Annotated in this window: 45 protein-coding genes and 3 pseudogenes (2 of these 48 only partly in view); 24 read left to right on the top strand and 24 right to left on the bottom strand. The window is 73.8% G+C overall.

Annotation, left to right across the window (positions count from 1 at the left end; all coding sequences use genetic code 11):
• The 4 genes and pseudogenes from GA0074694_RS24160 to GA0074694_RS31955 all read right to left on the bottom strand — a co-directional run.
• Positions 1-3 carry the 5' end (the start) of a zinc-dependent alcohol dehydrogenase gene (locus GA0074694_RS24160; protein ID WP_091462230.1) on the bottom strand. It extends 1,173 nt beyond the left edge of the window, so 3 of the gene's 1,176 nt are visible here — the first part of the coding sequence; the start codon lies at positions 1-3; the stop codon falls past the left edge of the window.
• Positions 4-29: 26 nt separating this feature from the next.
• Complete coding sequence (locus GA0074694_RS24155; protein WP_245714878.1) at positions 30-1,007, bottom strand: SRPBCC family protein; 978 nt, start codon at positions 1,005-1,007, stop codon at positions 30-32.
• An 83-nt stretch (positions 1,008-1,090) separates the two neighbouring features.
• A pseudogene (locus GA0074694_RS24150) lies at positions 1,091-1,318 on the bottom strand (aldehyde dehydrogenase family protein); the annotation flags it as partial.
• 70 nt (positions 1,319-1,388) lie between these two features.
• Entirely contained in the window at positions 1,389-1,718 is a 330-nt protein-coding gene (locus GA0074694_RS31955) for an aromatic amino acid lyase (RefSeq protein WP_176738100.1), read from the bottom strand.
• Between the two features lie 372 nt (positions 1,719-2,090).
• Here GA0074694_RS31955 and GA0074694_RS24140 point away from each other — a divergent pair, with 372 nt between their 5' ends.
• From GA0074694_RS24140 to GA0074694_RS24105, 8 genes are all read left to right on the top strand, one after another.
• Positions 2,091-2,741, top strand: coding sequence for a LuxR C-terminal-related transcriptional regulator (locus GA0074694_RS24140; protein WP_141714263.1), 651 nt, complete (start codon positions 2,091-2,093; stop codon positions 2,739-2,741).
• A gap of 570 nt (positions 2,742-3,311) precedes the next feature.
• A complete protein-coding gene (locus tag GA0074694_RS24135; RefSeq protein WP_091462224.1) occupies positions 3,312-4,388 on the top strand; it encodes a histidinol-phosphate transaminase in 1,077 nt (358 codons plus the stop codon).
• A 492-nt stretch (positions 4,389-4,880) separates the two neighbouring features.
• The gene (locus tag GA0074694_RS24130) at positions 4,881-5,912 is read left to right on the top strand and encodes a 3-oxoacyl-ACP synthase III family protein (RefSeq protein WP_091462222.1); all 1,032 of its coding nucleotides are present in this window, start codon (positions 4,881-4,883) and stop codon (positions 5,910-5,912) included.
• Positions 5,909-6,646, top strand: a complete 738-nt coding sequence (locus GA0074694_RS24125; RefSeq protein WP_091462219.1) for a glycosyltransferase family 2 protein — start codon at positions 5,909-5,911, stop codon at positions 6,644-6,646. The genes GA0074694_RS24130 and GA0074694_RS24125 overlap by 4 nt, the downstream gene beginning before the upstream one ends.
• Before the next feature lie 31 nt (positions 6,647-6,677).
• A complete protein-coding gene (locus GA0074694_RS24120; protein WP_091462216.1) occupies positions 6,678-8,168 on the top strand; it encodes a class I adenylate-forming enzyme family protein in 1,491 nt (496 codons plus the stop codon).
• Positions 8,161-9,264, top strand: coding sequence for a cytochrome P450 family protein (locus GA0074694_RS24115; protein WP_091462214.1), 1,104 nt, complete (start codon positions 8,161-8,163; stop codon positions 9,262-9,264). The genes GA0074694_RS24120 and GA0074694_RS24115 overlap by 8 nt, the downstream gene beginning before the upstream one ends.
• Entirely contained in the window at positions 9,261-10,175 is a 915-nt protein-coding gene (locus tag GA0074694_RS24110; protein WP_245714877.1) for an NAD-dependent epimerase/dehydratase family protein, read from the top strand. The genes GA0074694_RS24115 and GA0074694_RS24110 overlap by 4 nt, the downstream gene beginning before the upstream one ends.
• A gap of 448 nt (positions 10,176-10,623) precedes the next feature.
• Entirely contained in the window at positions 10,624-11,766 is a 1,143-nt protein-coding gene (locus GA0074694_RS24105; protein ID WP_176738099.1) for an RNA-guided endonuclease InsQ/TnpB family protein, read from the top strand.
• 89 nt (positions 11,767-11,855) lie between these two features.
• Here GA0074694_RS24105 and GA0074694_RS24100 read toward each other — a convergent pair whose 3' ends face one another.
• The gene (locus GA0074694_RS24100) at positions 11,856-12,698 is read right to left on the bottom strand and encodes an IS5 family transposase (RefSeq protein ID WP_091453604.1); all 843 of its coding nucleotides are present in this window, start codon (positions 12,696-12,698) and stop codon (positions 11,856-11,858) included.
• 125 nt (positions 12,699-12,823) lie between these two features.
• Between GA0074694_RS24100 and GA0074694_RS24095 the strand changes: the two genes are divergently transcribed.
• On the top strand, positions 12,824-14,782 hold the full coding sequence (locus tag GA0074694_RS24095) for a putative bifunctional diguanylate cyclase/phosphodiesterase (protein ID WP_176738098.1): 1,959 nt from the start codon (positions 12,824-12,826) through the stop codon (positions 14,780-14,782).
• A 4-nt stretch (positions 14,783-14,786) separates the two neighbouring features.
• Here GA0074694_RS24095 and GA0074694_RS24090 read toward each other — a convergent pair whose 3' ends face one another.
• Positions 14,787-16,244, bottom strand: coding sequence for a transposase (locus GA0074694_RS24090; RefSeq protein ID WP_091461097.1), 1,458 nt, complete (start codon positions 16,242-16,244; stop codon positions 14,787-14,789).
• A gap of 340 nt (positions 16,245-16,584) precedes the next feature.
• Here GA0074694_RS24090 and GA0074694_RS24085 point away from each other — a divergent pair, with 340 nt between their 5' ends.
• The 3 genes from GA0074694_RS24085 to GA0074694_RS34345 all read left to right on the top strand — a co-directional run bounded on the left by GA0074694_RS24085 (position 16,585) and on the right by GA0074694_RS34345 (position 17,948).
• Positions 16,585-17,283, top strand: coding sequence for a VOC family protein (locus tag GA0074694_RS24085; RefSeq protein WP_141714262.1), 699 nt, complete (start codon positions 16,585-16,587; stop codon positions 17,281-17,283).
• A gap of 177 nt (positions 17,284-17,460) precedes the next feature.
• On the top strand, positions 17,461-17,604 hold the full coding sequence (locus GA0074694_RS32355; RefSeq protein ID WP_218105794.1) for a hypothetical protein: 144 nt from the start codon (positions 17,461-17,463) through the stop codon (positions 17,602-17,604).
• A complete protein-coding gene (locus GA0074694_RS34345; RefSeq protein WP_425413633.1) occupies positions 17,601-17,948 on the top strand; it encodes a transposase in 348 nt (115 codons plus the stop codon). Before GA0074694_RS32355 ends, GA0074694_RS34345 begins: the two co-directional genes overlap by 4 nt.
• Here the strand turns inward: GA0074694_RS34345 and GA0074694_RS24070 are convergent.
• A complete protein-coding gene (locus tag GA0074694_RS24070) occupies positions 17,867-18,205 on the bottom strand; it encodes a hypothetical protein (protein WP_091462206.1) in 339 nt (112 codons plus the stop codon). The two genes, GA0074694_RS34345 and GA0074694_RS24070, sit on opposite strands and share 82 nt — an antisense overlap.
• A 121-nt stretch (positions 18,206-18,326) precedes the next feature.
• Between GA0074694_RS24070 and GA0074694_RS24065 the strand changes: the two genes are divergently transcribed.
• Complete coding sequence (locus GA0074694_RS24065; RefSeq protein WP_091462204.1) at positions 18,327-19,232, top strand: helix-turn-helix domain-containing protein; 906 nt, start codon at positions 18,327-18,329, stop codon at positions 19,230-19,232.
• Between the two features lies 1 nt (position 19,233).
• The gene (locus tag GA0074694_RS24060) at positions 19,234-19,428 is read left to right on the top strand and encodes a DUF397 domain-containing protein (protein WP_091462201.1); all 195 of its coding nucleotides are present in this window, start codon (positions 19,234-19,236) and stop codon (positions 19,426-19,428) included.
• Positions 19,429-19,786: 358 nt separating this feature from the next.
• On the opposite strand, the gene GA0074694_RS24055 is transcribed toward GA0074694_RS24060, so the two are convergent.
• From GA0074694_RS24055 to GA0074694_RS24030, 6 genes are all read right to left on the bottom strand, one after another.
• The gene (locus GA0074694_RS24055) at positions 19,787-20,401 is read right to left on the bottom strand and encodes a hypothetical protein (RefSeq protein WP_091462198.1); all 615 of its coding nucleotides are present in this window, start codon (positions 20,399-20,401) and stop codon (positions 19,787-19,789) included.
• Positions 20,370-21,515 (bottom strand): hypothetical protein, encoded by a 1,146-nt coding sequence (locus tag GA0074694_RS24050; RefSeq protein ID WP_218105792.1) that lies wholly within the window; start codon positions 21,513-21,515, stop codon positions 20,370-20,372. Before GA0074694_RS24050 ends, GA0074694_RS24055 begins: the two co-directional genes overlap by 32 nt.
• Positions 21,512-22,876 carry a hypothetical protein gene (locus tag GA0074694_RS24045; protein WP_176738097.1) on the bottom strand — a complete coding sequence of 455 codons (1,365 nt, stop codon included), beginning with the start codon at positions 22,874-22,876 and terminating at the stop codon, positions 21,512-21,514. The genes GA0074694_RS24050 and GA0074694_RS24045 overlap by 4 nt, the downstream gene beginning before the upstream one ends.
• Positions 22,869-23,171 (bottom strand): DUF6403 family protein, encoded by a 303-nt coding sequence (locus tag GA0074694_RS24040; protein WP_091462194.1) that lies wholly within the window; start codon positions 23,169-23,171, stop codon positions 22,869-22,871. The genes GA0074694_RS24045 and GA0074694_RS24040 overlap by 8 nt, the downstream gene beginning before the upstream one ends.
• Before the next feature lie 191 nt (positions 23,172-23,362).
• Positions 23,363-24,160: a helix-turn-helix domain-containing protein gene (locus GA0074694_RS32350; protein WP_218105791.1), complete on the bottom strand. Its 798-nt coding sequence runs from the start codon at positions 24,158-24,160 to the stop codon at positions 23,363-23,365.
• 172 nt (positions 24,161-24,332) lie between these two features.
• Positions 24,333-24,677 carry an SH3 domain-containing protein gene (locus tag GA0074694_RS24030; RefSeq protein ID WP_141714261.1) on the bottom strand — a complete coding sequence of 115 codons (345 nt, stop codon included), beginning with the start codon at positions 24,675-24,677 and terminating at the stop codon, positions 24,333-24,335.
• A 393-nt stretch (positions 24,678-25,070) separates the two neighbouring features.
• Between GA0074694_RS24030 and GA0074694_RS24025 the strand changes: the two genes are divergently transcribed.
• The 3 genes from GA0074694_RS24025 to GA0074694_RS24015 are packed head-to-tail and all read left to right on the top strand — an operon-like array spanning position 25,071 to position 41,718.
• Positions 25,071-26,441, top strand: coding sequence for an MFS transporter (locus tag GA0074694_RS24025; protein ID WP_176738096.1), 1,371 nt, complete (start codon positions 25,071-25,073; stop codon positions 26,439-26,441).
• Positions 26,438-40,114, top strand: a complete 13,677-nt coding sequence (locus GA0074694_RS24020; RefSeq protein WP_091462184.1) for a hybrid non-ribosomal peptide synthetase/type I polyketide synthase — start codon at positions 26,438-26,440, stop codon at positions 40,112-40,114. Before GA0074694_RS24025 ends, GA0074694_RS24020 begins: the two co-directional genes overlap by 4 nt.
• Entirely contained in the window at positions 40,111-41,718 is a 1,608-nt protein-coding gene (locus tag GA0074694_RS24015) for a condensation domain-containing protein (protein ID WP_091462181.1), read from the top strand. Before GA0074694_RS24020 ends, GA0074694_RS24015 begins: the two co-directional genes overlap by 4 nt.
• A 62-nt stretch (positions 41,719-41,780) precedes the next feature.
• Here GA0074694_RS24015 and GA0074694_RS24010 read toward each other — a convergent pair whose 3' ends face one another.
• The 3 genes and pseudogenes from GA0074694_RS24010 to GA0074694_RS33985 all read right to left on the bottom strand — a co-directional run.
• Complete coding sequence (locus GA0074694_RS24010) at positions 41,781-43,097, bottom strand: family 43 glycosylhydrolase (RefSeq protein WP_091462177.1); 1,317 nt, start codon at positions 43,095-43,097, stop codon at positions 41,781-41,783.
• A gap of 151 nt (positions 43,098-43,248) precedes the next feature.
• Positions 43,249-44,007: a dienelactone hydrolase family protein gene (locus GA0074694_RS24005; protein WP_091462174.1), complete on the bottom strand. Its 759-nt coding sequence runs from the start codon at positions 44,005-44,007 to the stop codon at positions 43,249-43,251.
• A gap of 174 nt (positions 44,008-44,181) precedes the next feature.
• Positions 44,182-45,072: pseudogene (locus tag GA0074694_RS33985) on the bottom strand (acyltransferase domain-containing protein); the annotation flags it as partial.
• An 85-nt stretch (positions 45,073-45,157) separates the two neighbouring features.
• Between GA0074694_RS33985 and GA0074694_RS23995 the strand changes: the two are divergent.
• Positions 45,158-45,814, top strand: coding sequence for a MauE/DoxX family redox-associated membrane protein (locus GA0074694_RS23995; protein WP_091462171.1), 657 nt, complete (start codon positions 45,158-45,160; stop codon positions 45,812-45,814).
• Between the two features lie 28 nt (positions 45,815-45,842).
• Here the strand turns inward: GA0074694_RS23995 and GA0074694_RS23990 are convergent, their stop codons facing one another.
• The 5 genes and pseudogenes from GA0074694_RS23990 to GA0074694_RS33210 form a co-directional block, all read right to left on the bottom strand.
• The gene (locus GA0074694_RS23990; RefSeq protein WP_091463830.1) at positions 45,843-46,637 is read right to left on the bottom strand and encodes an alpha/beta hydrolase; all 795 of its coding nucleotides are present in this window, start codon (positions 46,635-46,637) and stop codon (positions 45,843-45,845) included.
• Positions 46,638-46,735: 98 nt separating this feature from the next.
• Positions 46,736-47,605: an SMP-30/gluconolactonase/LRE family protein gene (locus GA0074694_RS23985; RefSeq protein WP_218105790.1), complete on the bottom strand. Its 870-nt coding sequence runs from the start codon at positions 47,603-47,605 to the stop codon at positions 46,736-46,738.
• Complete coding sequence (locus GA0074694_RS23980; RefSeq protein ID WP_091462167.1) at positions 47,602-48,207, bottom strand: GNAT family N-acetyltransferase; 606 nt, start codon at positions 48,205-48,207, stop codon at positions 47,602-47,604. Before GA0074694_RS23980 ends, GA0074694_RS23985 begins: the two co-directional genes overlap by 4 nt.
• A pseudogene (locus GA0074694_RS34340) lies at positions 48,207-48,530 on the bottom strand (GNAT family N-acetyltransferase); the annotation flags it as partial. The pseudogene GA0074694_RS34340 and the gene GA0074694_RS23980, both read right to left, overlap by 1 nt.
• Positions 48,527-48,970, bottom strand: coding sequence for a fumarylacetoacetate hydrolase family protein (locus GA0074694_RS33210; RefSeq protein ID WP_281190376.1), 444 nt, complete (start codon positions 48,968-48,970; stop codon positions 48,527-48,529). The gene GA0074694_RS33210 and the pseudogene GA0074694_RS34340, both read right to left, overlap by 4 nt.
• On the opposite strand from GA0074694_RS33210, the gene GA0074694_RS33205 reads away from it, so the two are divergent.
• A complete protein-coding gene (locus GA0074694_RS33205; protein ID WP_245714874.1) occupies positions 48,956-49,231 on the top strand; it encodes an amidohydrolase family protein in 276 nt (91 codons plus the stop codon). The two genes, GA0074694_RS33210 and GA0074694_RS33205, sit on opposite strands and share 15 nt — an antisense overlap.
• Complete coding sequence (locus GA0074694_RS23965; protein WP_218105789.1) at positions 49,228-50,223, top strand: SDR family NAD(P)-dependent oxidoreductase; 996 nt, start codon at positions 49,228-49,230, stop codon at positions 50,221-50,223. The genes GA0074694_RS33205 and GA0074694_RS23965 overlap by 4 nt, the downstream gene beginning before the upstream one ends.
• 89 nt (positions 50,224-50,312) lie before the next feature.
• Here GA0074694_RS23965 and GA0074694_RS23960 read toward each other — a convergent pair whose 3' ends face one another.
• Entirely contained in the window at positions 50,313-50,675 is a 363-nt protein-coding gene (locus GA0074694_RS23960; protein ID WP_091463822.1) for a fluoride efflux transporter FluC, read from the bottom strand.
• A complete protein-coding gene (locus GA0074694_RS23955; RefSeq protein ID WP_245714873.1) occupies positions 50,672-51,145 on the bottom strand; it encodes a fluoride efflux transporter FluC in 474 nt (157 codons plus the stop codon). The genes GA0074694_RS23960 and GA0074694_RS23955 overlap by 4 nt, the downstream gene beginning before the upstream one ends.
• Before the next feature lie 177 nt (positions 51,146-51,322).
• On the opposite strand from GA0074694_RS23955, the gene GA0074694_RS23950 reads away from it, so the two are divergent.
• Positions 51,323-51,748, top strand: a complete 426-nt coding sequence (locus GA0074694_RS23950; RefSeq protein ID WP_091462162.1) for a DUF6766 family protein — start codon at positions 51,323-51,325, stop codon at positions 51,746-51,748.
• Positions 51,749-51,871: 123 nt separating this feature from the next.
• Positions 51,872-52,432 carry a dienelactone hydrolase family protein gene (locus tag GA0074694_RS23945; protein ID WP_091462158.1) on the top strand — a complete coding sequence of 187 codons (561 nt, stop codon included), beginning with the start codon at positions 51,872-51,874 and terminating at the stop codon, positions 52,430-52,432.
• 13 nt (positions 52,433-52,445) lie between these two features.
• Here GA0074694_RS23945 and GA0074694_RS23940 read toward each other — a convergent pair whose 3' ends face one another.
• Positions 52,446-55,586, bottom strand: a complete 3,141-nt coding sequence (locus GA0074694_RS23940; RefSeq protein WP_091462156.1) for a discoidin domain-containing protein — start codon at positions 55,584-55,586, stop codon at positions 52,446-52,448.
• 335 nt (positions 55,587-55,921) lie between these two features.
• Here GA0074694_RS23940 and GA0074694_RS23935 point away from each other — a divergent pair, with 335 nt between their 5' ends.
• Together GA0074694_RS23935 and GA0074694_RS23930 are read left to right on the top strand one after the other, a co-directional pair.
• The gene (locus GA0074694_RS23935; protein ID WP_176738095.1) at positions 55,922-56,917 is read left to right on the top strand and encodes a Gfo/Idh/MocA family protein; all 996 of its coding nucleotides are present in this window, start codon (positions 55,922-55,924) and stop codon (positions 56,915-56,917) included.
• Between the two features lie 9 nt (positions 56,918-56,926).
• On the top strand, positions 56,927-57,671 hold the 5' portion of the coding sequence (locus GA0074694_RS23930; protein ID WP_091462150.1) for an ABC transporter permease. The gene runs 179 nt beyond the window's last position; only the first 745 of its 924 coding nucleotides appear in the window; the start codon lies at positions 56,927-56,929; the stop codon falls past the right edge of the window.

Below are 57,671 nucleotides of genomic sequence, written 5' to 3'. Positions count from 1 at the left end.
CATCGGTTGTCCTGTCTCTCGGCTCCGGGTCAGCGCAGTCGCATCGGCTGTGCCGCGCGCTGCTTCACCTGCTGCTGGAGGCTGGTTCCCTGCGGCACGGCGTCCGAGCGGGCGATCTCGCCCGTCTCGATCACCTGCTTGAACCGGCGCAGGTCGTCGCTGGTCTGCTGCTGCGGGTTCTCGCCGAACACCCGGGCGGCCAGCCGGCCGAGCCGCCCGCCGGGTGAGGCGTACTCGAACTCGACCCACACCTCCGTGCCACGCCCGTCGCCGACCGGGACGAAGCGCACGGAGCCGGCGTTGGGCACCCGGGTCCGCCCGACCGAGTGCCAGGTGATCAGCTCGTTGGGCAGGTCGGACATGATCTCCGCGTCCCATCCGACGGTCCGACCGGCGGGCGCCTTCGCCTCCCAGCGGGACCGCCGGGGGCCGGTGACCCGCACCGACCGCAGGTGGTACATGAACCGGGGCAGGTTCTCGAAGTCGTGCCAGAACCGGTAGGCCTCCTCCGGGCTGCGGTTGACCGTCACCGACGCCTCCACCCGGGTGCCGCCAGGCAGCCGCCGCCCCCGGGACGCCCGCACCGCCGTGGCGAGGTCCACCGCGGTGATCGCGGCGACCGCCCAGGTCGTGGCCGCCACCCGTCGACGTCGCTGGCCCCGGCGTCGCCGCAGGGCGCTGCCGCAGACGGCGAGGTCCACCAGGTCACCGGCGACCCTGGTCCACATCGCCCAGCCGGTCCTCCTCGGGACCAGCAGGGCCGCCGCGTGGCCCAGTTCGCGCAGTCCCACGATCCGCAGCACGGCCGGCGCGCTGGCGGAGTCGTCGACGCCGCAGAGGCGGCTGATGTCGGACGGGGCACGCAGGGCCGCCGCCCCGAGGCCGAGACTCAGCCACCCGAGGGCCCGGGCGGTGCCCTCGGCGCCACGGCCCCGCCGGGCCTGCGCGATGCCCAGCGCATCGGTCACCGACCGTACGCCCATGGTGTTGGCGCGGTTCCTGGCCATCTGGCACCCCCGTTCGACCCGCCTGCCGTGAGCCCCGGTCTTCCCGGAAGGAGGCCGCTCACACCTCGGCTCGTGGACGTGGGTCAGCGTCCGGCGATGTCGATCACCACGGCCTTGGGTTCGGTGAAGAAGTCCCGGCTGAACAGGCCGCCCTCCCGGCCCACCCCGGAGGCGCCGACACCGCCGAAGGGCGCCCGCAGGTCCCGGACGAAGAAGCAGTTGACCCAGACCGTGCCGGCGCGCAGCCGCGCGGCGACCCGGTGGGCCCGGGACAGGTCGGTGGTGTACCCCGTGGCGCTGAGGCCGAACGGCGTGTCAGCAGCAGTTCCACGGTGCCGGGGCGGATCGCCGAGACCCCGCGGGCCAGGGAGTTGGCTCGGATCAGCATCGAGGCCCGGGCGACCTCGGCGCGGCCGTCGGGCCCACCCCGTTCAGGTGGTACAGGACCAGGTTGCGTTGCAGGTCCCAGGCTTTCTCCGGCGCGATCTGCCGTACGCAGCTGTCCCCGAACCCGGTGGTGACCCCGTAGATCGGAATCCGCTGCGCCAGCAGTTCGTGCTTGAGGTCGAGGGAGGACTTCATGGCGTCGGCCGCCCCGTCGCTCAGGCGCAGGGCGACCTGCTCGGCCGGCCGGGCGACGGACACCACCTCCTCGATGGTCAGCGAACGGCCGTCGAGCACCAGATCGGCGCTCGGCATGGATCGGTTCATCGGGTGCTCCTTGCGGGGGGACCGGACGGGGAATGGCGGAATCGCGATCGCGGGGTGCCGGAAAGGGGGGGCGCCGGGAGGCCGGGAAGCGATCAGGTGATCGACGTCGGTCCCCGTAGTCTGCGCGCTCCGGGGGGGTCCTGTCTTCCGGCCCAGGTCCGGTTTTCGCCCCGGTCCCCGGTCCGGCCCGAGCACCGGTGACCGGACCATGGTCGGGGTCGTCCCGGTGGCGCGGGGTCGGTGAAGAAATTCAGAAAAGCTGATGCCGGGCGGTGGCAAGTCTTAATTTCCGCCGTTGGATGGATTCCCGGGACCTGTGTAGGCTCATCGGTGTCCACAGATACGCCGCAGTTTGCCGGAACGGAGGGTCTGGTGGGCACTGGTCTCGCAGAATCCGTGGCGCCGGTCGGTGGCGCGTCGGACCAGATTCGCATCCTGATCGGCGGCAACCATCCGATATTCCGCTCCGGCCTCGGGCTCATGCTCGGGGAACTGTCCCCGGCGTTCACGATCGTGGGCGAGGTGGCCGAGGCCGCAGCGGTGGCCGACACGGCCCGGCAACAGGCGGCGGACGTCGTCGTCTACGACGAGGACAGCCTGGGGTCCCCGGCGGTGCTGGCTTCCGTCGGGCAGCTCACCGGGCAGCGGTCCGCGCGGGCGGTCGTGCTGCTCGGCCTCGACGCCGGGGACTCCTGGCGGGAGCACCTGCGGGCCGGGGCCCGGGGACTGCTCTTCCGCGACGGTGACGCCGACGAGCTCGGTTTCGCGGTGCGGTCGGTGGCCGCGGGCGGTGTCCACCTCACGCCCCGCCTGGCCGGGGTGATCGTGCGGCCCCTGGTCCGACCGGCGGGCACCGGCGGGCCGGCCGGACGGCAGGTGGGCCGGGGCGACCCGCTCACCCTCCGGCAGGCGGAGATCCTCGACCTGATGCTCACCGGAGTGTCCAACGCGGAGATCGCCGCCGAGTTGTCGCTCAGCGAGAAGACCGTGAAGTTCACGTGTCGAACATTCTCGGAAAGCTGAACCTCAAGAACCGGACCCAGGTGTTGGCGCACCTGATGGGTGGGCAGCGGGTCGTCGGCGGTCGCGGTCCGGAGAAGGGGTGACGCATGGGCGGTGCCCAGCGGACCGGAGGGCCACCGACCGGGGTGGGTGTTGCGGACTGGAACCGTCGGATCCGGTCAGCCGGCACCGGCGACAACTGCTGGGGAACAACAATAATCCGTAGTCAGTCTTCGATGAATTATCCGTCCCCGGGTCGACTCGAATAGGATTTCGCTCTCGGCGTATGACCAAGGTTGACCGTCTCCGGCAATGTCGACTACGGTCGGTCGTGATCGGTAAACGTACGAGTCGGTCCGGCGGATTGTCCGGCGACTCGGTGGCCCGTCCCGACACGGGCCGGTCGACCTCCCCAGACGCGAAGGGTTCTGCGCGTGGATCATTCGACGACCCCCGGCGATTCCGCGACCGACGGGGGATCCGCAGGTACCGGCAAGGACCCGGGGGAGGCCTGACCGTCCACTCCCGATCCCGCCCCCCGGCGGCCCGGTCCGCCGGGGGCCGAACCACCCGCGACGACGAGGAGTCACGATGACCGTTCCGTCCCGGGCCTCCGTCAGCACGGAAGCGGGCTACCGGCCCACCCTCGTCGAGCCGGGGCTGGTCCAACTGGCCAACAACGAGGTGCCCGACGGGCCGTTGCCCAGCGCGGTACGCGCCCTCGCGGCGGCGGCCACGGGCGTCAACCGCTACCCGGACCCGGCCGCCGCCGGGCTGGCCGACCGGATCGCCGAGCACCTCGCGGTCGACCCCGAGCGCGTCGTCGTCGGGGACGGATCGGTCAGCGTCTGCCAGCAGGTCCTCCAGGCGCTCTGCGGACCGGGCGACGAGGTCGTGGTCGGCGCGCCGTCGTTCGAGCTGTACCCGGTGCTGAGCCGGGCTGTCGGTGCCGTGCCGAGGCCGGTCGCGGTGACCCGGGAGCACGCCCTCGACCTCGACGCGATGGCCGCCGCCGTCACCCCGGCCACCCAGGTGCTCTTCCTGTGCAATCCGAACAACCCGACCGGCACCGCCGTCGACCGGGCCCGCCTGGACCGTTTCCTCGACCGGGTGCCCGGCCGCGTCCTCGTGGTGCTCGACGAGGCGTACCGCGACTTCGTCGACGACCCCCGGGTGCCCGACGGTGTCGTCACGGGCCGCTCGCGGGACAACGTCGCGGTCCTGCGCACGTTCTCCAAGGGGTACGGCCTGGCCGGGCTCCGGGTGGGCTACGGGGTGTTCCCGGTGCTCGTCGCCGACGCGGTCCGCCGGCTCGCGCTGCCGTACGCGGTGAACGCGCTCGCCCAGACCGCCGCCGTCGCCTCGCTCGACGCCGGGGCCGAGTTGCGTGACCGGTGTGGACGGATCGGGCGGGAACGGGACCGCATGCGCACGGAACTGCGTCGGGCCGGGTTCGCCGTCCCGCCGAGCCAGGCCAACTTCCTGTGGCTGCCGGTCGGCGACCGGGCCGAGGCGCTGGCCGCGCACTGCCGGCGGCACGGGGTGCTGGTCCGCGCCTTCCCGGGGGCGGGAGTGCGGGTCAGCGTCGGCACGCCGGCCGAGAACGACGCCTTCCTGCGGCTGGTCCGCGCGCCGGAGGGCACGCGGACCGAGCCGGCGGGCACCTGACGAGCACGTCCAGGGGCGCGGGGCGGCTCAGCCGGCCGCCGTGGGCGTGGGGTGGAGCGTCACGGGTGGGTGCCCATCTGGTTCGCCTCACCATCCCAGATGCCGTACTCCCGCTCGGCCGGGGGCAGGTCGTAGAAGCAGACACTGTCGACCTGGCCGCCGCGACGTCGACCCGGTCCCGTTCCACGGCGAGCCGCTGTTCGGTCAGCTCGGCCACGGCGGCGTGGAAGCCGACGGCACCTGGGTCAGCGACGCCTTCGTGTGGAGCGGCCTGAACGGCCCGATCAACGGCTGGTGCTGACGCCACCGGCCGGTATGTCGGGTGGTCATACGCGGGGTCACCGACCGGCCCCCGCGTATGACCACCGACGGCCCGGGACAGCGACGACTCCTGCCCGGCCGCCCGGTTTGAGGTGATCCGGCGTCCGCTGGCGGGCGGACCTGAGCACCCCTACTCATTCGCCCGCCAGCGGCGTTCGGCAAGCTCGACGCATGACCGACCCCACGTCACCCCTCGACCGGCCCCGGGGACGGGTGGGCATCACCGCGGTCGGTGCCAGCCTGCCGGACGAGGTCGTGCCCACCGCCGAACTCCAGCGCCGGATCGCCGGGGCGAGCGGCCTGGCCCTGCCGGCCGGGCTGCTGTCCCGGATGACCGGGATCGGATCCCGCCGGATCGCCGCCGACGACGAGTACGCCTCCACGCTCGCCGTCCGCGCCGCCCGGGCGGCGCTCGCCGCCGCCGGTCGGGAGCCGGAGGAGGTGGACCTGCTGCTGTTCGCCTCCGCCAGCCGGGACCTGGTCGAGCCGGCCACCGCCCACATCGTGCAGGCCGAACTGGGCGGCCACGCCCACGCCCTGGACGTCACCAACGCCTGCAACAGCTTCCTCAACGGCATCGACCTGGCGCGCTCCAGCATCCTCGCCGGCCGCGCCCGCCGGGCCCTGGTGGTGACCGGGGAGACGCCGACCCGGGCGATGCGGACCCGGATCACCGACCTCGACGAGGCCCGCCGCGCCTTCGCCGGCTACACCTTCGGCGACGCGGGCGCCGCCGTGCTGGTGGAGCCGGTGGACCGGGGCGGGATCCTCGACGTCGACACCGAGACCTGGTCCGAGTACTGGACGGTGGGCGGCATCCCCGGCGGTGGCTCCCGGCACCCGCGTGGTGACGAGCACACCTACTTCACCGGCGACGGGCGGACCCTGCGGGACGTCTTCGAGAAGATCGGCCCGGACATCCTGCACCGGGTCCGGCACCGCACCGGCCTCGACTGGGCCGACTACGCCCGGGTGCTGGTCCACCAGGTGACCCTGCCCTACCTCGACCGGTTCGTCGAGGTGACCGGCGTGCCGAAGGACAAGCTGGAGGTCACCGTCGCCGAGCTGGGCAACCTGGCCAGCGCCACGCTCGGTGTCCAGCTGGCCCGGGTCGAGGCCGGACTGCGCCCGGGGGAGCGGGTGCTGTTCATCGGCCTCGGCGGCGGGGTCAGCCTGATGACCATGGTGTGGGAGAAGTCGTGAGCGCGCTCTGGGTGGTGGTGCCCGCCTACGACGAGGTCACCCGGATCGGTGCCACCCTGGACGCGCTGGCCGGGCAGACCGACCGGGACTTCACCCTGCTCGTGGTGGACAACGCCTCCACCGACGGGACCGCCGACGTGGTCCGCCGGTTCGCGGCCCGGTCCCCGGTGCCGACGCTGCTCGTCGAGGAGCGGCAGAAGGGTGTCGGCGCGGCCGTGGACACCGGCTTCCGGCACGCCATTGCCCACGGGGCCACCCTGCTGGCCCGGACCGACGCCGACTGCCTTCCGCACGCCGGCTGGGTGGCCGCCGCCCGGCGGACCCTGACCGGCGGCGCGGACATGGCCTGCGGTCGGATCGTGGCCCGCCGCGACGAGCACGGCCCGCTCGGCCGGGCCGGGTTCCGTTGCGTGGTCGCCGTCGCCGCCACCTTCGGACGGTTGCGTCCCGCCCACCGGGGCTCCACCTACCGGGCCCCGTACCGGATGCACGCGGGCAACAACATGGCCATCACGGCGACGACCTACCTCGCCGCCGGCGGGATGCCCCGCCGGCCGTCCCCGACCGACCGGGAGTTCCTCAACCGGGTGCGCCGGGTCACCGACGCGATCGTCCACGACCGGACGATGGTGGTGGAGAACTCCACCCGGCGGCTGCGTGCGTACGGGCTGCTCCGGAGCGCGGCCTGGTATCTGGACCGGGGCAGCGGCCGGCTCTCCCCGGACCCCCGCTGACCCCCGTCACCCCTGCCCACCGGGAGAACCCGTGCTCGACGAACTGGCCGCCGCGCTCCGCCACCACCCGGACCGGCCGGCGGTGCTCACCGCCGGGGCGTCCGGCCGGCCCCGCGTCCACGTCACCCGGGGCGACCTGGCCGACCTCGCCGACGGGTACGCCGCCGCGCTGCACCACCACGGGTTGACCGTCGGGGACACCCTCGGGGTGGCGGTCCGCCCCGGCCCCCGGTCGCTGGCGGTCCTGCTCGCCGCGCACCGGCTCGGACTGCGGGTGGCGGTGCTCGATCCCAGCGCCGGGCCGGAGGTGCTCACCGCGCGGCTGGCCCTGGCCCGCCCGGCCCTGGTGGTCGCCGACGCCGCCGCCCAGGCGGTCGCCGGCTGGGCCCGACCGCTGGCCGGTCGCGCCCGGTTGGCACTGCCCCGGCTGGCCGACCTCGGCCCGGTCCGCACGGTCGGTCGGCGACTGCCCGGCTGCGCCCCGTCGCTGCGCCCCCGCCCGGGGCCGGCTCCCGAGCGCGGGGGCGACGACGGTGACGCGGTGGTCATCTTCACCTCCGGCACGACCAGCTGTCCCCGGGCCGTGGTGCACCGCCGTTCCGGTCTGGACGCCGGCATGCGTGCCGTCGCCGACCTGGTCGCGCCCCGGCCGGAGCAGCCGGTGCTCGGCGGCACCTTCTTCGTCCTGGTGCCCGCCCTGGCCGGCGGCGCTCCGGTCGCCCTGCCGGCCCGGTCGCCCCGGCGGCTCGCCCGCCAGTTGGCCCGGCTGCGTCCGCAGGCCAGCTACCTCACCCCGCCGCAGGTGCGGGCCCTGCTGGCCCAGGGGCCCCGGCTCACCGGCCGGTTCTACAGCGGCTCCGCGCCGGTGAGCGCCACCCTGCTCGACCGGGTCCGGCGGGCCGGCGCGGACCAGGCGTGGGGGGTGTACGCGCTGACCGAACTCTTCCCGGCCGCCGCGGTCGAGGCGGGCGAGAAGGCCGCCTTCACCGGTGCCGGCGACCTCGTCGGGGCACCGCTGCCGGGCGTACGGACCCGGATCGGGACGGACGGACGGCTGCTGCTCGCCGGTCCGGGGCAGGCACACCGGTACCTCGGCGAGCCGCCGGCCGACTGGGTGGACACCGGCGACGTCGCCCGGCTGGACGGGGAGCGAATCGTCCTGGCCGGCCGGAGCAAGGACATGATCCTGCGCCGCGCGGTCAACATCTACCCCGGGCTGTACGAGCCGGCGCTGCACGTGCCCGGGGTCGACCTGGCGGTGCTGGTCGGCGTACCGGCCGGGGACGGTGACGAACGACTGGTGGCCGTGGTCGAACCGGAACCGGGCGTCGACCCGGACCGGCTGCGCCGCTTGCTCGACCCGGTGCTGGCCCGGATGGGCGCGGCCCGCCCCGACACGCTGGTCGTCGCGCCGGTGCCGACCTCCGGCCGGTCCCGCAAACCGGACCGGGTCGCCGCTGCGGCGTTGGCCGCGGCGCGTCTGGCCGAACCCGTTCCGACCGGACGGTACCGTCGTGGCTGACCGGCGCCACCGCACGCCGGCCCGGGGACGTCGCCGGGACCGCCGTGTCTACCTGCGCCGCTACCCGGTGCTGTTCACCCTGCTCGCCGCGACCCGCCGCTGGCCGGCGTTGCGGCTCGGGCGGACCGTGCTGGTGCACGACCCGGACGGCTACGTCGAGGCGTTGACCCGGGTTCCGCTGGACCGGCTCGCCACCGGCACCGTCGGCGGGACCGCCCGTCGGCTCGGCACCGACGGTCTCCTCTTCGACCAGGAGGGCGTCGGGCACCGGCAGACCCGCCGCTCGCTCGCCGACCGGCTCGGTCCGGCCGGTGTCGCCGAACTGCGTCCGGTCTGGACGGCGGTGCTGCGGCAACGCCTGGCCCCGCTGCGCGGCGGCGCGGCGGTGGACCTGGTGCCGGTGGTGGCCGAGCTGGCCGGGGCGACCACGGCGGCGCTGCTCGGGGTGGATGTCGATCCGGTCGCCCTGGCCGCCGCCGCCCGGCACGCCGCCGCCACGGCCGCGGCCGAGCAGCTACCCGGCCCACGCCGGCCCGGACGCGCCCGCGTCGCCCATCGCGCCGTCACCGACCTGGCCGAGCTGCTCGGCCTGCCCACGCAGCGGGCCGCGCTGGCCGGGATGCTGGCCGTCGCGGCGGTCAACACCACCGTGGCCGGCATCCCCCGGGCGGTGGCCTGGTGCGCCGACGACCGGCTGTGGGATGCCGCCGGGGACGCCGCCACCCGCGACACCCTCGTCGACGAGCTGTTGCGGGTCACCGCGCCGAGTCCGCTACTGCCCCGGGTGGCCGCCGGTGCCGGCACGGTGGCCGGGTGCCCGGTCCGACCCGGGGACCGGCTGCTGCTGGTCGCCCGGCACGCCGCCGGGGCGCACCGGTCCGGGCCGGACCGTGCCGTGCCCGCGCCGACGCGGACCGCGCGGTTGGTCTTCGGTGCGGGGGCGCACTCCTGTCCCGGTGCCCGGCTGGCCCGGGCACAACTCGTCGACGTGCTCGCCGCCCTGGCGCCGTACCGGCCGGTGGTGGTCTCGGCCCGCGCCGACGGGCGGGCGGCGCTGCCCGGCTGGGCCCGTCTGGTGGTCAGGGCCGGCCGGTGAGCCTCTCCGGCGTGCGGGTGGCGGTCACCGGGGCGAGCGGATTCTGCGGCGCCGCGGTGGCCCGGGCCGCCGCGGCGGCCGGAGCCCGGGTGCGGTGCCTCGGCCGGCGTCCGGGGCCGGTGGGCCGGCACGTGCCGTGGGACGCCGCCCACGAGACCCCCGACCTGGCCGGGGTCGACCTGGTGGTGCACCTCGCCGCGGCGGTCGGTGACCCGGTGCCGGGCCGGGCGGCCGAGCGCGTCTACCGGGCGGTCAACGTGGACGGCACGGCCCGGCTGATCGACGCCGCCGGTGACCGCCCGCTGGTCTGGGTGAGCAGCGCCAGCGTGTACCGGCCAGGAGGAGCGGGGCCGGTCCGCGAGGACCATCCGGTCGACGGGCAGCTCACCGCGTACGGGCGTACCAAGGCTGCCGGGGAACGGCTCGCCCTGGCGGCCGGGGCGGTGGTGTTGCGTCCCCGGGCGGTCTACGGGCCGGGCGACCCGCACCTGCTGCCCCGGCTCCTCGCCGCCCGTCGCGGGCGGTGGCTGCCGGTGCCCGGCCCGGACGTGTTGCTGAGTCTCACCGCCGTGGAGAACCTCGCGGACGCCTGCCTGGCCGCGTCCGCCTGGCCGGCAGGGGCGTACAACGTCGCCGACGACCGGCCGTACTCGCGCGACGCGGTCCTGCGTGGGGTGCTCGCGGCGATCGGCAGCCCGGCGCGGTTGGCGCACCTGCCGGCGTCCGTGGCGACCGCCGCCGCGTCCCTGGCGACCGGCGTGGCCCGATTGACCCGTCGCCCGCCGGTGCTTACCCGGTACGCCGTCGACCAGCTGGCCCGGGGCGTGGTCCTCGACACCGGGCGGGCCCGCGCCCGGGGGTACCGGCCGAGCCGGTCCTTCGACGACTACCTGGCCCGGCTCGGCCGGTGACTCGGCGGCACGGTCCGCGTCGAGTGCGAGTCGGGTGGTGACACCCACTACTTCCTCACCGCCGGGCACTGCACCGACATCACCGGAACCTGGTACGCCGACTCCGGGCAGAGCGCCCTGCTCGGAACCGGTGGGACCGGCAGCTTCCCCGGCGACGACTACGGCATCGTGCGGCACAGTGACGCGTCGCCACGGACGGCGGGCATCGTGACACACGACCGTCGCGCCCGTGGGTAGACTCCGCGTCTCGACAGGACGACAATGCGCCGGTATCACGGGGCACGACGTGGCGGCGAGGGAACGGGGTGGTCACCAGGTGAGCAATCTGCCGGCGGTCGCGGCCGACATGGCCTCCACCGCCATGACCGAAGTGCGTAGCGCGCAAGCCCCCGGCTTCAGCCGTGGGGTTAGCGCATCGACTGAAACGGTAGTGTGCTAGTATTTCAGTATGTCGAGTCGAGTGGTGAAGCGGGCGTACAGGTTCCGCTTCTACCCCACCGACCAGCAGCGGGAGCTGCTGAACCGGACGTTCGGCTGCGTGCGCTACGTCTACAACCGGGCGCTGGCCGAGCGGTCCCGCGCCTGGACACAGGAACAGCGGCGGGTCACGTTCGCCGAAACCTGCCGGATGCTCACCGTATGGAAGAACGAGCCCGACACGGCTTGGCTGTACGAGGTGTCGAACGTGGCACTTCAGCAGTCGTTGCAGCACCTTCAGCAGGCGTACGTGAACTTCTGGGCGAAGCGGGCGACGTATCCGACGTTCACGTCCAAGCGCACGTCGAAGGCGTCAGCCACGTTCACCACGTCAGGGTTCTCGTTCCGCGACGGGCAGATCACACTGGCGAAGACGGACGTCCCGCTGGACATCGTGTGGTCCCGGCCCCTGCCCGAGGGCGCTCAACCGTCCACGGTCACGGTGTCCCGCGACGCGGCGAACCGCTGGCACATCTCGATCCTGGTGGAAGAGACCATCGTGGCTCTGCCGCCGGCAACCCGGGCGGTCGGGATCGACGCTGGGATCACCTCGCTGGTCACCCTTTCCACCGGGGAGAAGGTCACCAATCCGCGGCACGAGCAGCGGGATCGGGAGCGGCTGGCCGTGGCGCAGCGGCGGTTGGCCCGCACGGCGAAGGGCTCCAACAATCGGGCCAAGGCGCGGCTCAAGGTGGCCCGGGTGCACGCCCGGATCGCCGACCGGCGGCGGGATCACCTGCACAAGCTGTCCACGAGGATCATCCGCGAGAACCAAACGGTGGTCATCGAGGACCTGTCGGTCCGCAACATGGTCCGCAATCACAGCCTTGCCCGAGCGATCTCGGACGCGGCGTGGTCGCAGTTGCGGCGACAGTTGGAGTACAAGGCCGACTGGTACGGACGCACGGTCATCGCGATCGACCGGTTCTATCCGAGCAGCAAGACGTGCTCGGCGTGCGGCGTGGTTGTGGAGAAGCTGCCGTTGAGCGTCCGGGGGTGGGTGTGTCGCTGCGGCGCGACCCACGACCGGGATGTGAATGCGGCGAAGGCGATTTTGGCGGCGGGGCTCGCCGTGTCAGCCTGCGGAGATGGTGTGAGACCGTCCCGCGTCTAGCGCGGGAAGGCGACCGTCGATGAAACAGGAAGATCCAACCGTGAGGTTGGAATCCCCCGGCTTTAGAGGTCGCGCGGAATGGTTGTTGATCATCGGCGGCGGGCGGGTCGGTTGTTCCACCGGTAGAGGGTCCATGCACGCCGGATGAGGCTGCGGACGGTGATGATCGCGTCGGCGAGGTCGAAGAAGGCGTCGATGACCTTCTCTGTTCGTTCGTAGCAGCGTTGCAGCCGGTTGAACGCGTTGTGCCAGCTGTTCGTCCGTTCGACGTGCCACCGTTGGCTCGCCTGGATGGGCGCCTTGTCGCCCTTGTGGGCGATCTCACCGGTCAGGCCGCGCTCGGCCAGCAGGGCGCGGGTGACCTGGGAGTCGTATCCGGCGTCGAGGTGCACCGTGATGGCCTGGGGTAGTGGGCCGAGGTCGTCGAGGTGGTCGAGGGTGGGGCCGAGCAGGGGTGAGTCGTGTCGGTTCGCGCCGGCCAGGACCCGGCCGAGGGGGATGCCGTAGCCGTCGACCATCAACGAGCGTTTCATGCCCTGCTTGCCCCGGTCGACCGGTGAGCGTCCGGCGGCCTCGCCGCCGCCGGGAGCCTTGGTGATGCAGCCGTCCACGGCGATGTCGTCGAGGACCAGGCCGACGAGCCGGTCGTAGGCGTCCAGGGCGATCTGTTTGAGCTGGGCGAACACCCCAAGCTCTATCCACTCGTCACGGCGGCCGCGGATCGTGGTGGCCGAACAGGTGGCATCGGCGATCGCCTCGTAGGCGCAGCCGAACCGCAACACCTGGACCAGCTTGTCGAACACGATGCGGTCATCGATCCGCTTGCGGTGACAGCCCAGCGGATGTGTCGGTTGGTAGGTCGGCCGATCGGGGAGCAGCGCGGCGAACTGGACCCACAACGGCTCGATCAGCCATGCTGGGATGGCAGGCACAGAACCTCCCGTGATCACGGAGCGTCAGCAACTTCATGATCACCAGTTCTGTGCCTGCATCCGTTCAGGCGCGCCGATCAACCCACCATTCCGCGCGACCTCTTAGCCGTGGGGAGGATGTCAAGATGCTCACCGCTGACGGTCGCTGCCTCTGGTCCAACCCGGCCGCCCGCCGTCTGGGGGTACGGCTCCACGACCTGCCGCTGGCCGAGGTCGGGGCGGACGGCCCACCGGTCGAGGTGCCCTGGCCGCAGCCGGACGGGGCCACCCGCTGGCTGGAGGTGCGCTGCCACCGCGTCGACCACGACGGGCAGCCCGTGAGCCTCTACGAGTGGCGCGACGTCAGCGCCGAACGCCGGGAGCGCGAGGCGGGCCGTAACTACCGGTGGCGCCTGGCCCACATCGAGCAGCTCGCCAAGGTGGGCACCTGGGAGTGGGACATCGCCTCCGACTCGGTCGTCTGGTCCGACGTGCTGCTGCAGATGTTCGGCTACCCGCCGGGCACCGAACTGGACTACCCGTCGTACCGGCAGTTGCTGCACCCCGAGGACGTCGGTCTGATCGAGCAGACCCTGGCGACGGCGCTGCGCGACGGCGGGCCCTTCTCCTACACCCACCGCATGTACCTCGCCGACCACACCACCCTGCGCGTCTTCGAGTGCTACGGCGAGGTCTTCCCCGACGCCTCCGGGGCCCCGCTCCGCGTCCTCGGCACCGCCCACGACATCACCGACATGCGACGGGTCCAGGACGAGCTGACCCGCCTGGCCGAGCGCGACCCGTTGACCGACCTGCCCAACCGGCGGGCGCTGCTGGCCCGCCTCGACAATCTGCTCGCCCGGGACGGCGGCCCGCCGGGGGCCCTGCTGCTGATCGACATCGACAACTTCAAGGACATCAACGACGTCCACGGGCACGGTGTCGGCGACGACGTGCTGCGGGTGCTCGCCCGGCTGCTCGTGCGGCACCTGCCCGTCGGCACGGTACTGGGTCGCCTGGGCGGCGACGAGTTCGCCGTCGTCCTGCCCGACACGGCGGCCGGTGACGCCCTCACCGTCGCCGAGACCCTCTGCGACGTCGCCGCGCGGACGCCCGTACCGCTGGCCGGGGCGGGGCTGCGGGTCACCCTCAGCGTCGGGGCCGCCTCGCTGGAGCCCGGCGACACCCGGGACGCGGCGCTCGCCCACGCCGACCTCGCGCTGTACGAGGCGAAGAACGCCGGGCGCAACCGGGCCCGGCTCTACCTGCCCGAGCACTACCGGCACGCGGTGCAGCGGGTCAACGTGGTGACGCGGGTGCGCAGCGCCCTCGACCAGCAGCGGATGCAGCTCGACGCCCAGCCGATCATCGACCTGCTCACCGGCGAGGTGATCAGCCACGAACTGCTCATCCGGCTCCGCGACGGACGGCAGCCACCGCTGACCCCCGGCGACTTCCTGCCCACCGTGGAACGCGACGACCTCATCGGTGACCTCGACCGGTGGGTGGTCACCACGGCTACCTCGGCATTGGCCGACCCCGCCGTCTCGGCCGCCGGCATGCGCTTCGACGTGAACATCTCCGCCCGGTCGATGGAGTCGCCCGGGTTCGGCGACTGGGTGGTGGAGCGGCTGCGCGCGGTCGGTGTCGACGCCGACCGCCTGGGCCTGGAGGTGACCGAGACCGCCGCGATCACCAACGTGGCAGCGGTCCGCAACCTCGCCGGCACCCTGCGCGACGCCGGTTGCCGGCTGAGCCTGGACGACTTCGGAGCCGGGTTCGGTTCCTTCGCGTACCTCAAGCACCTGCCGTTCAGCACGGTGAAGATCGCCGGTGACTTCGTCCGCCACGCCGACCGGGGCGGTGCCGACCCGGTGCTCATCGACGCCGTGGTGCGGGCCGCGCACGGGCTGGGCATGCGGACGGTCGCCGAGTCGGTGGAGCACGCCGGACTGGTGCCCGCGCTGCGCCAGCTCGGGGTCGACTCCGGGCAGGGCTTCCACCTGGGCCGTCCGGTCCCGCTGGACCTCCTGCTCGACCGGGTCCGTGACGAGCGGCATACCCCCACGGCCGTGGACGTCGTGGTACGACATCCCGACCACTGATTCCCTATCGAGGATCGGTTGTCAAGACGGCGGGTTGCTTGACGGTCCGTGACGGTGTCGCGGAGGATTCGGGTGGGGAAGGTCGCCTCGTTCGTACGCTTCGAGCGTCTTTTCGATCATGTCCCGTGAGGACTTGGTGAGGGGCCTTCCCCGCCCTGCGCTTGTTGCTGCGCCGCCTGCGGCGGATCTCCTCGGTCACGGTCCACTGCTGCGCGATGATCTGTTTCGCCTGCTGTGGGGTGACCGGGGTGCCGTCGACGTCGCAGATGACATACGGCATGCGGCGGCGCATCACGGTCCAGAGCCGTTCGGCGAGCCGGGCCGCGACCACACAGCTGGCCTTGAGGTGTTCGGCACCGCGTTCGACCATCTGCTGGTGGTAGACGCGCGCGAGCTGCGGGTCCTGCTTGCGGGCCCAGTCCGCGGCCCGGATCAGAGTGGCCCGGGCCAGCCGGGAGCCGGCCTTGGACATCGGCTGGCCCTTGCGGTCGGTGTCACCGGTCTCTGACGCGCGCGGCGCCAGCCCCAAGTAGGACTTGAAGTGCGCCGCGGTGGGGAACCGGGCGGCGTCACCGATGACCGCGGTCATCGCCGGTCCGCCGACCTCGGCCAGGCCGGGCAGGCTACGGGCCAGTTGCATCGGGTCGACCCACCGGTAGCAGGTCTCCCGCTCGGCCGCGTGCGCGGCCAGCTCGGTGGCGATGGCGCGTAGTAGCCGGACCTCGGTGGCGATCTCGGCGGCCAGGTCGGTGAACGCGACCGCCGGGTGATCACCGTAGAGGTCGACCGCCGCTTGGGCGGCGGCCAGCCACTGCTCGGCGCGTGCCGCTCCTTGGTGGTTGTGGGAGGCCTTGACGATCAGCGCGGTCAGCCGGGCCCGGCCCAGCCGCAGCAGGGCACGCGGGTCGGCGTAGCGTTCCAGCACCGCCAGATCGGCCTTGCCCAGATCACCGGTCAGCGGGGTGCACGGCATGACCTGCCGGACCAGATCCTTGATCCGCACCTTGTGCTCGGATGCGGCCATGGTCAGCCGGTCACACGCGCGCACCCGCCGGTCCAACGCCGCCGCGGCCGCGCCCGGCAGTTCGAGGGGCCGTAGCCCGTCCGGGTCGATCAACGGCAGGCGGGCCAGGGTATCCGCGTCGATGCCGTTGGACTTCGCATGCCGCGACAGGAACCGGCGCAGATCCGCCGCCTTCGCACTCGACACCCGGAACACCAGATGCCCCCGAGCGGTGAAGAACACCGCGATCGGCAGCCACGCCGGCCCGGTCGGCTCGATCACCACCTCCAACCGCGTCCCCGTCGCAGCGCCGGCCAACGCCGCGGACTCGATCGCGGTCAGGCTCTCCACCGTCGGCTCGCACCGCCGCCGGCACACCTCCCGTCCGGCCTCGTCACGCACCCGTACCGTGTGCGCCGACGCGATCCCCAAATCGATACCGACCAACCTGCGCTGCACTTACCGCCTCCCAGGCACATAGACCATCTACCTGCTCCGGCGATCCGCGCAGGTCAACACCGCACGACAGCCACGGTCCCAAGGAGGCAGAGCCCTCCGACGACGGCTCCCACTCATGTGCTGCAACCGGGCCCGGCCTCGCAGGGCCGGCCCACTTCCCTCATCCGGGGCATCCGTGGCCAGACCAGCGGTGGCAATCAGCGGTACGAGGCTCTCCCTCAGACCCCAACTCGTCGCCACCCACCGGACCAACCGGGATGCTCATGCAATCCCAGGACCACCGGGCTGATCAAGCACCGGAGTTCCTTACATGACCACACCGTCTGATCGGGAGACCCAGGTGAGCACATCCACCACCCCGGCGGTACCGGACCGTGTCGAACTCGTCACCACCGACGTCGACGCCGTCCGTCCCTTCTACACCGACCTGCTCGGTTGGACGTACGCCGACACCGCCGCGCTCGCCGACGGCCTACCCGCCGCGGAACTGCGCGCCGGCCCCGCGCCGGCCCGCTGGTGGACCGTCTTCGCCGCCGACGACCCCGCAACGGTCCGGGCCGCGGCGACCAGCGCCGGAGCCCGCCTGCACGGCGACGACGTTCACGACCCCCTCGGTGGCTGCTTCCGGTTGGGCTCCGGTGCGACCGCCGTGGCCCCCGGGCCGGGCCGACCCTGCTGGTACGAGTACATGACGGTCGCCCCCGGCGACGCCGACCGGTTCCACGCCGACGGTCTGGGGCTGCGCGCCACCGTACCGCCCGGTGCGCCCGACGACTCGTACGTGCTGCTCACCGGCGACGGCCGTCCGGTCGCCGGCCGGCTGGCGCTGCCCGCGCCGCTGGCCACCGTGCTGCCCACCGGCTGGATGGTCTACTTCGCGGTGTCCGATCCGGACGACGTCGCCGAACGGGCGCCCCGACTCGGCGGGCGACTCCTGGCGCCACCCCGCGACGTCCCGACCGGGCGGGTCGCCGCGCTCGCCGACCCGGCCGGCGCGGTGTTCACCGTCCTCCGCCCGGCTGCGCCGGCTCTCCGGTGACCGGGAGGAGAGACCGGCGACGGAGGCAGGGGAAACGGTCCACGGGGGCGGGACAGGATGAGAGTGATCGCCGAGGCCGGTCGGCACCGCGTCGACGCCGGTGCCACGTACGTGGAGCACCTACGGGTGCCCCACCTCAGCCTCGGCACGTAGGCGGTCGACGTCGGCCCCGGCAGCGTGGTGTTCGTCCCGGCGGGGGAGAAGCACCGGTTCGAGGAGGTCACCGAGGAACTCACCGCCCTCGTGGCCTTCGGACCCGGGCAAGGGGACGGCGGCAGCCCGGTGACCCCGGGCGGCTCCCGTTCGTCGCCGATCCGGTGATCCGGGCGGTCGGGGTGCGCCGCGTGGGCTCCAACAATCGGGCCAAGGCGCGGCTCAAGGTGGCCCGGGTGCACGCCCGGATCGCCGACCGGCGGCGGGATCACCTGCACAAGCTGTCCACGAGGATCATCCGCGAGAACCAAACGGTGGTCATCGAGGACCTGTCGGTCCGCAACATGGTCCGCAATCACAGCCTTGCCCGAGCGATCTCGGACGCGGCGTGGTCGGAGTTGCGGCGACAGTTGGAGCCGGCCGTCCGCGATCATCGCGGTGCGGGTGACCCGGCGGGTACGAGGACCTCGGTGCCGGACCAGTCGACGTACTCCTCGGTGACGGGCCGGTAGGGCTCGTCGTCCTCGTCGAGGGTGGTGAACGCCGCGTAGAAACGGCCGAACCCGTAGCCGCCGGCGGCGAGGGTGGTCAGCGCCCACGGCCGTAGCCCGGGGGCCAGCCGCTCCGGCCCGCGCCGGTCCACCGCCACCTGGACGACCCCGAGCAGGTCGTACGACTGGTCGAAGGTGCCCGCGTCGACCACCCGACACAGCGAGAACGCGTACCGCTCCTCCTGCTCCTGGTACACCAACCGCCCCTGAAGCTCCACGTGATCACTCCCTGAAGTGCTTTGGATGCCCGACGACTTACTGAGGATGCATGGTGTCGCGTTTGATATCAAGGGTGGCGGGGTGGATACTTCATGCGATCGGTCGAGCGTAGGAGGACTCATGTCCGTTGCTTCCCCGGAACCGTCCAATGCGGGTCGAGGGCTCGCGCAGCTCGCGTCCTCACCAGTGGTGCAGGCATGGGAGCTGGGTCTACGGCTGCGCCAGCGGCGCGAGGAGGTCGGCCTCACGGCAGCGGCGGCCGGTCGCGCCATCGGCATCATCCAGGCGTACGTCTCCGGTGTGGAGAGCGGGCGGGTCAAGCTGCCCGCCAAGCGGTTGGCGCAGATCGTCGCCGCGTACGAGTTCGAGCCCGACGAGGCGGCCGAGCTGGAGGAGCTGCGGGCCGGTGCGGCCCGGCGTGGTTGGTGGCAGGAGTACGCACAGCTCTTTCCGGCGGAGTTCCTGCGCTTCCTCGGCTACGAGGCCGGCGCCGAGCATATCCGCAGCTATCACCCTGAAGTAATCATCGGGCTGTTGCAGACCGAGGAGTACGCCCGTGCGGTGATCCGGGGCGGCACCACCACGATCCGGCTGACCGAGGTGGACCGGCGCGTTGCCGTGCGACTGGCGCGACAGGAGCGACTGGACGGTGAGCACCCGCTGCGACTCAGCGTCCTGCTCGGAGAGGGAGCGCTACGTCAACAGGTCGGTGGGCCGGTGGTGATGCGCGCCCAGCTCGACCACCTCGTCCGGCTGGCCACCGAGCGGCCCGAGCAGATCGAGATCCGGGTGCTGCCGTTCAGCGTCGGAGCCCACCCCGCGTTCGGCGGCCCGTTCCAGGTGTTGTCCTTCCCGTCACCCCGGCTGCCCGACCTGGTCTGGCAGGAGATCCTGACCTCCATCGACATCATCGACCAGTCTCTCCGCGTGAACGACTACGTGGTGACCTTCGCCGAGACCCGTGAACTCGCGTTAGGCTCGGACGACTCGCTCGACCTGATCCGCCGGATCGCCAAGGAGATGTGACGTGAGCACCCCCACCGAGGGCCCCGACCGGGGCTGGTTCAAGTCTTCCCGAAGCGCTGACAACGCCAACTGCGTCGAGGTGCGGTTCATCAGCGACGAGGTGGGCGTCCGTGACTCCAAGGACCCCACCGGCCCGACCCTCGCTTTCGCTGTCGAGGCGTGGAGCGATTTCCTGCACACGCTCAGGCGGGCGTGATCCCTCGCACCTGGCCCTGTCGCTGCCCGGCACCCTTCATGAGAGCCGGGCAGCGGACAGGAAAGCCGGGCCACTGAGTTGTCGGGGGAGTTGCTGGTCACGGCGGGTTGCACGTTGGGTGGGGTCGGCGAGTCAACTGTGGTTGCTCTGCCCTTGCGGTGCGTCTCACGCGCGGCCTGCCCTGACAGATGTCCCTCATGACAAGTTGCGTGACCTAGGGCGAGTTCTATCGCCTTTTGCGCTACCTCTTCGTTCGGGAACGCCTGTAGGGCCGCGTCGAACTTGGAGAGATCCTGCTGTACCGCCGCGTGGATCGCGTTACGCGTGAGCGGTTCGACCTTGCTACTGATCTTCATGCTTACTTCTCTCCTCGTCCACCTTCTTCTTCAAGGCCCTCAGCGCGCCGGTAGCCGCTCCGATTGCGAGGAAAGTCCCCACGAGAGGCTTCGCAGTGACCGGCATCACCTCGGAAACGGTAGCCCACGCGGCAGAACCAGCCGCCGCGCCGAACCCAATCGCCAACCTGGTCCGCGCCGCAGGCCGGGAGCAGGGCGACCACCTCGGCGGTGCCGAAGGTCTCCCGTACCCGGTCGACCAGGTGGTCGGCGAGGGCGGGACGCCGCCCCCACCGCAGCGACCGGTAGACCAGGTGACGCAGGTCGGCCGGCGCGTCGTGCGTCAGGTGACGCAGGTCGTCGGCGGAGAGCCAGCCGGCGCGGACCGCGGCCTTCACCGCGACCGCGCGGATCGTCCGCTGCGGGTCGGCGGTCATCGTCCGTACCGTCTCCCGGTCGCCGACGACCTTGGCGGCGGTGAGCGCCAGGAACCGCGGCCCCGCGCGCAGATCGGTCAGGACGTCGGGCAGGTCGCCGGTGGCCGCGAGTTCCCGCGCCCGGCGGGCCAGGGTCGCCATCCGTTCCGGGTACGGCAGGACGTCCAGTTCACCGAGGAGGCGCCTCGTCGATCTCCGCATGGCGCTCATTGTGTCCGGCGCCGGACCGGGCCGCCGAACGGTTTCCGGCCGGCTCCGAGCGGTCGGCCGCACCCGTCCCGGACCGGGGCCGGGCCATCCGGGCCGTCCGGGCCAACTGGTCGGCCCGGCGGCTCAGTGACTCCACCCGCTGGATCAATCCAACCAGGTCGGTGTCGTCCCGGTCGCGCCCCGGCGTCACCGTGTCGAGCAGGTCGGTGTAGTCGCTGACCAGTGCCGGATAGTCGCGGACGAACGCCTTGTGGTCGGCGTCGCCGGCGATGGCCGTCGGCTTCATCCGGGCGTACCGCTGGTCGAGGTCGATGACCTGCTGCGCCAGGACGGCGGTGGCCGCGCTCAACGCGCTGCGGCGGTCGGCGTGGGCGTCGCGCAGACGACGGCGGTCGGCGGCGAGCCGGCCGGCCCGCAGGCCCGTCGCGTAGACCAGCGCCGAGCCGACGAGGACGGCCAGCACGGCCGCCACCGCGACCAGGTAGCGGGGCAGGGACGGGCTGATGGTCCGGGTGCCGTCCGGCACGGTGCCCGCCTTCACCAGCCGGTCGTAGTTGACCGTGACCACCTTCAGCGCCTCCAACGGGCGGTCGACGAAGCCGTCGATGCCGTTGCTGATGGTCATCTCCGCCACGAAGGCCCGGCCGAAGTTCCCGTCGTCGCGTCCGGGCAGCAGCGCACAACCGTAGGTGTCGTACTCGTCGTCCTCGCGGCTGAGCACCAGCACCACCGTGCCGTCGGCGGCCCGTTCGACGTTCTGACAGCCCTCCCGCAGGTCCGCCCCCGGCTCCAGCAGCAGCACGACCAGCCGGCGGTTGCCGATGATCCGTTCCGCCGCCGCCTCGTCCAGGTCGACGCCGGGGGCGACGTGGACCGAGGAGGAGCGCACGTCGCGGGCGACCGGACCGTCGGTGATCCCGCCCGTCCACAGCGCCCAGCCGGCCAACGCCAGGCAGGCCAGTACGCCCAGACCGAACGGGGCGCCGAGGAACCGCGCCACCCGGGCGGTCAGCGGCTCCCGTGCCCTCTGCGGGTCCTGCCGCCCCGGGGCCGTCCGCTCGGCGTCGCGTCGCTTCGGGTCGCGTGCCTGCTCCGGCCCGGTCACGACAGCCTCTCCCGCAGGTAGAACGTCGGCCGGTAACCGGCGACGCCCATGGTGCGGGCGGTGTCGTCCAGTTCTGCCTCGGCGTCGGTGAGCAGGGCCCGGACGTGCGGGTCGGGCAGTCCCTCGTCCAGCGCGGCCCGGGCCGCCTGGAGCTTCGCCACGCCCCGGGTCAGCCCGGGGTCGCTGCGCCGGTCGGTCAACAGGGACATCTCCACGGCCAACGCGGTCAGTCCGGCCAGTCGGGCCGTCGTCCCCGGCCCCCGCACCGCGCCGGCCCGGCCGACCCCGCGCCACAGCGACCGCGTGGACAGGGCGAGGAACACCACGACACAGCCGGCGAAGAGCCAGGGCAGCGCCGGCAGCGCCACCCGCAGGGGATCCACCGGCCGGTACGGCAGGGGCCGTTCGAACAACCCCGCGTACCGCACGTCGGTCACCCGGGCCAGGTAGGCGTTGAGCACGTTGTCCTGCGGATACTCGTAACGGCTGAGCCGGTCGCCGAACTGGCCGTAGAAGCTCGCCCCGGTCACCTCGGCGAACTCCTCGCCGTGCGGCCCGTGGTACTCGATCCACGCGCCGTAGAGCACCACGACCGGCCGGCCCGGGAAGACCCGGGCCAGCGTGGGCCCGTACCGGGGGACGGGCTCGCCCCGCGGTTGCCGGGGAAGCGCGACGTACAGCGCGTCGCCGTCGGGGAAGGCGCTGGCCGCCGTCCTGGCCGGCACGGCGGTCAGCGTCGCGCCGTCCGCCACGTGTCGCCCGGTGGCGCGCAGGTCGGCGGTGACCGTGGCGAGTTCGGCCGCGCCCGGCTCACGCCACCGCAACCCGTCGTGGTCCGGCGGTGTGGGTGCGTCCCCGAGCGCGGCGATCAGCGTCACCAGCAGGCCGGTCACGTCCCCGGTGGCGAACTGGGCCCGCCAGCTGGGCAGCGTGTCGGCGGTGGCCTGGTAGATGCCCCCGCTGACCTGGAGACCGATCACCCGGACCGTGGCGTCCTCCACATCCCGGATCCGGTCCCGTTCGGCCTCGTCGAGGCCGGGCGGCGCGACGAGGATGCGGACGTCCCGGCCGCCGATCGCCTCGCGGACCCGCTGCTCGTCCCAGGACGCCACCGAACCGGGGAGCCGCACCACCGGCGCGGCGGCGACCATGGCGTCCATAACGGCCACCGACGGCACCGTCGTGTCGGTCAACTCGCCGGCCGACCCCTCCGGCACGGCGGCCGAGGCGGGGGATCGGCCGTAGCTGACGTCGATGCTCTGCCGCTGGGCGACCAGGAAGACCACCAGCACCAGCACGGCCAGCCCGAGAGCCACCCAGCGAACCGCTTCGAGGCGGCGGCGCAGCGTCCGTTCAGTCATCGTGACCCGCCCGCCACAACCGGTCGGCCTGTTCGGCGTACCCGGCCGCGAGCCGGGCCGCGTCCGGGCCACCGCCCTCGGCGGCGATCAGCTCGGCGCGGCTCATCAGCTGCTCCGCCTCGACCACCCGGTGCGGAGCCGCGTCCCGGCTGACCGCCGCACTGTCGATCGCCGCCCGCGCCGCCGACCAGGCGACCCGGCGGTCCCGTTCCCGTGTGTGCAAGCGGGGTACCAGCGTGGCCGCGACACCCGCCGCGACCAGCAGCACGCCGCCGGTCAGCCAGATCAGCCACATGACCAGCCCACTCCCGGGTCAGCTCGCAGGCGAAAGGGGACACCGGACGAGTGTGGCTGATCGAGGCAAGCAGATCGGCGATGGACGCAGCGCGCCGGCGCGGTCACCCTGCGGGATGGATCGCGCCTGTCCTGACGGGGGTGAACGCCACCTCCGCGAGGAACGGACGTCAGGCGTGCGGGCGGTGCCGGTCAGTGGGACACGGCGGCACCGCAGTCGGCGCAGCGTTCCCGATCGGACCAGTCGATCCGGTCGAGGAGCGCGGGGGTCACCGGCTCCTGCCCGAACTCCTGCCGCAGCGCCATCCGGAACGTCCAGAGCGACTCGGCGAAGGGGTGGTAGGCGGCGTGGTACTCCGGGCCGGAGAGGACGGCGCCCGTCCTGATCGCGTCCCGGATCGCGACGAGCCGCAGGAACGCGGCCTCACCGGCGGTCACCACCGGCACGGTCGCGGAGACGAGCAACTGCTCGCGGGCGACGTACAGCGCGGCGTCGTGGACCGCCCGGTTGGCCGCGTCGTACCGGTGCTCGGGTGGGAGGTCGGCGCTGGCCACCCGGCGGAGGGCACCGTGCGTGGCGTCCAGGGCGAGCATGAAGGCGACCCCGCTGGCCAGGCCCGGTGGCAGCGGCACCGACGTCGGCAGGACGGCCTCGACGCCGGGCCGGTCCCGTGCCGTCCCACCCTCCGCGTGGCCGGGCCGCGTCCGGCCGGACGGCAACCGGTCCGCCCCGGCGGGTGGTACCGCCGGGGACGCGTGTCGCGCGAGAGCGGCCAGCACACCGCCGGTCGCCAGGGCCTGGTCGCAGCGCAGGGCCAACGCGAGGTTGCCCGGCGCCCGGCCGGTCTCCACCTTGCTGAGGTATCCCCGGCTGTAGTTGACCCGCTTCGCCAGGTCGGCCAGGGACAGCTTCGCGGCCTGCCGGTGGCGGCGCAGGCACTCCCCGAGGCTCTCGGGGCGGCCCGTGCCGTCGTGCGGCGGTTCGGTCACCGCCACGGTCGCCGGTCCGGGCCCGAGCGGAGACGGACGACGGCGGCCCACCGGGCGGCTGCGGGGCGACGCATGGCCCGACCGTACCAACGACACCGGTACGCGGCATCCGGCGTACGACCCGGACGGATGCCCGATCGTCCACAGCGGACGCCGGGCACCCGGGCCGTCACTAGCAGCGGGGGGTGGAGACCTGGTTCGCGACCAGCGAGGAGTGGATGTAACCCGTGGTCGGGCTGTTCACCTTTAACCACCGGTTGGAGGCGTAGTTCGAGCTGGGCGGGTAGACCCACTGGGCGTCGGTGTAGCAGACCATGGTGACCCCGGTGCCGTTGCCGTAGTAGCCGTTGGAGGTGCAGCCGGTGTTGGGGCAGCTGCGGATGTTCGCGCCGCCGGAGTTGGAGCTGATGTAGGGGCCGGCGGCGGAGGCCGGGGTGCCGGTCAGCAGGAGGGCGCCGGCGGTTCCGGTGGCCAGCGCGATCCGGACGAGGTGACGGGTGGTGCGGTTCTCGGGCATGGGTTTCTCCTTGCCGTGGTGGGGGATCCCGACGCGGGCGTCCACCCGCGTCGCCGGAGCCCGGTGGATCGGGCGTCCGATCTGGTGGTTACCAGCATTGAGCAGCGCGGATGCTTCGGGTAGGTGTTTCCTGTTGCGTGCCTCCACAGGAGACAGCGCCGCGACCCGGCCGGTACGCCCCACGACAGCCGTTCCGCCCGCCGTGACGGTCACGCAAAGTTACCCCCCGGCTTCCGCTGGCCACGACTGGTCCTTTTCGGCAGACTGTTGCGGATCCGCATGATCGACGGCCGTCAGTGGCCGTCCCTGATGTCGATACGGGGTGGAACACGTGGAATCTCTCCGCCGCACCGCAGCCGCACGCCGGCCGGCACCCGCCGGGCGGCACGCCTGATGCCGGAGACCCGTACCCCCCGACACCTGGTGCTGTTCCGGCTGCTCGTCGTCGGCACCTCGGTCTCGGCGTTCGGCAGCTACCTCAACATGGTGGCGCTCAACCTCTTCGTCTACCAGGCCACCGGCAGCGCCCTGCAGACCGGCGCCTTCATGGCCCTGCGACTGGCCGCCGGCTTCCTCGCCGGCCTGACCGGGGGCACCGTCGCGTCCCGACTGCCGCGTCGCCCGGTGATGGTCGCCTGCGACCTGCCCCAGGCCGCCGCGCTCGTCGCGCTGGCGGTCAGCCCCGCCTCGGTCCGCCTGGGCCTGCTCCCGGTCGTCGCGGTGGCCGGCGGGCTGCTCGGCACCACCTCCTCGGTGCTGCTGCGCAGCAGCGTCCCCGACCTGGTCCCCGGTCCCGACCGGGTCACCGCCAACGGACTGCTGGTCACCGGCCGGGCCGTCGCGATGACGCTCGGCTTCGCCGCCGGTGGCCTGCTGGTCGGCTGGCTGGGCTACCGGGCGGCGTTCCTGGTGGACGCGGGGACGTTCCTCTTCTCCGGCCTGCTGCTGGCCGCGCTGCCGTTGCCGTTCCCGAACCACCGGACCCGCCCGGCCGGGTCGGTGACCGACGCCGCCGACCGGTCGGGCGAGCCGGTGACCGACGCCGCCGACCGCCCGGACGGCCGGCGGCGACGCCGGCTGGCGCTCGCCGCGCTGTTGGCCGCGCCGGCCGTCCTGGTCATCGTGGTGGTCCGTGCCGCCGACGCGCTCGGGTCCGCCTCCCACAACGTCGGCCTGCCGATCTACGCGACCCAGGTGCGACCGGAGGATCCGGCTGCCTTCGTGGGCAACTTCTTCGCCGTCTGGGCCGTCGGCCTGCTCACCGCCCACCAGCTGGTCAAGCGGCTCAACCGGCGGGGACCGGGGCTGGACGACCCGCGCCGCAGCGAACTGGCCTTCATCGTCGGCACCTGCGTGATGTCGACCGCCTTCGTCGCGGCCTTCGTCGACCTGCCCGGCTACTGGGTGTTCGCGGTGGCGCTGGTCGCCGGCGCCGCCGACGGCTTCACCGAGATCAGCTACACCACCCGGCTCCAGGCCGAACCCGACCCGCGGCGTGGGTACTTCTTCGGCGCGACCGCGATGGCCGAGAACGGGGGACTGGGCGTGGGCATGCTGCTCGCCGCCGGCCTGCTCGAACTGTGGCGACCGCTGCCGGTGGCGGCGGCCATGCACGGCACCGTGGTCGCCCTGGCCGTCGCGGTCGCCCTGGCCGGCGCGCTTCGCCACCGCGCCCGTCCCACCGCCACGAACGGCGGCACCGTGCCCGTGGCCACCGGCCCGACCGTCGCCGTGACGAACCCGGTCGAGGAGAGTGGACGATGACCGTGGACGACCTGATCGGGGCCCTGACCGGCCGCGCCGAGATCGTCGATGCCGCCGTGCTCGACCGGACCGCTCACGACGGACGCGTCCGGCGGATCGCCTACGTGGTGCCCGCCGCCACGGTGCCCCCGCTCCGGGCCCGGCGGGCCGCCGAGGCGGTCGCCGTGGCCCGGCGGGAGCGGGCCGCACCGCCGGTGACCGTGGCCGTGGTCTCCGGCATCCCCCGCACCGCCGACGGCACCCCGGACGGGGCCGCGCTGGCGGCGCTGCCGGTCGCCGGCACCGTCGGGGCCCCGGTCCGGCCGGCGGCGGCGACGGCGGAGCGGCGACACCTGGCCGACCTGATCGACCTCCCCGCCCGGTGGGCGACGACGCCCACCGCGTCCCACGCCACCGCACCGGACACCCCGCCACCACCGGACGGACCACCGGCCGTCGCCGAGGGCCCGGCGACCATCGCCCACCCCGACGACCCGGAGACGCTGCCCGAGGCCCTGGTCCGGGTCGCGGAACAGTGGCCCACCCGGGGCCTGCGGGTCGTCGAGGAGGACGGCACCCGGTTGCTGCCGTACCCCGACCTGCTCGCCGCCGCCCGACGGACGCTGACCGGCCTGCGCGCCGCCGGCCTGGCCGCCGGCGACCCGGTGATCCTGCACATGCCCTCCCTGCTCGACCACTGCGTCGCGCTCTGGGCCTGCCTGATCGGCGGCCTGCACGCCGTGGCGGTCGCCCAGGCCCCCGGCTACACCGACCGCAACGCCACGTTGGACAAGCTGGAGCACGCCTGGCGCGGCCTGGACCGGCCCCCGGTGCTCTCCGGGGACGGCACCGTGGCCGCGCTGACGCGGTACGCCGACCGGCACGGCCTGGACGGGATGCGGGTGCTCGACGTCGCCGACTGCCGCGACCATCCGCCCGCCGCCGACCTGCACCGGCCGGAACCGCGGGACGTGGCGATGCTCCAACTCTCCTCCGGCAGCACCAGCCGGTCGAAGGTCATCCCGATGACCCACCGGGGCATCGTCGACTACGCCCGGGGCGCCCGGCAGGTCGGCCGGATGCGCGCCGGGGACGAGGTGCTCAACTGGCTGCCGCTGGACCACGTGGCCGGGATCGTCATGATGCACATCGGCCCGGTCGTGCTCGGCTGCGGCACCACCCACGTCGCCACCGCCCTGGTGCTCGCCGACCCGCTGCTCTGGCTCGACCTGCTGGAGCGCCACCGGATCCAGCACAGCTGGTCACCGAACTTCGGGTACAAGCTCGTCTCCGAGGCGCTGCGGACGCGGCCGGAGAGCACCTGGGACCTGCGGCACGTCCGGAGCCTGGTCAACGCCGGTGAGCAGTGCACCGTACCGGTGGCCCGGCAGTTCCTGGCCGACGTGCGCGGCTTCGGCATCGAACCGGACGCCCTGCTGCTGGCCTGGGGAATGGCCGAGACCTGTACGGCGATCAGCTACCAGCCGGCCGTCGCCTCGGCGGTACAGCACGTGGAACTCGCCGCCGACGGCATCCGGGTGACCCTGCGCGACGCCCCGGGTCCCGGCGTCACCGGCTTCCTCAGCATGGGCCCCGCCGCCCCCGGCGCGCAGTTCCGGATCACCGCCCCGGACGGCACCACCGCCCTGCCGGACCGGCACATCGGCCGGCTCCAGGTCCGGTCGGTGCGGGTCACCCCGGGCTACCTCGGCAACGACGAGGCCAACCGGGCGGCCTTCCCCGACGGCGACTGGTTCGACACCGGCGACCTCGCCTTCCTGGCCGACGGCCGGCTGACCATCACCGGGCGCGGTAAAGAGGTCATCATCGTCAACGGCGTTCACTACTTCTGCCACGACATCGAGGACGTGGTGGGCGACGTCGACGGTGTCGCGGCGAGCTTCGTCGCGGCGGTCGGCGCGCCGGACGCCGACGGCACCGAGCAGATCGTGGTGCTCCTCGTCGCCGAGGGCGAACCGGACACGGCCCTGCTGACCCGGGTCCGCCGCCGCCTGGCCGACCGGATGCAGATCGCCACCGCCCGCCTGGTCCCCGTCGAGCGCGACCGGTTCGAGAAGACCACCAGCGGCAAGATCCAGCGCAGCAGCATGCGGGCCCGCCTGCTCGACGGCGGGTACGCCGCCGCGGAACGCCGTGCCGACCTGCTGGAGGCGGGCCCGGACACCATCCCCGACTGCCTGCACCGCCCGGCCTGGGCACCCCGGACGATGAGCGTCGACCCGCCACCCGGACCGGTGCTCGTGGTCACCGACCGGCTCGGACTCGCCACGGCGCTGCGCGACGCGCTGCCCGACGTCGTGCTCGTCGACGGCCTGACCGCCGCCGGGGACGGCGCGCCGACGGGCCCGCCGGAGGCGGACGGCGGCCCCGCCAGTCTGCGCGACGCGCTCGTCGCACCGGACCGGACGCCCGCGCTGGTCGTCTTCGCCCCCAGCTACCTGCCGGCCCCCGACCCGGACGACGCGGCGGCCGTCGACGCCGCCGTCGAGACCTGCGGCACCCACCTTCTGCACCTGATCCGGACGCTTGCCGAGGTCGGCTGGACGGGCACCCTGCTGACCGTCAGCCGGGGCCTGTACCGCATCCGGGGCGACGAACCGGGCTGCTATCCGGCCGCGCTCACGGCCAGCCTCGGCGAGACCTTCGGCGTCGAGCACCCCGACGTCCGCACCTGGCACCTCGACCTGCCCGGCCCGGACGTGACCGCCGACGCCGCCGTCCTCGCGGCGGCGACCGGTTGGCGGCACCGGGAGAACGTCGTGGCCTGGCGGGACGGCCCGCTTGTCCGCACCCTGCACCGGGTCGACGCTCCCGACGTCACCACCGGTGACGGGCCGGTGGTCCCGCCGGGCACCCGCTGGCTCGTCACCGGCGGCCTCGGCGGAGTGTCCCGGGCCGTGCTGGGCCGGCTCGCCGCCGACCTCGACCTGCACCTGCTCGTGGTCGGCCGGAAGCCGGCGGCGCAGGTCTCCGCCGCCGTGGCGGACCTCGCGGGCGGCACGGGACGGGTGCGCTACGACGTTGCCGACGTCACCGACGGTGCTGCCCTGCGGGCCGCGGTCGACGTCGCCGAGCGGGAGTGGCAGGCGCCGTTGGACGGGGTGCTGCACCTCGCCGGTGACTACCACCAGGCCCCGCTGACCGAGATCGATCCCCGCCGGTGGCGTGCCGGCGCGGCGGCCAAGGTGGACGGTTCGGTACAGGTGGCCCGCCTGCTGCGGCACCGGCCGGGGGCCCGTCTGGTGGCGTTCTCGTCCCTGCTGGCGCTGGTGCCGGTGGTCGGCACGGGCGGCTACGCGGCCGGCAACGCCTTCCTCGAGGCGCTCTGCGCGCACCTGGGCACCGAACGGCCCGTGCAGTGCGTGAGCTGGGGAATGTGGCGCGGCGTCGGGATGAGCGCCACCCGGGGCGGCGTCGAGCAGGCCACCCGCCGCCATCTGCGGACCCTCTCCGCCACCGAGGGACTCGCGCTGACCCGGGTGGCGCTGCGCCTGCCGCCGGGGCACCTCCTCGCCGGCATCGACCCGGACGCGCCGCGCGTCCGGCACCTGGTGCGACCCGTCCGGCCGTTGGAGGCGGTCACCGCGCCGGATCCGGTGGACGGGTCGGGGACCCCCGCACCGGCCCCGGTGGACGTGTTCGGGACTCCGGCGCTGGTGGCGCCGGACGACCCGCAAGCGCCGGCGGCAGCGGCCGGTGACCCGGAGAGCCGGCCGCTGCCGGAGGCCCGGTCCGCGGCGGCCACCCCCGCCGCACCGTCACCGCCGCCCGTCCCGGCCCGACCCTCCGCGCCGGCCCCGGCGGCGTCGTCCGAACCCCAGCCCCGGTCGGCTCCGGCCTCCGGCGCACCGGCCCGGGACCCGCTGACCGTGGCCCGCACCGTCCGGGAGGTGCTGCGCCAGGCGTTGCCCGCCGGAATCGAGGACCGTACGGCGTTCCACGACGCCGGCCTCGACTCGGTACGCCTGCTGCGCCTGCACACCCTGCTGCAACAGGCACTGGACACGCGCTTCCCGCAGACCGCCCTGTTCACCCACGGCACACCGGCCGCGCTGGTGGCGTACCTGGTGGACCTGCTGGCCGGATCGGCGGCCCCGACCGGCGGCGCCACCGGCGCACGGGCCCCGGGCGACGGGCGGATCGCGATCGTCGGCATGGCGTTGCGTCTGCCCGGCGCCGACACCGCCGACCGGTACTGGCGCAACCTGCTCGCCGGGCAGGTCGACGTGCGCCGGTTCGACCGCGCCGAACTGCTCGCCGCCGGCTGGCCCGCCGCCCTCGTCGACGACGGGGAGTTCGTCCCGGTCAGCGGCGCGCTCGACGACATCGAGAGCTTCGACGCCGAGGCGTTCGGCATCGCCCCGCGCGAGGCGACGCTGACCGACCCGCAGCAGCGGATCTTCCTCGAGGTCTGCCAGGAGGCGCTGGAGGACGCCGGGTACGCCGGCACGCGACGACGGGTCGGGGTCTTCGCCGGCTCCGGCATGCACCTCTACTCGCTCCGCTCCTACCTGCTGGAACAGCTCGCCGGCACGGACCCGGTCGCCCACCTCACCGCGTTGCAGGTGACCATCGGCAACCAGCCCGACTTCCTGGCCACCCGGGTGGCGTACCGGCTGGGGCTGACCGGGCCGGCGCTGAGCGTGCAGACGGCCTGCTCCACCTCGCTGGTCGCGGTGCACCTGGCCGTACGGTCGCTGCTGGCCGGGGAGTCCGACCTGGCGCTGGCCGGCGCGGCCGCGCTGCATGTGCCCCGGGTGGCCGGCTACCGGCACGCGGAGGGGTCGATCCTCTCCCGCACCGGCGTCTGCCGGGCCTTCGACGCCGACGCCGACGGCACGGTCGGGGGCAACGGGGTCGCGGCCGTCCTGCTCAAGCGCCTCGACGACGCGATCGCCGACGGCGACACCGTGCACGCGGTGATCCTCGGCTCGGCGGTCAACAACGACGGGGCCGCCAAGAGCGGCTACACCGCGCCCACGGCCGACGGTCACGCCGGGGTGATCCGGGACGCCCTGGCCGTGGCGGGCGTGCCCGCCGCGTCGATCGGCTACCTGGAGACCCACGGCACCGGCACCCGGATCGGCGACCCGATCGAGGTGGCGGCCCTGCGGACGGTCTTCGCCGACCGTCCCGCCCCGCTGCCGCTCGGCGCGGTGAAGGCGAACATCGGCCACCTGGACACCGCCGCCGGCATGGCCGGGCTGATCAAGGCGGCGCTGGCGGTCCGGCACGGTCGGATCCCACCGGTGGCCAACCTGCGCCGCCCCAACCCCGAACTCCGCCTGGCCGACGGGCCGTTCCAGCTGCCCACGTCCGTCCAGCCGTGGCCGGTGCCCGGCCCGCGCCGGGCCGGGGTCTCGTCCCTCGGTGTCGGCGGCACCAACGCCCACGTGGTGGTGGAGGAGCCCCCGGCCGCCCCCGCGCCGTCGACCGTCCCCGGTCCCGCCGCGCCCACCGTCGTGCCACTGACCGCGCAGACACCCGCCGCGCTGGCCGCGCTGGCCGAGCGGATGGCCGACCGGCTCGCCACCGACCCGCCGCGCCCCGAGGACGTGCTGGTCACGCTCGGCGCGGGCCGGCAGCGACGACGTCACCGGCTGGTGGCCTGGGCGGCCGGCCCGGCCGAGGCGGCGGCGGTGCTGCGGAGCCGGCCGGACGAGGCGGGCAGCCCGGCCGCCCCGGTCGCGGGCGTGGTCCCCGACGGTGGACCCGGGCCGGTCGTCCTCGCCTGCACCGGGCAGGGGGTCGACCTGCGTGCGGCGGCGGTCGGACTGCTGGCCTACGAGCCGGCCCGTGAGGTGCTGGAGACCTGCGCCGCCCGGTACCGGCAGGACTGGGGCATCGACCTGCTGGCGGCGCTGCGTGGCGCGACGCACGAGTGGAGCACCGCCACCGTGCAGCCGGCCCTGTTCGCCCTCCAGGTGGCGCAGGCCCGACTGCTGGAGTCGGTCGGCGTCCGCCCCGACGTCGTGATCGGACAGAGCGCGGGGGAGTACGCCGCACTCTGCCTGGCCGGTGCGCTCTCCGTCGAGGACGGCCTGCACCTCGCGGCCGTGCGCGGCGAGCTGATCCAGCGCGGTACGCCACCGGGCGCGGCGCTCGCCGTCCTGGCCGACGAGGCCGAACTGGAACCGTTGCTGCGCCGGGCACCCGAGGTCGAGCTGACCGTGTCCAACGGGCCGCGCCGGCACGTGGTGGCCGGACCGCCCTCGGCCGTGCGCCACTTCGGGCGGCAGCTCGACGACGCCGGCCTCCGGCACCGACCGCTGCCGACCGACCGGGCGTTCCACTCCGCGTTCCTGGAACCGGTCCTCGACGATCTCGCGGCGCACGCCGCCACCCTCGACTGGCGACCGCTGCGGATCCCGCTCGTCACCGGGCTCGGCGGCGCACGCCTGGCCCCCGGAACGCTGCCGGACGCCACGCACGTCCGGCGCCACACCCGCGAGCGGTCGGACTTCGGCGCGGGTGTCGCGGGACTGGTCGCCGACGGCTGCACCACGTTCGTGGAGCTGGGTCCGGAGGCGCTGCTGGCCATGCTCGGCCGGCAGTGGCCGCAGACCCGGTGGATCCCCGTGCAGCGGGGCCGCACCGACCGGGCCGCCGAGGTGCTGGCCGCGTTGGCCGAGTTGTTCTGCCGGGGCGTCGAGGTCGACTGGGCGGCGCTGGCGCCGACCGGCCGCCGGGTGCCCCTGCCCACGTACCCGTTCCAGCGGACCCGGCACTGGGCCGCCGTCCCCCGCCCGGTGCCGTCCGCCCCGTCCGACCCCCCGGTCCCAGGAGGTCCCGTCATGTCCCCGGCCGCCACCCCGGCTTCCGCCACCCCGCTCGTCCTGCGCCGGGTGCGGGAGCTGACCGCCGAGCAGCTCGGCACCGACGTCGACCGGGTACCGGAGGAGACGCCCTTCTTCGACCTCGGTGCCGACTCGCTGTTGATGATCAACCTGCTGCGGGAGCTGGAGACGACCTTCGGTATCCGGGTCCCGATGCGGGAACTGTTCGAGGAACTCGACAGCCCGAGCCGCCTGACGGCGGCGATCGTCGAGCGGGCGGCACCGGAGCGGCTCGCCGCGCTGGGCGCGCCGGTCGCCGCCGCGCTGCCCGCTGCCGACGGGATGCCCGCCGAGGTCGCTGCGCCGACCGTCGCGGTGGCCGGTGGTGCCGCCCCGGGGACGGCCGTTCCGTCCGGTGCGGGGACCGTCCCCGACCGCGCCGCCGTGCCTCTCGCGCCCGCCGTGCCTTTCGCGCCCGCCGTCGTGCCGCCCGGGCCCGCCGCGCCGGTGGGGGCGCCGGCGTTGTCCGGCGTGGTGCCGCCCGTGCTCGGCGAGGTGCCGGAGGGGTCCACCGGAGCCCCGGCCACCGGTCCGGGGTCGGCGGCCCTTCCGGTACCCCCGTCGACCGGTGCCCCGGTGGCCGGGGATCCCGTCGCCGGTGAGCTGCTCCGGGGTCAACTCGCGTTGATGGGGCAGTTCACCGACCTGATGGCCCGCCAACTCTCCGCGCTGGCCGCCGTCCCGCCGCCCGCCCCCGCGCCCGACCCGTCGGTGCCCGCCGCGCCGGCCGTGCCCGCGTCGGTGGTACCCGCGCCGGCCGTGCCCGGGGGTGTCGGGTCGGCGTCCGGGGGCAGCTCCGCGCCGGCTTCCTCGGCCCGGACCGACCCGGCGACGGTGCCGGCCCAGGTCGGCCCCCGGCCCACCCGGGTCGGCGCCGGGCTGGGAGGTGGCCGCCTCGACCCTCGTCAGCAGGAGCACTTCGCCGACCTGGTCCGTCGCTACACCGCGCGGACCCCGACCTCCAAGGCGCTGGCCCAGCGGCACCGGCGGCGGCTGGCCGACAGCCGGGCCGTCGTCGGTTTCCGCCGCGCCACCAAGGAACTGCTCTACCCGCTGGCCGCGCGACGAGCCCGGGGCGCCCACCTGGAGGACGTCGACGGCAACAGCTACGTCGACATCACCATGGGCTTCGGGGCCCTGCTCTTCGGTCACGAGCCGGACTTCCTCACCCGGGCGATCGCCGAGCACCTCGACGGCGGGCTGCGGCTCGGTCCCCGGGGGGAGGAGACCGGTGAGGCGGCCGAACTGCTCTGCGAGCTGACCGGCATGGACCGGGCCGCCTTCGCCACCACCGGCACCGAGGCCAACTCGGCGGCCTTCCGGCTGGCCCGTGCGTACACCGGTCGGCCGCTGATCGTCATGTTCACCGGGTCGTACCACGGCCACATCGACCCGGTGCTGGGCCGTGGGGTGCGCGACGGCGACGCCTGGCGCACCGTGCCGGTCTCGGCCGGCATCCCGGACTCGGCGGTCACCGACGTCCTGGTCTTGCCGTACGACGACCCGCAGAGCCTGGCGGCGATCGAGCGGTCCGCCGACCGGATCGCCGCCGTGGTCGTCGAACCGGTGCAGAGCCGGCACCCGGACCGCCAGCCGGCGGAGTTCCTCCACGCGCTGCGCGCCGCCTGCGACCGGCACGGCATGGTCCTGCTCTTCGACGAGATGCTCACCGGCTTCCGTCCGCACCCGCAGGGCGCGCAGGGCGTCTTCGGCGTCCGCGCCGACCTCGCCACGTACGGCAAGGTGATCGGTGGCGGGTATCCGGTCGGCGCGGTGGCCGGCCGCGCGGACATCATGGACTGGGTCGACGGCGGCTTCTGGCGCTACGGCGACGACAGCTACCCGCCGCAGGACACCACCTTCTTCGGTGGCACGTACATCCAGCATCCGCTCTCGATGGTGGCGGCCCGGGCGGTGCTCACCGAACTGCGCGACCGGGGTCCGGCGCTCCAGGACGGGCTGAACCGCCGCACCGAGCGGCTCGCCGACGCCGTGAACACGTTCTGCGCCGAGGAGGGCTTCCCGCTGCGGGTGCACCGCTTCGGGTCGCTGTTCCGCTTCGCCTCCGAGGTCAACCTGGATCTGCTCTTCCACCACCTGGTGCTGGCCGGTGTGCACGTCTGGGAGTGGCGCAACTTCTTCCTCTCCGACGCGCACACCGACGCCGACGTCGACCGGATCGTCGAGGCCGTCCGGGACAGCCTGCTCGCCCTGCGCGCCGGGGGATTCCTGCCCGGCCCGCCGTCCGTTCCTGCCGTGCCGTCCGTTCCCGCCGTGCCGTCCGTTCCTGCCGTGCCGTCCGTTCCCGCCGTGCCGTCCGCGCCTGGCGCGGCGGTCGCCAACGGGCGGGGACCGGCCGTCGTGCCGTCCCCGGTGCGTGCACGGGCGGCGGCGCGGGTCGACGTCAGCCTGTACTTCTTCGGCGACTACCCGCAGGAGAACGTCCAGGACCGCTACGACGCCGTACTCGACGCGGCGACCTTCGCCGACACCCACGGCCTGTACGCGGTGTGGCTGCCCGAGCGGCACTTCGACTCGTTCGGCGGCATCTTCCCCAACCCGTCGGTGCTGGCCGCCGCCGTCGCCGCGCGTACCAGCCGGGTCCGCATCCACGCGGGATGCGCCGTCCTCCCGCTGCACGACCCGATCCGGGTCGCCGAGGAGTGGTCGGTGGTGGACAACCTGTCGCGCGGGCGGGTGGGCATCGGCTGCGCCAGCGGCTGGCACGCCCGCGACTTCGTGCTCGCCCCGCAGACGTACGGACGGCACCGGGAGGCGATGTACGAGTCCCTCGACCAGATCCGCCGGCTCTGGCAGGGCCAGGCGGTCACCCGTACCGCGGGCAACGGCGAACCGGTCGAGGTGCGGCTCTTCCCGCCCCCCGTCCAGCCGATGCCGCCCCTGTTCACCGCCGTGGTGGGCAACCCGGACAGCTACCGCCGGGCGGCGGCGGCCGACCTCGGGATCATCACCAACCTGATGTCCCAGGACGTGGCGCAACTGGCCGCCAACATCGCCCTCTACCGGGCGACCCGAGCCGAGCACGGCCTGGACCCGGACGCCGGGCGGATCGTCCTGCTGCTGCACACCTACCTCGGCGAGGACGGCGACCGGGCCCGCGAGGAGGCGTTCGGCCCGTTCTGCGACTACCTCCGGTCGTCGCTGGCCCTCTTCGGTCAGGTGACCAACAGCCTCGGTGTCACCATCGACCTGGACTCGACCACCCCGGAGGACGTCGACTACCTGCTCCGCCGCGCCTACGCCCGGTACACCGCCGACCGGGCGCTGATCGGCAGCCCGGAGGAGGCCCGGTCGCTGGTGGAACGCCTCACCGCGCTGGGCGTGGACGAGATCGGCTGCTTCGTCGACTTCGGTCTCTCCCCGGGCCGGATGCTGGCCGGTCTGCCCGGTGTCGAGCGGCTGCACACGCTCCTGAACGGTCCGGCGGGACCGGAGCCGACCCCCTGGTCGGGGGCGCCCGACGGGCCGGCGGCGGAGCGCACGGTCGACCGGCCGGCGGAGGAGACCAGCCCGCTGACCGAGGCGCAGCGCGAGATCTGGTTCGCCGAGCGGGTCCTGCCCGGTCGCCCCACCTACACGGAGTCCCTGGTGGTCCGCCTGGACGGTCCGCTCGACGTGCCCGCCCTGCGCGACGCCCTGACCCTCGTCGTCCGACGACACCCGGCGCTGCGGTCCACGGTCCGGGAGGTCGACGGCGAGCCGCGCCTGGTGCCGCGTTCGCCCGGCCCGGTAGAACTGCCGGTGCACGAGGCGACCGGCCGGGACGTGGCCGGCCTCGCCGAGCAGATCGCCGAGGAGGAGACCCGGCACCGGTTCGACCTGGCCGGTGGCCCGCTGTTCGCGCCCCGGCTGGTCCGGGTGGACGAGGGGCTGCACCTGCTCGTGTTCCGTATGCACCACCTGGTCATCGACACCCTCTCGGCCCAGGTGCTGGCCCGGGAGGTGGCCGCCGGCTACCGTGCGGCGCTGGCCGGCCGGCCCGCCGAGCTACCCGCACCCCCGCCGTGGCCGATCCCCACGGAGGAACCCGCGCCGGAGGTGGTCGACGCGCAGGCGGCGTACTGGCGGGACCGGCTCGGGTCACGTCCGTCCGGGCTCGGGCTGCCGACCGACCGTCGGCGTCCGGACGTCCCCAGCGGTGCCGGCGCGGTCGCCGGCGTCGAACTCGACGCCCAGCTCGCCCGGGCGGTGCGGGACGCCGGCCGACGGCACCGGGCCACCCCGTTCATGGTGCTGCTGGCCGGTTTCGCGGCGGTCCTCGCCGACGACGGCCGTCAGCCCGACGTGCTGCTCGGCACCCCGGTCGCGCACCGCCCCGCCGCTGCGCAGGAGGCCGTCGGACTGTTCGTCACCACGCTGCCGCTGCGTCTGTCGGTGGCCCCCGGGGCGAGTTTCGCCGACGTCGTCCGGGCGGCCCGGACCGCGTTGCTCGACGCGCACGACCACCGTGACGTGCCGGCCGGCCGCATCGCGCGGGCCCTGGGCGTGGAACCCGAGGCCGGTCGACACCCGCTGTTCGACGTCGTCATCGAGTACGACAACCAGCCGGCCTTCGCGTTCGACCTGCCCGACGTCCGGTCCACTCTGCTCGACGCGGCCGTCCGCCGGGCGCCGTTCGATCTCACCCTCTTCGTCACCGACCTCGGGGACACGCTGCGCTGCCAGCTCAACTACGCCACCGACCTGTTCGACCCCGGCACCGCGCAACGTCTCCTCGACCGGCTGGTGGCGGTGCTGCGGGCCGGCACGCATCGTCCGGACGAACCGTTCGCCGCGCTGGTCCATCCCACCGGCGGGGACGCCGATCCCGCCGGGTCGAACGGGCGGACGCATCACGGGGACGCCGATCCCGCCGGGTCGAACGGGCGGACGCATCACGGGGACGCCGATCCCGCCGGGTCGAACGGGCGGACGCATCACGGGGACGCCGATCCCGCCGGGTCGAACGGGCGGACGCGCCGAGGGCCGGTCGACCCGGCCGAGGGCGCCCTGCCCGATCCGGCCTGGCAGGACGGCGGCCCGCCACCCCCCGGCGCCGACACGCCGCTACCCGCCCTGCTGCGTCCCGACCGGGCCACCGTGGTCGGTCCGGACGGGCGGTTGACCGGGTCGCAGCTGTGCCGCCGGGCGGAGGCGGTGACCGCGGCGCTGCGCGCGGCGGGCGTCGTCCCCGGCGACCTCGTCGGCATCCACCTGCCCCGCAGCGCCGACGCGGTCGCCGCGATGCTCGGTGCGCTGCGGGCCGGTGCGGCCTACGTACCGCTGGCCCCCGAGCAGCCCACCGCCCGGCTGGCCGACGTGGTCGAGCAGGGTGCGCCACGCGTGGTGGTGTCCCGGTCCGGCCTGCCCGCGCTGCCCGGCGCGGCGGGAACCCTGCACATGGACCGGATCACCGCCGACGAGGCCGGCGGTGCCGACCACGGCGGCGGTGCCGATCCGGTGGTGGTCGGGCCGGACGACCCGGCGTACGTGCTGTTCACCTCCGGCTCCACCGGACGCCCCAAGGGCTGCGTGATCCCGCACCGGGCGATCAGCAACACCGTCACCTGGTACACCCGCGACCTCGGCATCACCGCCGACGACCGGCTGAGCTGGTTCTGTAGCCCCGGCTTCGACGCCTCGTGCCTGGAGGTGTGGCCGGCGCTGCGGGCGGGCGCAACGCTGCACGTGGTCCCCGACGAGGCCCGCCTCGACCCGGTCCGCCTGCGGGACTGGCTGGTCGACAACGGCATCACCGTGGCGTTCTTCCCGACCCCGGTGGGGGAACTGCTGCTCGACCTGGACTGGTCCGCCGGGCCCCGGCCGGCGCTGCGCCACCTCGTCGTCGGTGGCGACCGGCTGCGCCGGGGGGCCGCGCCGGACCTGCCGTTCACGCTCACCAACGTGTACGGGCCGACCGAGGCGACCGTCGTCTCCACCTGGGTCCACCTCGACGGCTCCACCGGCGCCGACGAGCCGCCGTCGATCGGCCGACCCGTGCCCGGCACCTGGATCCGGGTGCTCGACGACGAGGGCCGGCCGACCCCGGTCGGCGTACCCGGGGAGGCGTACCTCGGCGGTCGGCAATTGGGCCGGGGCTACCTGGACCTGCCGGAGGAGACGGCCGCCCGCTTCCTCCACCACCCCGAGTACGGTCCGGTCTTCCGCACCGGTGACGTGCTCCGGTGGCGGCCCGACGGGCAGTTGGAGTTCCTGCACCGCGCCGACGCCCAGGTGCAGATCCGTGGCTTCCGGGCGGAGCCCGGCGAGCCCGAGCACCACCTGCGCCGTCTCGACGGGGTACGGGACGCGGCGGTGCGGGGCTGGGCCGACCCTGCGGGCGGGCACTACCTGGCCGGGTACGTGGTTCCCGACCGTCCCGGGGTGGACCCGGCGGAACTGGCCCGCCAGCTCGCCGCCCGCCTGCCGGACTACCTCGTGCCGACCGCGTGGACGATCCTGCCCGCGCTGCCGGCCACGGAGAGCGGCAAGATCGACCGGGCGGCGTTGCCGGAGCCGGACCGGACGTCGGCGGAGTGGGCCGACACCGGCACCCCGCCCGCAGACGACCTGGAACGCCGGCTGCACGACCTCTGGTGCGCCGAGTTGGGCCTGCCCGCGCTCGGGGTGGAGACCACCTTCTTCGCGCTGGGAGGCACGTCGCTGACCGCGATGCGGTTGCTCAACCGGGTCCGCGCGGAGACCGGGGGGACCATCGGGGTGCTGGACTTCCTGCGCGCGCCCACGGTACGGGCGATGGCGCGGCGGTTGCGCGAGACGGGGGCGGAGCCGACCGGGGCCGCCGCGCAGCCGGCCCGGATCAGGGGGACGTTGTGACCGCACCCGAGTCGACCGATCCGGACGACCTGCTGCGCGAGCTGCGCCTCCGGGACGTGCGGCTCGCCGTACGCGGCGGGCAGCTCGACTACGACGCGCCCGCCGACGCGCTCGACGCGGACCTGATCGCGGCCATGCGTCGGCTCAAGCCGGTGCTGCTGGACCGACTCCGCGCCGACGGCGCGTCCGCCGCGCCGGACGGCGCCGCCGGGCCGGGCCACGCCGCCATGCCCACCAGCGTCGGTGCCGGGGACGGGGGCGGGGACGACTGGTCGGTGCTGGTGACCGCGCCGACCAGCATCGGCCAGGCCCGGCAGTACCAGATCACCCGGGAGACCTCCTTCCCGCAGGTGCTCACCGTCGCCTTCCGGCTGACGCTGCACGGTCCGCTCGACGTCACGGCGCTGCGCCGGGCGCTGGCCGACCTGACCGTCCGGCACGCGGCCCTGCGGACCCGGTTCGCGGACCGGGACGACGGGGTGTGGCAGCAGGTGCTCGCGCCACGGCCGGTGCCGCTGCCGGTACGGACGGTACCCGTGGACGAACTCGACCGTGTCGTCGACGAGTGGGCCTCGCTCCCGTTCGCCCTGGAGCGGGAACCGGCGTTCCGGGCGGTGCTGTTCCAGCCGACCGACGGTCCGGCCGGGCCACCCGTCGGCTGGCACGAGTTCGCCCTCGCCATCCACCACGGCTTCGTCGACGGCTGGTCGGTCCAGCCGATGTTGGACGACCTGGCGGAGTTCTACCGGGCGGCGGTCAACGGTCGCCCCGCCGACCTGCCGCCGCTGCCCGCCGAGTTCGTCGACTTCTGCCGGTGGGAGGCGGAGTACCTGGCCCGGCCGGAGACCCGTCGAATGCTCCGGGAGTGGGTCGACGAGCTTCCTGCCGGCACCGTCCCGATGCGGCTGCCCACCGACCGGCCGCGCGTCCCCGTCGCCACCGACCCCGGTGGGGTGCTCCACCACACCTTCCCACCCGACCTCGTCGCGGCGGTGACGGCATACGGCGTACGTCGTGGCGCCACCCCGTACGCGGTGTTCACGGCGGCCTTCGTCTGGTTGCTGCACGACCTGACCGGTGCGCCGACCGTCAACCTGGCCGCCTCGGTGGCCAACCGCACCGATCCCCGGTACGACCGGGTGGTGGGAGTCTTCGCCCAGGCGGCCCTGTTGCTCGTCCCGGTCGTCGGCGTGACGTCCTTCGACGAACTGGTCCGGCGGACGGCCGGGGTGACCTGGCAGGCCCTGGCCCGCCAGGCGGTGCCCTCGGTGGTGCAGATCGCGGCGCTCGGCGAGGCGTTCACCAACTTCCCGTGCCGCGTCTACTTCGACCTGCTCGACATGGCCGACCCGGTGCTGCACCTGACCGGCCTGGAACCGGCCCCGGCCCGCGACGTCGTGCTGGCCGGCTCGCGGGGGGACCTGACCTGGCAGCTCCGTCCGCTGCCCGACGGTGGGATGGCGCTGCTCATCGAGTACGCGGCGAACCTGTTCGACGCCGGCACCGTAGCCGGTTGGCTCGACCGCTACCAGCGGCTGCTGCGCCGGTTGCTGGCCGCGCCGGACGCCCCGCTGCCCCGCGCCGGTGACGCCGGGGTGGCGTGACCCGCGGACGCCGACGGTGCCCCGGGCCGACCACCGGTGCGGCCGACCCGGGGCGGGGGAGCCTAGGCGATCTCGACGAAGTCGAGTTCCGCCCAGCGACTGCGGTGGGTCAGTCGGAGGGTGTTGTAGCCGGCGTTGAGTGTGACGTCGGCCCGGACCTGCCGCCAGGTCTCCCAGCCGGAGTTCGGATAGGTGACGACCTGCGCGGCGCCGCCGTTGACGGTGAGGGTGTGCTGGGCGTCGCCGTAGCCGGCGGCGTACGCGATGTGCGCGGTGTAGCCGCCGGCGCGGGGAGCGAACACGGTCACCTCGACCCAGCTGTCGGCGTGGTCGATGTACGCCACGGCCTGGCCCTGCGAGGCGGTCGTGGTGCTACGGACAGCGCAGTTGTTCAGCCGGCCCCGCTCGGCCTCGTAGCGCACCCGGCTGCCCCGCACGACCGGGTAGCCGTCGGCCCAGCCGAGGTCGGCCACGAACATTCCCCGGGCGGTGTTGTTGTTGATCCAGCCGTGGAAGACGATCCGGTCGCCGCCGGCCTCCCGGACGACGTCGGCGCCGCCGGGGCCCCGGACGGCGTTGTCCAGGCTGGCCGTGGTCAGCAACGAGCGGTAGGCCTTGGTGTACGGACCGGTCAGCGCGGTCGAGGTCGCGTAGCTGGTCTGGTAGGCGTCGCCGCCGTAGCCGCCGAGCGAGTAGAACAGCACATACCGGCTGCCGACCTTGGTCAGCACGGGCGCCTCGATCACCCCGGCCTCCTCCGGGCGACCGCTGCGCAGCAGTTCCACCCGGGAGCCCTGCAACGTCACCCCGTCGGCGGCGACCTGCTGGAGCCAGAGGCTCGTCGGTTGGCCGATCGCGTTGCCGTCGTCCTTGTAGAGGAGGTACCGCAGGCCGGTGCTGTCGACGAAGCTGGACGCGTCGATGTCGCCGCCCTCGCCACCGTTGCAGATCAGGGGCCCGGTGCCGACCGGCGCGAACGGACCCAGCGGCGAGGTGGACGTGGCCGCGCCGATGCACTGCCGGCCCACGCTGCGGCTGAGCGCGGTGTAGTACAGCACGTACCTGCCGTCGGCGCGGCGGAAGACCTCGGGGGCCCAGGTGCGTCCACCGCTGGCCCAGGCGCCGAGGGTGGGCAGGGCGTCCGGCCGTCGCGTCCAGGGACCGGTCAGCGAGGTCGCCGTGGCCACCGGGACGTTGCCGTTGCCGTTGTTGGTCGAGTAGGCGTGGTAGGTGTCGCCGACCTTGAGGATGTCGGGGTCGGGGAAGTCACTGCCGATGACCAGCGCTGGTGCCGTGGTCGCGGCGGCGACCGGCTGTGCGCTGAGGACGAGGGGGCTGGCCGCGAGCGCGGCGACCAGGCAGGCGAGGAGTCGGCGCATGCCGAAATGCAACCACGTGCATCGATGTAAAGAAAGGGTTCGACCCCGATGGCTCGGGCTGTGTCGGCGCGAACCACGAAGGGTCGCGCCCTGTCGCACCTGTCGCCGGTGCCGGCGTCCAGCTCCGCACCGGACGCCGGCACCGGTCAGGTCAGGCCCGGCCGAGGTGGCGGGACAGGAACGTATCGTCCACCCCGACCCACCGGACGCTGCGGTGGTCGCCCGGTCTGGCGTGCAACGTCTTCTCCGTCGAGGCGAACGCGTCGAACAACGCGAGCCCGGACGAACGGTCGGCGTGCTCGTCGTCCCACGGCAGCAGGAACTGGACCGGCACGGTGATCCGCCGCGCGGCCTCGATCACCGGTTCCTCCACAGGGAACCCACCCCCGAAGATCGCCGCGGTGATCCGGGGCTCGACCGCGGTCAGCCGTACCCCGATCGCCGTGCCCATCGAGACACCCCCGCCGTAGCCGACCGGCGCGTCCGGGCCGATCTGCGGCAACGCCTGTAGGGCGTCCAGCGTCGCCTGCCATTCCGGTACCGCCCGTTCCGCGACCGAGGCCATGAAGCGGACGCTGGCCGTCGCGAACCGCAGGGTGTCACCTGCCGTCACGGCTTCCCGGATCTCCGTGCGGGCCTGCTCGTCGGAGTCCGTACGCGGGCGATCGCCGTGTCCCGGCGCGTCGATCGCGACGACGGTGAACCCCCAGGTGGCCGCGGTGTGCAGGGCGCGGGCCCGGAGCCCCGACGCCTTCTTGTGCATGCCACCGTTGTGCCCCATGAGCACGACCGGGGCGTGATCGGCGCCGGATACGGGTGCCCAGAGCACACCCGGGATCTCCCCCACGAGGAAGTCGCGTTCGATGACACCGTCGGACGAGGTCTCAGCGGTGAAACGTACAGAATGCATGGTCTGGTGCCTTTCGGGAGTGCCAACCTGATGGGCGCTCCCGGCGACGGTTACCTCAGCCGCCCGTCCGTAACGGGAGAGAGCACCACGTACGAACTGCGTTCACGGGTCTCACCTCCTCGGCCGGGTCACGGATCTGGGGCACGCTATCAACCCGGTCGTACCGCCAGCCAGTCAATTACCCGTCGGCCACGTGTTCAGGGCCGCGCCTATCTCAAGGCCGTCGGTCCGGTCAGCGCCGGCCGGGGTGCTGATCGGGAAGCGGCCGCGGCGCCAGTGCCAGTGGCGGCCGGCTCTCAGGTGGTCGACGACCGCGCGCTGGAGCACGGTGCGGCACGACGGCTGGTCGAGCGGCGTGGTCAGGGTCCGGAACACGAACCGCAGCACCTCGACGTCGGCGTTCATCCCTTCCGGCTCCTCGTAGGGCTCCAGCTCGAACCTCCGCTGGAACCGGAGGATGTTGGAGTCCTCGGGCAGGTACTCCCGCAGTTGCGGGTCGAGCAGCCACGAGCCGCAGGAGAACGTCCTGTAGTGCTCGTCGGGAAAGTGGCGCGGAAAGAACGCGCGGGCCTCGTCGAGCGACGCCGCGACCGCCTCCGGGGTCATCGGCCCCGCCTCGGGGACGTGCAGGCCGAGGGTGGTGTCGCCGCGCTGGTACTGCAACCGGCCGAGTTCGTAGAGGCCGCCGCGCGTGTGCAGGGTCAGCCAGCTCTGCATGATCGGCCAGCCCTCGCGGTGCATCCGCCGGTCGATCGCGAGGTTGCGGCCCAGGTCCGCGAGGGTCACCCACGACACGGCATCGGGGATGCCGTGGGCGCGGTGGTACTCCCGGACGACGTCGACCAGGGCCAGGTACGCGTACACGTAGAGGTGCCGCCAGGCGGGGCCCCGGTCGCGCGGCAGGGCCGGACCGGGCGACAGCCAGTCGTGGCCGCCGAGATCGGCGTGGACCAGGGCGGTCGAGCGGTCGAGCAGCCAGCGCAGCTCCGGGGTCCACAGTGGGGAGTCCGGGTCGGGCCAGCCCGCCATGATCTCGGCGGCGTCGTCCGGCCGCACCGCGAGCCGCTCGGCGAGCGTCGGGCCCTGCCCGCGTACCGGCTGCTCGGCGCGGTCGAGCTGACCCTGGGCGCACTGCTCCTCCTGCCCCCCCGTGTCCCGGCTGGAGGCGACGGCCGCGACCCTGCTGGCCGTCGGCTTCCTCGCCTACCTCGGCTACACCCGGCGGGTGGCGCCGACGGCCTCCTGCGGCTGCCTCGGCGCCCAGCCGACTCCCGTCTCCGGTCGCAGCCTGTTCCGGGCCGGCCTACTGGTGCTCGCCGGTGCGCTGGCCCTCACCGGCACCGCCGCCTGGTTCGACGCGCTCGCCGACCGGCCGGCGGCCGGCACCGCCGTGCTGCTTGCCGAGCTGGCGGTGGTGGTGGCGCTCTCACCCGAGCTGGACGCCACCTGGCTGCTGCCACTGCGTCGGTTGCGCGCCCGGCTGACCCACCCGCTACGCGGCGGGTCCGGTGTGCCGCTGCTCGCCAGCGTGCAGCAGCTCCAGCTCAGCGACGTCTACCGACGGGTGGCCCCGCTGCTCCGGTCCGACGTCCGCGAGCACTGGGACGAAGACGGCTGGCGATTCGCCGCGCACGCCGCGCGCTACCAGGGCCGGCCGGCGACCGCCGTGTTCGCCGTGCCGCTGGCCGATCCGGAACCGGCTGCGGTACGCGTCGCCCTGGTCGACGACGCCACCGGGCAGACCCTGCTGAGCCTGGCCGGCACGCCCCCGGCCACCGGTGGCCGGCTCACCGTCGTCCCGGCCTGAAGCCGGCCCGCGCGGGCGCCGACGGTGGTCAGCCGGCGTGCCGGGACAACGGCAGCCAGGCGAGGACGTCCCGGATCCACTCGTCCCAGTAGGCCCAGTCATGACCGCCCGGTCCGAACCGGACGGTCACCGGCACGTCCCGCCTCCGGGCCGCCTCGACGAAGCGCACGCTGTCGTCGTAGAGGAAGTCCTCGGTGCCGCAGGCGACGTAGAGCCGGGGCAGTGGCCGTACCCGGTCCGCCGCCGCGTCCAGCAGGTGCAGCACGTCGTCCGGGGAGCCGACCACCGGCCGGTCACCGAAGAGGGTGTGCCAGAGCCGGGCGTCGACCGGGTGGCCGTCGGTGCCGGGGGAGCGGCCGGCGATGTCCAGTGCCCCGGACAGGCTGGCCGCGGCCGCGAACCGGTCCGGGTGGCGCAGCGCCCACTTGACCGCGCCGTACCCGCCCATCGAGAGCCCGGCCACGAAGGTGTCGGCGGGCCGGTCGGACAGCCGGAAGAACGACCGGCAGACCTCGGGAAGTTCCTCGCTGAGGAAGGTCCAGTACCGGTTGCCGTGCTCCTCGTCGGTGTAGAAGCTCCGGTCGACCCGGGGCATGACCACCGCGAGGCCCAGCGGGGCGACGTACCGTTCGATGGAGGTGCGCCGCAGCCAGATGGTGTGGTCGTCGCTGAGCCCGTGCAGCAGGTACAGCACCGGCGGGTCACCGGCCGGTGCGGTGCCGGCCAGCCCGATCTGGGACGTCGTCCGCTGCGGCAGGAGCACCGTCATCGAGGTGCCCATGCCGAGCGTCTCGGAGTGGAAGTCGCAGTGGATGAGGGCCATGACCGGCAACGATAGTGCCCGCCCGGCCGGTGACGCCGGGGCCGTGCTCCGCCCCGCCGCAGCCGGGGACGTCCACCCCCGTGGCCTCCCGGGCGGGGTCACCCGGCGAACGGGTGGGCGGCGAAGCCGGGCACCGGTGGACGGAGGCGGAACAGTGCCCCCGCCGGGGACCGGTCGCCCGGCGGCGACCCCTGGCGGGACGTGGTGACGTAGAGGTCGGTGTACTCCGGGCCGCCGAAGGCGCAGGCGGTCGGCCGGCGGGTCGGCACGTCCACCACGGCGGACAGGTCGCCGTCCGGGGTGTATCGGTGCACCGCCCCGCCGTCCCAGAGCGCCACCCAGATCCCACCGGCGGTGTCGACGCAGATCCCGTCGGGCACCCCCTGTTCCGGCGGCACCACCACGACCGGCCGCCGGCCGGTCAGCTCCCCGGAGGCGCGGTCGACGTCGAACGCGTCCACCCGTCCCAGGGCCGAGTCGACGTAGTAGGCGGTGCCGCCGTCGGCGGTCCAGGCGAGCCCGTTGGAGACCGTCACCCCGGTCAACACGGTGGTCACCGTGCCGTCCGGGTCGAGCCGGTACAGCGCGGCCCGACCGGGTGCGGCGTCGTACGCCATCGACCCGCAGTGGAACCGGCCCAGCGGGTCGCAGGCCCCGTCGTTCATCCGGACCGTCGGATCCGACCAGATCTCCGGCAGCAGCTCCACCGTGTCGTCGGTGAGCAGCGCGAAGCCCCGTTCGACGGCGGCGACCAGACCGCCGCCGGACCGGGGCCGGATGGCGGCGACCACCCCGGCGACGTGCCGGCGGGTGACCACGCCGGTCGCCGGGTCGAGGGCCAGCACGTCCCCGGCCAGCAGATCCACCCACCGCAGCCGGTCGTCGTCCGGGCACCACACCGGTCCCTCGCCGTGGTCGGCGACCACCGGGGTGACCTGCTCGGCGACCAGCCGCCCGGGAGCCCTCACAGGTAGTCCCCCGGCCAGTGGAACGCGCCCGGCGCGCCGGTGGTCGCGGCGAGCCGGTCGGCGTCGGCGCGCACCGGGCGGACCATGCCGGTCTCGTCGACCTCGGGCACCGGGTCGCGCAGCAGCCACGGCAACGCCGCCCCGACCACCGGGTCGGCGGGCAGCCGGGCCACGCACCGCACCGTCCGGTCGGCGTGCGCGGTCGTGGCGACGACGCCGAACAGCGCCCGCAGCGCGTCCACCCCGCCGGCCACCTCGACCACCCGGACCAGCCCGGCGGAGCGTTCCCGCACCAGGTACCCCACCGGCTCGCCGTGCCGGTGGGCGACCAGCAGTTCGGTGGGCGGGGCGTACCAGGACGGCACCCGGTGCCGCCAGTCGTGGTCGTCGCGGACGGTGCTGAGCGGGCGGTGCGCGTTAACGCCCGGTGCAGCGGCGCGAGGTCCGGCCAGTCCGCCCAGGAACCCGGCCGTACCGTCCAGCCCGGGGGCGGCACGGTCGGCGGTGCCGGCCGGCCGCTGGGGTAGCCGAGGCGGAAGGTCCGGAAACCGCTGCCCAGGTAGACGGCCGGTGTGCCGGTGAACAGCAGTGCCCAGGCGCACCCGTCGACGTCCATCGCCGCGAGGGCCTGCTCCAGCAGCCGTCGCACGTGGCCCTGCCCCCGTTCCGCCGGGCGGGTGGCCACGTTGGCCACCCCGCCCACCCGGTCGACCGTGCCGTCGGCGGCGCGCAGCCGCCGCGGCAGGTAGTGCACGGCGGCCACCACCCGGCCGTCGCGCACCGCGACGAAGGTCCGCGCGAACCGTCCCGGATCCGTCGCCCAGAGCGCGGTGACGTCCGTGGCGGGGAACGCCTCCGCCCAGGTCGACCGCAGCGACGGCAGGTCCTCCGGGGTGGCCGTGCGGTAGCCGACCGGCGCGCTCACGCCGGAACGAGGAGGTTGCGCTGCCGGCCCAGTCCCTCGATTTCCACCTCCATCACGTCCCCCGCGCCCAGGTACGGGAACCGCCCGGACAGCGCCACGCCCTGCGGGGTGCCGGTGTTCAGCACGTCCCCCGGTTCGAGGACGGTGAACTGGGAGAGGTGCCAGATCAGGAACGCCACGTGGAAGATCATGTCGGCGGTGCGGGAGTCCTGCCGGGGCTCGCCGTTGACCCAGGACCGCAGTCGCAGCGCCTGCGGGTCGCCCACCTCGTCCGGAGTGACCAGCCACGGGCCGAGCGGGTTGAACGTCTCGCACGACTTGCCCTTGGCCCACTGCCCACCCGGGTCGGCGAACTGGTACTCCCGCTCCGTCACGTCGTTGGTGACCGCGTACCCGGCGACCCGTACGAGGGGGAGTGCATCGCGGTGATCCGCAAGCACCGGCACGTCTACGCCGACGTCTCCGCCCTGCACTACCGGCCGTTCCAGCTCTGGCACAGCCTGCGCCTGGTGCAGGACTACGGGGTGTGGCCCAAGCTGCTGTTCGGCAGCGACTACCCGTTCACCACCGTCGACGCCTCGGTCGAGGGGCTGCGCCGGGTGGGCCGGGTGCCCGGCATCCCGGGCCTGGACCCGCTCGACGTCGACCAGATCGAACAGCTCATCCACCGTCCGTCGCTCGACCTGCTGGGGCTGGCATGACCGCCGTACCGCCCTCGTTCGACCTCACCGGGCGGCTCGCCGTCGTCACCGGGGCGGCCCGTGGACTCGGGGCCGCGTTCGCCGCCGGCCTGGCCGCCGCCGGGGCCGATCTGGTCCTGGTCGACCGGCCCGGGGTGGACCTCGGTCCGGTCGCCGAGCAGGTCACCGGCTTCGGTCGGGCCGCCCACCGGCACCCGTTCGACCTGGCCGACACCGAGGCGATCGCCGGTTGGGTGGACGACCTGCGGGCCGCCCACGGCCCGCTGCACATCCTGGTCAACAACGCCGGGGTCGCCCGGCTGGAGCACTTCAACGAGATCACCGTGGCCGGCTGGCGGGAGCTGATGCGGGTCAACGTGGACGCCGTCTTCTTCTGTGCCCAGCGGGTCGCCGAGCACATGATCGCCGACGGCGTGTCCGGCCGGATCGTCAACATCTCCTCCAAGAACGGCCTGGTCGCCGAGGCCGGGTTGGCCCACTACAACGCTTCGAAGGGTGCGGTGGAACTGCTCACCCGGTCGCTCGCCGCGGAACTGGGCCCACACGGGATCACCGCGAACACCATCGCCCCCGGCATGATCGACACGCCGATCGACGGGGAGTTCCCGTTCAACCGGGCCGCGTTCGAGGCGGCCTGGGAGCAGCGCATCCCCGCTGCGCGGCGGGTACGGGACCCCCGCCGACTGCGTGGGTGCGCTGCTCCTGCTCGCCTCGGACGCCGGCCGGTACGTCACGGGCACCCACCTGGTGGTGGACGGCGGAGTGCTGGCCGACCAGATGCCCCGGCTGCGCTTCATGCCGCCCTACCGCAGCACATTGCCCGCGGCGGGCCCGCCGGGCGACCGGGACGGAACCTGACGACCGTCCACCGGGCGCCGCCGGACCGTCCACACCGGTCCGGCGAGCGACGTGCCCGGTTTCGGTCAGGTTCCCGGTCGCAGCCAGACCCGGAACGGCCCGGCCGGGCGGAACCCGACGTCGAGGGCGAGTGAGAGGTCGTCCTCGGTGGCACACCGGCGCGGCCCGCAACGGAATTCCCGGCGGGCACGGGCGGCAACAGTGGGCCGACGCGAGGCCCGCGTCAACCGGCGACCAGCCGGGCCAGGAGCAGGCCCGTCCAGGCCGCGCCGAGTCCGGCGGTCACGTTGAGCAGCACGGTGGCCAGCGCGGCCCCCCGCCGGCCGTCGCGACCCAGACGCAGCGTCTCGTACGAGAGCGTGGACCAGGTGGTCAGCGCACCACAGAGGCCGGTGCCGAGCGCGGCGGTCGCCGCCGGACCGACCGGCACCGCGAGTACCACGCCGAGCAGCAACGAACCGGCCACGTTCACGGCGAGTGTCCCCCAGGGCAGCACCGAGCCGAACCGGGCCCGCAGCGCCCAGTCGGTCAGGTAGCGCAGCGGCGCACCGACGGCCGCGCCGAGCGCGACCAGCAGCATGGTCACCGGGCCGCCCCGCCCGCCCGCGTCCGGTCCAGCAGCCACCCGGTGGCCGCGTCGCCGAGCCAGACCGCGCCCAGCGCGGTGAGCACCGTCGCACCCAGGTAGGCCAGTGCCGTCTCCGGCGCGCCAGCCCGGACGGCCTGCTGCACGTCGAGCACGTACGTGGAGAAGGAGGTGAACCCGCCCAGCACCCCGACGCCGAGGAACGGACGCAGCAGCGGCCGATCCGTCCAGACCCGGGTGAGCAGCACCATCAGTACGCCGATCAGCAGGCAACCGAGCACGTTGACGGTGAACGTCGACCAGGGGAAGGTGGTGGGCCGGTACGGGAACACGGCCAGTGCCCCGGCCCGGGCCAGCGCCCCGACCACGCCACCCGCGGCGACGGCCGCGAGCATCACCGCCGGACGCACCGGCGGGACGGTCGGGCCGAGTGGATCGACGTCGGGTTCGGCCCGGGGGCTGTCGGACACCGTTCCTCCACGAGCATCAGGACGCCGGGCGGAACCGGCGGGACACGCCCGGACGCCAGCCTAACGGGACGCGCCACGCGGCCCACCGGCCGCAGGCCGCATCCCCAATGTCGGTTTCAGCCCGGTTGACCTGGGGCAATGGTGGTCACGACAGCGTCGTCCAGCGGAGGGGGAGACATGTTGGGAGAGAGCGCGGCGTCGACCACGGACCGGTCGACCCCGATGGGCCGTCCGGGTGACACCCGCCGGAAGGACCCGCCCTTCCGGAAACCGCGCTGGCCCAGGGCGTACGGCTTCGCCCTGGTCACCGGCGCGCTCTTCGTCTTCTCCTGGATCGGCCAGTTCCTGTTCCAGATGACCGTGGCGGGCAACGAGGCCCGTCAGCACGGAGAGTCGTTCGCCTGGGGCGAGTTCCTGCCCCAGTTCCTCGCGAGTACCTTCGAGAACTGGCAGAGCGAGTTTCTCCAGCTGATCTGGCAGGCGGCCGGGCTGGCCCTCTTCTACTACTGGGGCTCCTCGCAGTCCCGGGAGTCAGACGAGCGCATCGAGGCCAAGCTGGACGCGCTGCTGCGCGAGCGCGGCCTGGACCCGGACCACCCGTGACGTCAAGCCGGTTGACGTCCAGAGGCTGGTCGGCATCGACGGACGATCTGGACCGGGCGGGAATGCCGGCGCGTCGCGGTTGGCTGTCGGCGCGACCGCCGGGGCGCGGGGCACGATGACCTGATGCGGCACATCTTGCTCTTCCACTCCGTGTACGGTCTCCGCCCGGCGGTCCTGGCCGCCGCCGACCGGCTCCGCGCCGCCGGGCACCGGGTCGTCACCCCTGATCTGTACGAGGTGCCCGCCGTCGACACCATCGAGGAGGGCTTCGCGCTGTTCGGCCGGATCGGCACCGGGACCGTCCTGGCGCGGGCCCGCGCCGCCGTGGCGGACCTGCCACCCGACACGGTGCTGGCCGGGCTCTCCATGGGAGCCGGGGTGGCGGGGGCCCTGCTGGCCGACCGGCCCGCCAGTGCCGGGTTGCTGCTCCTGCACGGCACCGGTGGCTCGCCCGAGGTGGTCCGCGCCGGCCTGCCCGTACAGCTGCACATCGCCGACCCCGACGCGTACGATCCGCCCGCCGAGGTGGACGCCTGGCGGCGGGCGATGGCCACGGCCGGGGCTGAGGTCGAGGTGCACCGCTATCCGGGCACCGACCACTTCTTCACCGATCCCGACGTGCCCGGGTACGCGCCGGCCGACGCCGACCGGCTCTGGGACCGGGTGCACGCCTTCCTCGGCTAGGGCAGGAATCGCCCTACGTCGCCGAAATCACCAGGCCGCGGAGCGAGGGATCACCCGGCCGCCAACCGGCGACCCGTACCGCGACGTAGCGGGCTGCGCCAGTGAGCAGCGCCGAATCGCGCCCGGCGGGCAGTCGTACCGCGTGGGTGTAGGTGGTGCCGTCGGTGCTGGTCGCCACGTCCACGGTTGGTGATCGATCGCCGTTCCAGTCCAGCTCGATGCTCCCGAGCGCCTGCTGCTCGCCGAGGTCGACGACCATCCGTCCGTCCACCCCCGGCGTCCAAGCGGTCTCCGGTCGGCCATCCACGGCCGCGCCGGGATCGGACATCCCCGGCGGCAGCGGACTGGTCGGGAAGGTGACTCGGCCGAGCGCCAGGTTGGTGAGCGGGTACGCCGGCGCGTCCGGTAGCACGATCTCACGCGGCTGCGCGTCGACGACCACGACCGTGTCGCCCGGTGCGGCCGCCGAGCTGACGCGCACCTGGCAGGCCGGGCCACTGAGCCGGAGGCGTTGCCCGTCGATCACCTCGGCGTGCAGGCCCACCGGCAGCTCGCCCCCGCCGGCTGTCCGCATCGTGAACCGTGGCGCCCGCACCTCGGCGCTCGACGCCTCCAGGACGGCGGCGTAGTCGGTGCCGGTCGCGGTGACCGTCTGGGCTCCCGCGTACAGCTGGACGCTCGTCCGCGACTGCGGCAACGAGACGGTTGCGGTGGCGGCGGAGCCCGACAGGTTGAACAGGCTCAGATGGCCCTCGGTGGTGCTGGCCCGTACCGATGCCTGCGATGTTGCCGGGGCGGGCTGCGCGGCCACCGCCCGCGTCCGGCCGGGATCGAGCCGGGGGTGGCCCTCCACGAGCAGCGGTGCGGCGGGCCCGTCGGACAGGGTGATGACGTTGCCGGCGACGGTGATCGGATTGACCGGGCCCCGCACCACCAGGCTGGCGCGGCCGTCGATGTCGAGCCAACCGCCGGTGCTCGAGAGGTTCGGCTGCGGGTACGTGGCGACGTCGCGCCAGGTGACGCCGTCGTCGGAGACCTGTACGCGGTAACGGCGTCCGGAGGCGGCTTCCCAGTAGATGACCGCCCGATCGAAGGTGCTGGGCCCGCCGAGGTCGACGGCGAGCCAACTCTCGGCACGCGGCCGGTCGGCGCGGGACACCGCCCAGCGCGTGGTCATGGTGCCGTCGGTGGCGAGGGCGGCGCCGCGCCCCGTGTCGGCGGACGACGCGGTGGTGGGCTTACCGAGCGTCAGGTTCGGGCCGGTCTCGCCGTCGCGCACCTCGAATTCGAAGATCGAGTAGCCATAGGTCGGATCCGGTTGGACGCCGAGCATCCGAACCCACTGCGCGGTCGTCGTGGGGAAGGTGACCGTGTCGACGCGGGCAACCCCCGGTGGTGGGGTCGCACCGCCCGAATCCTGCGACGCGACGGTGACCGTTCCTTCTGCGGCGGTGTAGGTCCGGCTGCCGTCCAGGCCGGCGACGCCCGGCATGGTGAGGTTGTAGACCTCGAGGTGCCCCTCCCCGGCCGCGACCCCACTCGTGGCATAGACGACCGAACCGCCGGGCAGCGTGGCGAATCCGGCCCAGCCGGTGTCGAAGCCGAGCACCGTGGCGCTGCCGTCGAACCCGTCGCGCAACGCGGTGTACAGCGCGACGCTGCGCGTGCGGACGGTGCCGGCGGTGCTAGGCAGGAACATCGGGGTGGCGCCGCTGATACGGAACAACCAGTCGTCGTGGGCGGGCTGCCAGGCGAACTTGACATAGCCGGCTCTGCTGACCGCACCGGCCCAACTGTTCCTCGACTGGTGCGACAGGAGGCCGGGGCCGGTGCCGAAGTCGGTGACGCCGCTGGCCGCCGCGAACACGTCGTCCCTGCTGAGCGGGACAACCGGTTCGCCATTGCGCGCCCTCCACTCGTGTAGCAGGTAGCTGATCGCCACCTCGGCCCGCGCCTCCGGTTCGTACTTCGGCTCTCCGGAGAACTTGGTGATGCGGTACTGCGGCGGATACTGCTGGTAGGCCTCGAGCCGGTCGGCCATCGCCTGTTCCGCCCAGGCGGCGCTCCGGTCGCCAAGCACCTGGGCGAGGAACGCGAGCGGGATGACATCGCGGCCGTAGAGGTGTTCGCGGTCGTTCACCATCGGCATCAGCGGCTCGCCGGCGTCACTCATCACCGACAGGATGCTGCGCCACAGCCGATCGCCGTTGGGTTGCGCTCTCGTCACCTCGGGCATCGGCTGCCCGGCGATCATGAAATGTACGCAGTTGCGCGCGGAGGTCCGCCACAGCTCGCACTGGTAGTGCGGGCCGAACGAGCCGTGGTTCTCGACCACGAACGTGTCGTACAGGTTCCGCGCGGTGTTCGCCGACACGGCGACGCCGTCGACGATGGTCGGATTCGCGAGGTCGGCAACCGGAAGGCTGGTCTGGTTCCGGCTCCACTGGCCGAACAGGGTGCGCCAGGACGCGGCGTCCGGAGCGTCGGGTGCCCAGGCGAGGCCGGGTGCGAGGGATTGCGCGTGGACGCCCATCTCCTCCAGCTTGGTGTCGCCGACCCAGCCACCGGCGAGTCCGTTCGTCGTCCATCCCGGTGACCGCGGGTCGTCGCCGGTGCCGAGGGACGCGGTGTAAGCCGCCTGCAACTGGGCGAGCTGGTCCAGGTTGGCCCGGGTGGTCGCGTCGAGGTCGTCCCAGAGCAGGCGGCCGGCAAGTTGGAAGTACAGCTGGAATGTGCTGTCGAAGTAGAGGGTCTTGCCCCACTCGGTGCCACCGGTCAACCGGTTCGACGCGGCGAAGTGCGACAGCGTCGCCACGGTGTGCGCCTTCAGGGTCTCGGCGTCGATGCCCGCCAGCGCCTCGTCGTACGTGCCGCGCGTCAGCACCAGCGCGTTGCCGAGAACCACCGCGAAGGAGAAGTTCGTGGCCCGGTAGTGCCCGGCGGTCGCGTCCCACTGCGTCTCAGCCCACCGGGTATGGCGCAACAACACACGATGGTAGGTCCGGGCCACCGCGTCGTCGGCGAGGAGTTCCGGGTGCGGGCCGGACGGCGCGACCGACACCACAGCGAGCGCGCCGGCAGTGGCCGCCATCTGGAGGAACCTGCGGCGGTTGACCCGGGAAGTGAAGGGGACCGAGCCCGGCACCGACGTCATACGGCATCTTCGTGTGTATCCACCCGAGGTGTCAACGTCCGTCCGAACGCGACCGCGACCGGGCCGCCTGTCCCGGCACCCACGCCGCCCGCTGCCACCCGCGGTGCGCATCGCCACGACACCAGAGGGAACCGCCGCCCCTCGCCACTTCTGCGCGCCTTCCGAGGCCATCGATGCCCCGCTCCGTCGCGGGTCGACGGCAGCCCCGGGCTGCTCGAAAGCGCCGCTGAGCAGGCGAATCTCGGGTCTTGTCAGGCGCCGTGATCAGGTGTACAACTATGCCAGCTAGGTGCATACCTAGCTCTCGACTGGTGCGAAACTATGGGAGGCTTGGCGTGGACCGCCTCAGGATCGGTGTGGTCGGAATCGGTGTCCAGGGCCAGTTGCACGCCCGCGCGCTGCGCGAGATGCGACAGGTCGAGTTGGTCGCCGTCGCCGATCCGGCACCCCGCAACCGCGACTGGGCCGTGGACACCCTCGGGGTCCGAGCCGTCCCGGACGTCACGGACCTGCTCGACGAGGTCGACGCGGTGAGCATCTGCACCCCCGACCACCTGCACGAGGAGGCGACGCTCGCCGCGCTCGCCGCCGGCCGGCGGGTGCTGCTGGAGAAGCCGATGGCGCTCTCCACCGCCAGCTGCGACCGGATCCTCGCCGGTCGGCCCGACCCCGACGCCCTGATGATCGGTCACATCCTGCGCTTCGACCCGCGGGTCATCCGGCTGCGCGAGATCGTGCGCTCCGGTGAGCTCGGCGAGATCTGGCACGTCAAGGTGTGGCGCTGCACCTCCCAGGCGGTCGGCGCGGGCATCTGGGACCGCACCTCGGTGGCCTGGTTCCTCGGCATCCACGACGCCGACCTGCTGCGGTTCGTCACCGGCCGCGAGGTCGAGGTCACCGGCGCGGTCGGCCGTAAGGTCCTCTCGCCCAGCCACGACGTCGTGCACGCGACCGTCCGCTTCGACGACGGCGCGATCGGCACCATGGAGAACACCTGGACGCTGCCGCACTCCCGTCCCTCCCGGGCCGACGCGGGGCTGCGGATCGTCGGCGAGCACGGCCTGCTGGAGATGGACCTCTCCCACAACGACCTGCTCTACGCCCAGCGCGCGGGCACGGCCGGCTACCTGGACACGTACTTCTGGCCCAGTCGCGGCCCCGGCGGCGCGTACAACCTGCGTACCCAGCTGGAGGCGTTCGCGGACGCCGCGCTGACCGGCGGGCCCACCCCGGTCAGCGGCGAGGAGGGCCGGGCCGCCGTCGCGATCGTCGAGGGTGTCGAGGCGGCCCTCGCCACCGACCCGGCGTCGACACCACCGTCCGCCGGCTGAGGACCGGACATGCTGCGCTACGCCATCCGCCGGCTCGCCATCTCGGTGCTGGTCCTCTTCGGTGCCGCGACCGTGGTGTTCTTCGCCATGCGGGCGGTCGACGGAGACCCGGCCACCGCCGTGCTCGGCCCGGACGCCGATCCCGAGGCCGTCGACGCGCTTCGTCGGGAGTACGGCCTGGACGCCACGCTGCCCGTGCAGTACGTCCGGTTCCTGCAGCGGGCCGCCGCGCTCGACTTCGGCGAGTCCTTCCGGCTCGGCGGCAGCGCGACGGACCTGGTGCTCGGCCACCTGAGCGCCACGGCCGCACTGTCGCTCACCGCCTTCGCCGTCGCCCTGGTGCTCGGCTTCGCCCTGGGCGTGCTGGCCGCGACCCGTCCCGGCGGGCTCGTCGACCGGACGGTCTCCGTGCTGTCCATGCTCACCCAGTCGCTGCCCTCGTTCTGGGTCGGCATCATGCTGATCCTGGTCTTCTCCCGGTTCCTGCACCTGCTGCCCAGCTCCGGGGCGTCCTCGCCGGCCGCCATGGTGATGCCCGCCGTCACCCTCGCCCTGCCACTGCTCAGCGTGGTGCTGCGACTGGTCCGCAGCGGACTGCTCGACGTGCTGCACGAGGACTACGTGGTCACCGCCCGGGCCAAGGGCCTGTCCGAGTGGCGGGTGGTCGGCTCCCACGCGATGCGGACCATGTTGCTGCCGGTGGTCACCGTCGCCGGCCTGGAGTTCGGCAGCCTGCTCGGCGGCGCGGTGATCG

The sequence above is a fragment of the Micromonospora inyonensis genome (genome assembly GCF_900091415.1).
In the GTDB taxonomy this organism is placed as follows: Bacteria; Actinomycetota; Actinomycetes; order Mycobacteriales; family Micromonosporaceae; genus Micromonospora; species Micromonospora inyonensis.
The sequence above is the reverse complement of the archived record's forward strand: the minus strand, read 5'-3'. Positions and strand labels throughout refer to the sequence as shown.

Bases quoted from the DNA above. Each gene is read 5' to 3' on its own strand.
- GA0074694_RS24155 (WP_245714878.1), bottom strand. From the start codon at position 1,007: ATGGCCAGGAACCGCGCCAACACCATGGGCGTACGGTCGGTGACCGAT.
- GA0074694_RS31955 (WP_176738100.1), bottom strand. From the start codon at position 1,718: ATGAACCGATCCATGCCGAGCGCCGATCTGGTGCTCGACGGCCGTTCG.
- GA0074694_RS24135 (WP_091462224.1), top strand. From the start codon at position 3,312: ATGACCGTTCCGTCCCGGGCCTCCGTCAGCACGGAAGCGGGCTACCGG.
- GA0074694_RS24130 (WP_091462222.1), top strand. From the start codon at position 4,881: ATGACCGACCCCACGTCACCCCTCGACCGGCCCCGGGGACGGGTGGGC.
- GA0074694_RS24105 (WP_176738099.1), top strand. From the start codon at position 10,624: ATGTCGAGTCGAGTGGTGAAGCGGGCGTACAGGTTCCGCTTCTACCCC.
- GA0074694_RS24095 (WP_176738098.1), top strand. From the start codon at position 12,824: ATGCTCACCGCTGACGGTCGCTGCCTCTGGTCCAACCCGGCCGCCCGC.
- GA0074694_RS24065 (WP_091462204.1), top strand. From the start codon at position 18,327: ATGTCCGTTGCTTCCCCGGAACCGTCCAATGCGGGTCGAGGGCTCGCG.
- GA0074694_RS24055 (WP_091462198.1), bottom strand. From the start codon at position 20,401: ATGCGGAGATCGACGAGGCGCCTCCTCGGTGAACTGGACGTCCTGCCG.
- GA0074694_RS24045 (WP_176738097.1), bottom strand. From the start codon at position 22,876: ATGACTGAACGGACGCTGCGCCGCCGCCTCGAAGCGGTTCGCTGGGTG.
- GA0074694_RS24040 (WP_091462194.1), bottom strand. From the start codon at position 23,171: ATGTGGCTGATCTGGCTGACCGGCGGCGTGCTGCTGGTCGCGGCGGGT.
- GA0074694_RS24030 (WP_141714261.1), bottom strand. From the start codon at position 24,677: ATGCCCGAGAACCGCACCACCCGTCACCTCGTCCGGATCGCGCTGGCC.
- GA0074694_RS24025 (WP_176738096.1), top strand. From the start codon at position 25,071: ATGCCGGAGACCCGTACCCCCCGACACCTGGTGCTGTTCCGGCTGCTC.
- GA0074694_RS24020 (WP_091462184.1), top strand. From the start codon at position 26,438: ATGACCGTGGACGACCTGATCGGGGCCCTGACCGGCCGCGCCGAGATC.
- GA0074694_RS24010 (WP_091462177.1), bottom strand. From the start codon at position 43,097: ATGCGCCGACTCCTCGCCTGCCTGGTCGCCGCGCTCGCGGCCAGCCCC.
- GA0074694_RS24005 (WP_091462174.1), bottom strand. From the start codon at position 44,007: ATGCATTCTGTACGTTTCACCGCTGAGACCTCGTCCGACGGTGTCATC.
- GA0074694_RS23990 (WP_091463830.1), bottom strand. From the start codon at position 46,637: ATGGCCCTCATCCACTGCGACTTCCACTCCGAGACGCTCGGCATGGGC.
- GA0074694_RS23965 (WP_218105789.1), top strand. From the start codon at position 49,228: ATGACCGCCGTACCGCCCTCGTTCGACCTCACCGGGCGGCTCGCCGTC.
- GA0074694_RS23950 (WP_091462162.1), top strand. From the start codon at position 51,323: ATGTTGGGAGAGAGCGCGGCGTCGACCACGGACCGGTCGACCCCGATG.
- GA0074694_RS23945 (WP_091462158.1), top strand. From the start codon at position 51,872: ATGCGGCACATCTTGCTCTTCCACTCCGTGTACGGTCTCCGCCCGGCG.
- GA0074694_RS23940 (WP_091462156.1), bottom strand. From the start codon at position 55,586: ATGACGTCGGTGCCGGGCTCGGTCCCCTTCACTTCCCGGGTCAACCGC.